We start from the raw sequence: 56,698 nt of genomic DNA on the forward strand, positions 1-56,698 counted from the left end.
ACGCCACGATCGACACGCTGGTGACGACCACGATGTCCGCCCACACCTCGTCGTAGCGGAAGCCGCCGATCGCGCGCAGGATCTCGGCCCCGATCCCCTGCCCGGTGGCCAGCCACTCGGCGATGAGCGCGCCGATGATCGACGACGGCACCGAGATGCGCGCCGAGGCGAACACCGAGGGCATCGCCGTGGGCACCGCCACCTTGCGCAGCACCGTCGTCCGCGTCCCGCCATAGGCCATGACCAGGTCGGTGGCCTGCGGCGACGCCGAGCGCAGCCCGAAGGCGATGTTCACCAGCGCCGGGAAGAACACCACGATCCCGCCGATGACGGCCACGCCGAGCAGGTCGCGCCCGAACACGAGCGTGATCAGCGGCGTCATGACCACCAGCGGCACCGACCGCAGCAGCATCGCGACCGGCATGAACGTCTGCTCGACCGTACGGAACAGCACGAACGTCATGGCGACGACCACGGCCGCGACCATGCCGGTGGTGAACCCGATGGCCGCGTCCCTGATCGTGATGCCGAGCGCGCCGAACACGGCGTCGCGGTGCGCGGCGGCCTCCGGCGCGGTGAACAGGTACTCCCACACCTGGTGAGGCCGCTTGCCGACGAGCGGGCTGATGCCGAACGCCTCCAGGAACAGCCACCAGGCGGCCACCACGATGAGCACGGAGGGCAGCAGCGGGCCGACGACCCGCAGCACGGTACGGCCGATCACAGCGCGGACCCCGTTTCGGCTCTGCCCGTCGACCAGGGCGTCACCAGCCGGGCGACGAGCGCGACTACCCCGTACCCGAGACCGGCGATCAGCCCCGCGACGAGGGCCAGCCCCCACGTGCGCGGCACCTGGAACTGCTGCTGGGAGATCATCAGCGAGACGCCGAGCCCCTGGTCGTTGCTGCCGAGGTATTCGCCGATGATGGCGCCGAGCAGCGCGGACGGGGCGGAGATCTTCAGCCCGGCGAACGTGCTGGGCAGCGCCGAGATGATCTGCACGTGGCGCAGCTTGGCCAGCTTGCCGCCCCCGTAGACGGTGATGAGGTCGAGGCTGGCGCGGTCGGCCGAGCGGAGCCCGAGCAGGGCGCCGATGAGCGTGGTGAAGAACACCGAGATCGCCGCCAGGAACACCACCGTCGCCTCGCCGCCGAACACGACGAGGATGATCGGCCCGATGGCCAGCAGCGGGATGCAGTAGCTGATCACCGCGAGCTGGGTGGCGACGGCTTCGAGCCTGGGGACGAGCAGGACGAGCACCGCGACGCCGATCGCCAGCCCGTTGCCCCACAGGAACCCCTGGAGCGCCGCCGTCAGCGTGGCCGACACGTTCGGCCCGTAGAAGCCCCAGCCGTCGGCGGCCATCCCGGCGAGCACCGCCCACGGCGTGGGCACGGCGCCGTCGCCGGCGAACACCGTGGCGGCGAGCAGCCACCAGAGCCCGACCAGGGCGACGACGCCGAGCAGGCCGTGCAGCCGCCTCATGAGCCGTGCCCGAACAGCAGGTCGCTGAGGTGGTCGTGGTAGGCGTGGAACTCCGGGGTGCGCATCATGTCGGGCGTGCGCGGGCGCGGCAGGTCGATCGGGACCAGCTCCACGACGCGGCCGGGGCGCGGGCTCATCACGGCGACCACGTCCGACAGGAACACCGCCTCGCCGATGCCGTGGGTGACCATGAGCGTGGTGGCGGGCTTCTCGGTCCAGATGCGCAGCAGCTCCAGGTTGAGCCGCTGCCTGGTCATGTCGTCCAGCGCGCCGAACGGCTCGTCGAGCAGCAGCACGCTGGGCTTGACGACGAGCGCGCGGGCGATGGACACGCGCTGGCGCATGCCGCCCGACAGCTCGGCGGGCCGGGCCTTCTCGAAGCCCTCCAGGCCGACGAGCTTGATCAGGTCCTCGATCACGCCGGGCTCCGGCTTCAGCCCGGCGACCTCCAGCGGCAGCCGGATGTTGGCGTGCACGCTGCGCCAGGGCAGCAGCGCCGAGTCCTGGAAGGCGATGCCGAGGTGGTGGCTCCTGCGCAGCTCCTCGGGCGACTCGCCGTTGACGCGGATCTCGCCGGACGTCGGCTCCTCCAGCCCGGCCAGGATGCGCAGCACGGTCGACTTGCCGCAGCCCGACGGGCCGAGCAGCGACAGGAACGAGCCCTTGGGGGTCTCCAAGTCGACGCCCTCGACGGCAGTGACGCCCTTGCCGAAGGTCTTGCTCAGCCCGGTGATCGAGATGCCGCTCATGCGAGCTTCAGGCTCGGGTCGGCCTGGTAGACCTCGTCCAGGACCGACAGGTCGAACAGCTGCTCGGCCTTGACGGCGAGACCGGCCTTGCCCAGCGACTCGACGTTCTGCGCGATCAGCTCGGGCGTCATCGTGAACAGCCCGTTGGCCTTGGCGTCCGGGGTGACGACGAGCTCGTTCTGCATCTTGGCCTCCTCGGTCTGCTCCTTGACGTCGAGGTTGAGGTCCTTGCCGTAGGTGTTGGCGGCCATCTCGGCGGACTTGGCCGGATCGGCGACGGCGTCCTTCCAGCCCTTGATCTCGGCGGTCAGGAACGCCTTGAGCTTGTCGCGCTCGTTGTCGATCGTCTCCTGGCGGACCGTGAACGTCTCGGCGGCCAGCGGCAGGCCGTGGTCGGCGAACAGCAGGTAGGTGGCGTCCACGCCCTGCATCTTCAGCCGGACCGGGCCGCTGGTGACGAAGCCGACGTAGCCGTCGAGCTGGCCGGAGGTGAGCATGGACGGGTCCGACTGGAACGGCACCCGCGTCACGCTCGCCGGGTCGATCTCGTTGGCCTTGAGCAGCGCGTTCCACACCAGCTCGTTGGAGTCCTGGACGCCGATGCGCTTGCCGACCAGGGCCTTGGGGTCCTCGATCGGGTTCTTGCCGAGGGAGATGATGGCGAACGGGTTCTTCTGGAACGTCGCGCCGACGATCTTGAGCTGGGCGCCCTGGAGGACGGCGGGCGCGGTGATCGTGGGCGCCGACAGGCCGATCCAGCAGCGGCCGGTGGCCAGGCCCGACTCGACCGAGGTGCCGGAGCCGCCGCCGGACAGCAGCTCGACCTGGGAGAACCCGGCGGCCTTGTAGTAGCCCTTGCTGTCGGCGAAGTACTCGCCGGCGAACTCGACGTTCTTCTTCCACGACAGCTGCAGCTTCACGGCGCCGAACCCGCCGCCTTCGCCACCGCCGCCGGTGGACGTGCCGCCGCCACCGCAGGCGGCCAGCCCGAGCGCCAGCCCGGCCAGACCAGACGTCCGCAGGAACGCACGACGGTCGAGGGAAGCCATGATTCTCCTTGGGCTGAGCGATGAACGTGCAGGTCAGGAAGCTATACATCGATTATTACCATCGTGTGACAGAGTTTCGGCCACCTCGTCCGCCCGCACCCCGGTTTCCGCGCACGCAGGCAAAACACGGGGCCGATTCTGTAGCTCCCTACGAGCGCGCCACGCGAGGTCCGTAGATCCCTCCAGGTCGGGAGCGGGTCAGGTACCGTCGGGTGGAATGAGACTGGACGGAATCCCGCTTTGGGACGGCACTGAACCACGCGGCCCGGTGGACCTCACCTGGGAGCCGGACCGGATCACCGGCGTGACCCCGGCGGCGCCGCGCGACGACGACCTGTGCGTCATCCCCGGCCTGGTGGACACGCACGTCCACCTGATCGGCTACGCGGGCGACGGCTCGGCCGACTTCACCACCTGGCCGCTGGTCACCACCCGCGACGAGCAGGTGCTGCACGGCGTCGCGCACGCCCAGCGGGCCATGCGCCACGGCGTCACGACCCTGCGCGACCTGGCCGGGGACGAGGCGCAGGTGGCCATCCGCCGGGCCTTCGACGCCGGCATCCTGCCCGGCCCGCGCATCCAGGTCCACGGCGTGGTGGGGATGACCGCCGGGCACAACGACCTGTTCGTGCCGCCCGCGTTCCCGCTGCGCAAGCCCACCGCCGACGGCCCGGACGAGTGCCGCAAGCTGGTGCGCGCCTGGGCCCGCGCCGGCATGGACGGCATCAAGCTCACGACCAGCGGCGGCGTGCTGTCCATCGGCGACAAGAGCGTCTGGCGCAACTACACCCGCGAGGAGATCCGGGCCGTCGTCGACGAGGCGCACGCGCTCGGCATGCTCGTCGCCTCGCACGCCCACACCGAGGACGGCATCCGGGTGGCCGTCGAGGAGGGCGTCGACTCCATCGAGCACGGCACGCTGATGAGCCGCGACCTGGCCGAGAAGCTGGCCGCCCAGCGCACCCCGGTCGCGCCCACGCTGCTGATCAACGAGGCCATCACCGAGGGCCGCGTCCCGGTCCCCGAGGACGCCCGGATCAAGGCCGGCGAGCTGGTGGTCCAGCGTGACGCGCTGTTCGCGGAGGCGGCCAGGCTCGGCGTCCGGTTCGTGCTGGGCACCGACGCCAACGGCCACCACGTGCAGTTCGGCGACCAGCTCGCCGAGATCGTGCACATGACCCGGGTGTTCGGCATGGACGCGGGCGCGGCGCTGCGCGCGGCCACCTCCGACGCCGCCGACGCGATCCGCATGCCCGTCGGCCGGATCGCCCCCGGTCTCGGCGCCGACCTGCTCGTGATGCGCGGGCGGCCGTGGGAGCGCATCGAGGACCTGACCGTGGACAACATCGTCGCCGTGGTGTCACGGGGTCACGTCGTCGCCGGCCGCCTCCCCTGACCTGTGCTGTCCTGACCCGAGCTGCCCTGCCCTGAGGGCCAGGTAGAGGTCCGTCCGGTCGCGCATCGACGACATGCGGCGGCCGGTCAGCTCCTCGACCCGCTGCATCCGGTAGCGCAACGTGTTGACGTGCACGTACAGCTCGTCGGCGGCGCGCTGCCAGGAGCCGCACGTCTCCAGGAACACGTCCAGCGTGCGCAGCAGCTCCGAGCCGTGGCGCGCGTCGTACTCCTCGACCGGCCCCAGCAGGTGGTCGCGGAAGGAGCGGCGCACGCCCATCGGCAGCGCGGCCAGCAGCAGGTCGTAGCTGTCGATGTCGGCCACCGACATGATCGACACCGGGCCCTCGCCGTCGCGGGCCGACTCCATGCCCCGGCGCGCGGTCTCCAGCGCCTCGCCGAGCTGCGACACGCTGGCCGTCGCGTCGCTGATGCCGGCCGCGAGCCGCAGCCCTGGCCGGTCGGCCGCCAGGGCGCGCAGCTCCTCGCTCAGCGCCTTGCGCGTCGCCCTGCCGTTGACCAGCACGATCGCCTCGTCGGCCCGGCCGCCGACGATCAGGTGGCGGCCCTTCCTGGCCAGCGCCTCGTGCAGCATCGCGGGCAGGTCGTGCCCGCCCGGCCCGCTGACCACCATCGCGGTCGTCGGCAGGCCCGGATCGGCGCCGAGCAGCCGCAGGTGCGCCGACACCTCGCCGGGCGCGATCTGCTGGGAGGCGAGCACGTCCAGCAGCGTCTGCGCGCGGCCCCGCTCGGCCCGGCGACGCTCGGCGGCGAACGCCTCCGCGACCACCGCCTCGGTGATCGCACCGAACGACTGGTCGGGCGCGGCCAGGATCAGCGGCACCCTGCGCCGCTCGCACGCCGTCACCAGCGCCTGCGGCAGCTCGCCCAGCACGATCAGGCCCACGACCAGCCCGGCGACGTCGCTCGCCCACAGCGCGTCGGCGAACCTCTCGCAGTCGGCCGGCTCGCCGTACCAGACCCCGCTGGTCAGCACCAGGTCACCGGGCCGCAGGTAGCGGCGGGGATCGGGCAGGTCCGTCGGGTACGCGCGGCGTACCTCCCGGTCGAGCGTCCCGGTGCCGGTGACGAGCGTCAGCCGGAGGTCGTCACGCGCCAACAGCTCCGCCAACCTCATGAAATCTCATGTTATGCCAGGTCAAACGGCGAAGGTTCGGAGGTTCGCACGATACCTCGGCCGGTCATGGTCGGGTTTACTCGATCCATGCGCGCCAAAGCCGAACTCCACCTGCACATCGAAGGCACCCTCGAACCGGAGCTCGTCGTCGAGCTGGCCCGGCGCAACGGGGTCGCGCTGCCGACCTTCGACGTGGACGCCATCCGGGCGCGCTACGACTTCACGAACCTGCAGTCGTTCCTGGACGTCTACTACGAGAACATGGCGGTCCTGCGCACCGACCGCGACTTCTACGACCTGGCCGCCGCCTACCTGCGGCGGGCCGAGGCGCAGGGCGTGCGGCACGCGGAGATCTTCTTCGACCCGCAGGCCCACCTGGCGCGCGGGGTGCCGCTGGAGGCGGTGTTCGCCGGGCTGACGGGCGCCATCAAGGACGGGCCGTTCTCCGCGTCGCTGATCCTGTGCTTCCTGCGTGACCAGGGCCCGGAGGAGGCCGAGCGGGTGCTGCGGGCGGCGCTGCCGTTCCGGGACCAGTTCATCGGGGTCGGGCTGGACTCGGCCGAGGTCGGCCATCCGCCGTCGCTGTTCCGCCGGGTCTTCGAGCTGGCCGCCGCCGAGGGGCTGCGCCGGGTGGCGCACGCCGGCGAGGAGGGCGGGCCCGACTACGTGTGGGAGGCGCTGGACATCCTGCGCGTGGAGCGGATCGACCACGGCATCCGCGCCATGGAGGACCCGGAGCTGGTGGCGCGCCTGCGCGACGAGCGCATCCCGCTGACCGTGTGCCCGCTGTCGAACGTGCGGCTGCGCGCGGTGCCGTCGCTGCGTGACCACATCCTGCCCGCGATGCTCGACGAGGGCCTGGTCGTGACCGTGAACTCCGACGACCCGGCCTACTTCGGCGGCTACGTCGAGGACAACTACCGCGCCCTGCGCGACGAGCTCGGCCTGACGGAGGCGCAGCTCGACCGCATCGCCCGCGACTCGTTCGCCGCCTCGTTCAGCTACGAGGGCTGACACAGCGACGGGGCCCGCCTCCGGAGAGGCGGGCCCCGTAACGGTGCTTGGGACGACTAGTCCTTCGCGGTCAGGATGTCCGAGAGGACCTGGTTGAGAATGTCCAGGTCAAGGACGTCGTCGTCCGACCCGTTGTTGTTCCACTGCCCCTCGACTTCGTCGTCGTTGTCCTCGCCGAAGTTGTTCCGCTCGCCGTACGCGCGGATGTCGTTGTCGTTGTTGTCGTCGTCCCCATGCGTGGGCCACGCGACCACCGAGGCGGTGTTCATCGCGTAACCTTCGGCGAGCGCGGGACCGCCGCCCAGCATGACCATCCCGCCGACCAGACCGGCCAGGATGAGCCCCGTCTTGTACATACGAATCCCCTTTGTTACCTATCGACTACTCTCCGTCGGTAGCGGGAGGAGATCTTCCCGGTGATCGTCAGCGGCAAACGCCGCTAATCTGCTTTTGACGTGCGGAAACGGTCCTTTTGCGAAGACGGGGGTTAACGCGGTCACGCATTGCGGATCATTGACGAGACACGAAGCGGCCCCAGGCCCAAAGCAACGGGCGGGGGCGCATCAGCGCCCCCGCCCGTCCGCCGCGAACGCGCGAACTCAGCCCTTCAGCCAGCTCATCATCGGGCGCAGCTTGGCGCCGGTCTTCTCGATCGGGTCCTCCGCCAGCTCCTCACGGTGACGGGCGAACTCCTTCTGGCCGCCGTCGAACTCCTCGACGAGCTGCCGGGCGAAGGTGCCGTCCTTGATCTCACCCAGGATGCGGCGCATCTCCTCACGGGTCTCGTCGGTGATGACGCGCGGGCCGCGGGTGTAGCCGCCGTACTCGGCGGTGTCGGACACCGACCAGTACATCTTCGAGATGCCGCCCTCGTACATGAGGTCGACGATGAGCTTCATCTCGTGCAGGCACTCGAAGTAGGCCACCTCCGGCTGGTAGCCGGCCTCGATGAGCGTCTCGAAGCCCGCCTTGATCAGCTCGGAGACGCCGCCGCACAGCACGGCCTGCTCGCCGAACAGGTCGGTCTCGGTCTCCTCGGTGAACGTGGTCTTCAGCGCCCCGGCGCGGGTGCCGCCGATGCCCTTGGCGTAGGAGAGCGCCAGGTCGAGGGCCTTGCCGGAGGCGTCCTTCTCCACCGCGACGAGACACGGGACGCCGCGCCCCGCCTCGAACTGGCGGCGGACGAGGTGGCCGGGGCCCTTGGGGGCGACCATGCACACGTCGACGCCCTCGGGCGCCTCGATGAGGCCGTAGCGGATGTTGAGGCCGTGGCCGAAGAAGAGCGCGTCGCCCTCCTTGAGGTTGGGCGCGACGTGCTCGGCGTAGAGGTGGCGCTGGATGTGGTCCGGCGCCAGGATCATCGTGACGTCGGCCTCCTTCACCGCCTCGCCCGGCGTGAGCACGCGCAGGCCGTCGTTCTCGGCCTTCTCGCGGCTCTTGGAGCCCTCCGGCAGGCCGACGCGCACGTCGACACCGGAGTCACGCAGGGAGAGCGCGTGGGCGTGGCCCTGGCTGCCGTACCCCAGCACGGCCACACGGCGCCCCTGGATGATCGACAGGTCGGCCTGGTCGTCGTAGAAAATCTCGGTCACTTGCTGAAAACCTTTCAGGCGGTACGGTCCAGTGCCCTGAGGGACCGGTCAGTGATGGAACGGGCGCCGCGGCCGATGGCCACCATGCCCGACTGGACGAGCTCTTTGATCCCGAACGGCTCCAGGACCTTGACGAAGGCCTCGAGCTTGTCGGGAGTGCCGGTGACCTCGATGGTCACCGCGTCGGCCGCCACGTCCACGCAGCGCGCACGGAAGAGCTGGACGAGCTCCAGCACGTGCGAGCGGCTGTCGGCGTCGGCCTTGACCTTGATCAGCATGAGCTCGCGCTGAACGGACTGCGAGGTGTCGAGCTCCACTATCTTCAGCACGTTCACCAGCTTGTTGAGCTGTTTGGTGACCTGCTCAAGCGGCAGCTCCTCGACGCTGACCACGATCGTCATACGGGAGATGTCGTCGTGCTCGGTGGGCCCGACGGCCAGCGAGTCGATGTTGAAGCCCCGCCTGCTGAACAGCGCGGACACCCGGGCGAGCACACCCGGCTTGTTCTCCACGAGCACAGAAAGCGTGTGTCTACTCATCGTCGCTCTCCCACTTCGGCGCCATGTCACGGGCGATCTTGATGTCGTCGTTGCTCGTGCCGGCCGCGACCATGGGCCAGACCATGGCGTCCTGGTGGACGACGAAGTCGACCACCACGGGCACGTCGTTGATCTCCATGGCCTTCTTGATGGTCGCGTCGACGTCTTCGGGACGCTCGCACCGCAGGCCAACACAACCATAGGCCTCCGCCAGCTTGACGAAGTCGGGGATGCGGCGGGTCGCCTGCAGGTCGGTGTTGGAGTAGCGCTGGTCGTAGAAGAGGGTCTGCCACTGGCGGACCATGCCCAGGTTGCCGTTGTTGATGACGGCGATCTTGACGGGCACGCCTTCCAGCGCGCAGGTGGCGAGCTCCTGGTTGGTCATCTGGAAGCAGCCGTCGCCGTCGATGGCCCACACGACGTCGTCGGGGCGGCCCATCTTGGCGCCCATCGCCGCCGGCACCGCGAAGCCCATCGTGCCGGCGCCGCCGGAGTTGATGAACCGGCCCGGCCTCTCGTAGCGGACGAACTGCGAGGCCCACATCTGGTGCTGGCCGACGCCCGCCACGTAGTAGGCGTCGGGGCCGACGATGGCGCTCAGCCGCTCCATGACGTACTGCGGGGCCAGCGAGCCGTCCTCGAACTCCTCGTAGCCCAGCGGGTAGGTCTGCTTGTAGCCGTTGAGGATCGTCCACCACTCGTCGTAGTCGCCCTGGACCCCGGCGGCCTCGACTGCGGCGATCAGGTCGCCGATGACCTCCTTGCAGTCGCCCACGATCGGCACGTCGGCGTGGCGGTTCTTGGAGATCTCCGCCGGGTCGATGTCCGCGTGGACGACCTTGGCGTAGGGCGCGAACGTGGACAGCTGCCCGGTGACGCGGTCGTCGAAGCGGACGCCCAGCCCGATGAGCAGGTCGGCCTGCTGGAGCGCGCCCACGGCCGAGACGCTGCCGTGCATGCCCGGCATGCCCATGTGCTGCGGGTGACTGTCGGGGAACGTGCCGCGCGCCATCAGCGTCGTCACGACCGGGATGCGCGTCAGCTCGGCCAGCCGGATCAGCTCCTCGGAGGCGCGGGCCTTGTGCACGCCGCCGCCCACGTAGAGCACCGGGCGGCGGGCCTCGGCGATCAGCTTGGCCGCCTCGCGGATCTGCTTGGAGTGCGGCCGGGTCACCGGCCGGTAGCCGGGCAGCTGCATCGTCGGCGGCCAGCTGAACGTGGTCTCCGCCTGCAGGGCGTCCTTGGCGATGTCGACCAGCACCGGGCCGGGACGGCCGGTGGAGGCGATGTGGAACGCCTCCATGATCGTGCGGGCGATGTCAGCCGGGTCGGTGACCAGGAAGTTGTGCTTGGTGATCGGCATGGTGATGCCGGAGATGTCGGCTTCCTGGAAGGCGTCCGTGCCGATCGACTTGCTCGCCACCTGCCCGGTGATCGCCACGATCGGCACCGAGTCCATGTACGCGTCGGCGATGGGCGTCACCAGGTTCGTCGCCCCCGGTCCGCTGGTCGCCATGCACACGCCGACCTTGCCGGTGGCCTGCGCGTAACCCTCGGCCGCGTGGCCGGCGCCCTGCTCGTGCCGTACGAGCACGTGCCGGACCTTGGTCGAGTCGTAGAGGGGATCGTAAGCCGGGAGGATGGCGCCGCCCGGGATCCCGAACACGGTGTCGACTCCCACGTGCTCCAGCGCCCTGACCAGGGCCTGTGCACCTGTCATCCGTTCGGTCATCGGCTCGTTCCTTGCGTGGTCACACGTTCAGGACATAAAAAATGCCCCTCCCCGCCGGACGAACGGCGGGGCTGGGGCGGCGCGCAGGTCGGAGTGCTTCGCTAACGGCCTGCGCGCCGGCGAAGTACTACGAGAATCCCACTGCGAAGCATGTCTAACACCATAGCTGGTCGGAAGCACCAGGTGTCAACTTGGTGAGAAACACGTCTCACACGGTGAGACTCGTCCTCATCAGCGAGTCGACGCCCCTGGCCGCCATGGGCCGCGCGACCAGGAAGCCCTGGCCCTTCATGCAGCCCATCTCACGCAGCAGCTCAAGCTGCTCCGGGCGTTCGATGCCCTCGGCGACCACGGTCAGGCCCAGGTCGTGGCCGAGCCGCACGATCGTGCGGGTGAGCAGCGTCAGCGTGTCGTCGCGGCCCAGCCCGGACACGAACGACGGGTCGATCTTGATCATGTCGACCGGGAGCTGCCTGAGGAACGCCAGCGAGGCGTAGCCGGTGCCGAAGTCGTCGATCGCCAGCCGCACGCCGAGAGCGCGCAGCTCCGACAGCCGCTTGACCGTCTCCTCGGCGTCCTCGACGAGCATCTCCTCGATCACTTCGAGGGTCAGCGCGGAGGCGGGCAGCCCGCTCTCCTCCAGCGCCTCCCGCACGGTCTCGACGAAGCGGGGCGCGGTGATCTGCCGGGCCGACAGGTTGAGCGACAGCCCGATGTCCCAGGACGAGGCCCGCCAGGCGGCCACCTCACGGCACGCCTCGCGCAGGATCCACTCGCCGAGCGGCACGATCAGCCCGGTGTCCTCGGCCGGGCCGAGGAACTGGTCGGGCGGCACGAACACCGAGCCGCGCCACCAGCGCACCAGCGCCTCGACCGCGGTCACCCGCGAGGTCGCCAGATCGACCACCGGCTGGTACTCGATCGCGAACTGCTGCTCGATCAGCGCCCGCTGCAGGTCGGCGGCCAGCTCCAGGCGGCGCAGCACGTCGGCGTGCATCTGCGCGGCGAACACCTCGACCCGGCGCCCGCCCAGCTCCTTGGCCCGCGCCATGGCCACGTCGGCGTTGCGGATCAGGTCGCCGGCGGGCAGGTCGTCCTCGGCGAAGGCCACGCCGACGCTGGCGGTCAGCGCCACGTCACGGTCGGCCACCCGGAACGGCTCCTGCGAGACCGCCCGCACCAGCCGCTCGGCGAGGTCGACGGCGAGCTGCGCCTCCCCGCCGGTCTCCAGCAGCACGGCGAACTCGTCGCCGCCCCACCGGGCCAGCGTGTCGTCGTGGCGCACCGCGCCGCGCAGCCGGCGCGCGGCCTGGCCGAGCAGGTAGTCGCCGCTGGCGTGGCCCACCGAGTCGTTGACCGAGGTGAACCCGTCGAGGTCGAGGAAGATGACGGCGACCTGGCCGACGCTGCGTCCGGTCAGCACCTCGCGGGTGCGCTCCTCGAAGTAGGAGCGGTTGGGCAGCCCGGTGATGCCGTCGTGGAAGGTCAGGTGGGCGACCTGGTTGCGCAGGGCTTCCTCGTCGCTGATGTCGCGGGTGGTGACCAGGACCTGGTCCTCGCCGCCCGCGTGGCGGGTGGCGACCGACTCGGTGGGTCGCCAGGTGCCGTCGGCGGCCCGTACCCGGCAGGCGATGAGGCAGGCGCCGGGGCTGGCCTCCTCGTCGTCGCCGTCGGGGCCCATGCCGTGCAGCGCCGACTGGATGTGCGGCACGTCCTCGGGGTGGATGTAGTCGAAGATCGACCCGCCGATCACGTCCTCGGGGCGGTAGCCGTAGGTGACCTCGATGCCGTCGCCGATCTCGTGCACCATGCCGTCGTAGTCGCAGATGAGCACCACGTCGCCGGTGCTCTCGGCCAGCTCGCGCAGCTGCGTGTCGCCGAGCGAGACGAGCGTGCGCAGCCGCGCGTTGGCCCCCGACAGCACGAACACGCGCAGCAGCAGGAGCAGCACGACGGAGGCGGCGACCGCCACGACGCCGGTGGCGGGGGGCTGGCGCATGCCGCCGGCCAGGTGCGCGAGCATCGTGACGGTGGCGACGGCGACCAGCGCCAGCGGCAGCGCGTCCACCAGGTTGTCAGGCGCCTGCGCGGCGGTGACCTGGCGCGGGCGCAGCCAGGGCACGGCGGCCAGCAGCAGGAAGGCCACCGGCGTGATGACCATGCTCCACACGGGCGGCGCGCCGCCGTCGAGCCGGGCCACGGCGGTCGCCATGCCGGCCACGGTCGTGGTGGCGAGCACGCCCACGCTCGCCAGGCCGAGCGGCCACGCGGCGGAGCGCACCGCGGCCACGGACGGCGCCACGGCGCAGGTCGCCACCAGTGCGAGCATCGGCGGCAGCATGGCGAAGGCGAACAGCGCGGGGTCGGCGGTCGCCTCGTAGACGTGGCGCAGCGCCACCACCCAGCCGATCAGGAACAGCGAGGCGGCGCACAGGTAGGCGTCGATGAGCTGTCTCAGCACCAGGGCGGCAGGCGGCCTGCGCCCGGCCGCGACGAGCGCGCCGCCTCCGGTCAGCACGGTGCCGAGCAGCACGAGCAGCTCGGCGAAGCTCACCATGAACGTGGAGCTGTCGGTGAACGGCCGCAGCGCCACGCCGGCGGCCCAGATGGCGGCGCCACCGGCCATCCAGCGGATGCCGAGTGCCGCCGAGGGGTGCTCGGCCGGCCGCACCGAGGCGGCCAGCAGTGACACGGTGGCCAGCAGCGCGGCGAGGCAGCCGGCGACCGCGCCGATGACGAGGGCCGGGCCGCCCGCAAGGAGCGCAGCCGCGAACCCCGCGGCACCGATCGCCGCCGCGGCGGTCAGCGGTGCCCGTGGATCACGCCAGCGGATCACAGTCGTCGCCCATCCCGTCTCGAACCCTGCTCCCGTGAACCGCCGGTCGGCGGTGCACATCGCCAGTGTGTGCGGTCGGTGGTGCGCGGGTGGTGACAACGCCGATGTCGTCACCGATCTGATAACCACACGGACCTGATTGCCGCCAGGATTTCCTTGACAGGAAGTCAGGAAACCTTGGTTAGACGCCACCGTACGCACCGCAGGTCACGGACCAGCCACGGTCCGGATTCCTCTCAATACGCGTCGGTGATGACGTTGTCGAGCGGCTCGCCCGCGAGATAGCGCGTCAATTGCGCGCGCATGAGCCGGAGCATGCGGCGGTCGGAGGCGGGCGTGCTGCCCGCCACGTGCGGCGTGATGAAGACGCCCGGCGCGCTCCACAGGGGGTGACCGGCCGGCAGCGGCTCGGGCGCGGTCACGTCGAGCGCGGCCCGCAGCCTGCCGCTCTTGAGCTCGGCGAGCAGGGCGTCGGTGTCGACGACGCCGCCCCTGGCCGCGTTGACCAGCACCGCGCCGTCCTTCATCCGCGACAGGAACGCGGCGTCGGCCATGCCGGCGGTGTCGGGCGTGGCGGGCACGAGCAGCACCACGACGTCGGCCCCGGGCAGCAGGGCGGGCAGCTCGGCCATGCCGTGGACGCCCTCGCGGGCGCTCCTGGCGACCCGGACGACCTCGACCTCGAAGCCGTCGAGGCGGCGTTCGAGCGCCTGCCCGATGGAGCCGTAGCCGACGATCAGCACGGTGGAGTCGGCCAGCACGCCGGTGTGGCGGTAGGTCCACTCGCCCCGGCGCTGGGCGTCGGTGAAGCCGGGGAACTCGCGCAGCACTGCGATCATCGCGCCGACGGCCCACTCGGCGGTGCCCGCGTCGTGCACGCCGCGCGCGTTGCACAGCACCGCGCCCTCCGGCAGGTGCGGCCGGTAGGCGTCCACGCCCGCGGTGACGGTCTGGACCAGACGCAGCGACCGCATCCGCGCCAGCGTGCCCGGCACGTCCGGCACGGTGACCAGGGGCGGGATCCACACTTCGACGTCCTCGATCCCGTCGGGCTCCGGCCCGGTGCCGTCGTACACGGAGCACGCCACACCCGGCAGATCGGACAGGACTTCGGCGACCGGCTCGTACGGGACCCAGATCTTCATGCGGGAAACTTTATGGCTCGGGGGCAAGTATGGGAGACATGAGGGCACTCTGGCTGACCATGCTCGCGGTGGCGCTCGCCGCCTGTTCCGGCGCGGGCGGGGTGCCGCCGGCCGCCTCTGACCAGGGCGGGGGGCCGCCGGCCGCCTCGGCACGCGGCGGGCCGTCGCCCGGCGAGCCGCGCGTGGTGGCGCGCGACCTGGCCGTGCCGTGGGCGATCGCGTTCCTGCCGGGCGGCGACGCGCTGGTGACCGAGCGCGACTCGGCCAGGCTGCTGCGGGTCACCCCGGCGGGCCGGGCGCGGGAGCTGGCCGTGATCGAGGGCGTGACGCCCGGCGGCGAGGGCGGGCTGATGGGCGTGGCGGTCAAGGGTGAGCAGGTGTTCGTGTACTGCACGGCCGCCTCCGACAACCGGATCGTCCGCTACCGGCTGACCGGCGACACGCTGTCGGAGCCGCGGGTGATCGTCCAGGGCATCCCGAAGGGGACCGTCCACAACGGCGGGCGGCTGGCGTTCGGCCCCGACGGCCACCTGTACGCCACCACCGGCGAGACCGGCGACCGGTCCCTGTCGCAGGACCGCGACTCGCTCGCGGGCAAGATCCTGCGCATGACGGCCGACGGGCGGCCGGCTCCCGGCAACCCGTTCGGCACGCTCGTCTACAGCCTGGGCCACCGCAACGTGCAGGGCCTGGCCTGGGACGGCTCGGGCCGGCTGTACGCCTCCGAGTTCGGCGCCGACGCCCACGACGAGCTCAACCTGATCGAGGCGGGCGGCAACTACGGCTGGCCGGAGGTGGAGGGCCGGGGCGGCGCCCCGGAGTTCACCGATCCGGTCGTCACCTGGGACACCTCCGAGGCGTCACCGTCCGGTCTGGCGTTCGCCGGCGGCTCGCTGTGGATGGGCGCGCTGCGCGGCGAACGGCTGTGGCAGATCCCGCTGGCCGCCGACGGCTCGCCGGGCACGCCGGTCGCGCACTACGGCGGCACGTACGGCAGGCTCCGCGCCGTGACCGCCGCCCCGGGCGGCGGGCTGTGGGTGGGCACCAGCAACAGGGACGGCCGGGGCGAGTCGCGCGCGGGCGACGACCGGATCCTCGCGGTCACGCCCTAGCCGGTGCACACCACCTGGGCCTGGGGGCGGTACTTCGTGGTGACCTTCTTGTCCCGCTTGATCTCTTCGCCGTCGCGGATGAAGACCCGGGTGACGTCGACGGTGAAGCCCTGCTGGCCGGTGGTGGGCCTGCAGCCGGCGGCGTCGCTGGTTTCACGGCGGAACGGGGTGAACTCCCGCCGGTCGGACTCGACAGCCTTGATCTCGTCGTAGCGCCTGGTGCTCCACAGCACGACGGACACCGACGTGGCCGTGGACGAGGTCTTGATCAGTACCCCGTGGTCGGAGTCGTTGCGCCACTTCAGGTCCAGGTCGGGGTAGAGCAGCGCGGCGTCGCGGCCCGCCGGGTAGCGGGCGGAGAAGTAGTCCATCGGCGTGTGCTCGACGTCCTCGAAGCCGCCGTAGTAGGCGGCGTTGTAGAGGGCGGTGGCGAACTGGGAGGCCCCGCCGCCCATGATCGTGAGCGTCCGGCCGCCGACGATCTGGTCGGCCGGCACGTAGCCGCCCTCGGCGGTGCGCTCCCCGACCAGCTCGTTGAGCGAGAACGTCTCGCCGGGCTTGACCAGGACCCCGTCGACCTGCTCGGCCATCCGGCGGATGTTGGTCACGCGCGGCAGGCAGCAGTCGAAGGTCGTGGTGAACGACGACACCGTCTCCTTGATGCCGAGGTCGGCCACCTGCTCGGTGGTGACCTCGGGCGGGGCGTCGGCCAGCGCCACGGGGACGACCCGGTTCCCGCCGCTCCGCACCAGCTTGACCACGTCGCGGGCGAGCGCCTTGGCGTTGACGCCCCGGCCCTCGCGCGAGGGCACGAGCACGGGCTTGCCGTTCACGATCTCGTACGTGGCGTCGCGCGGCACCTGGGTCGCGTCCACCAGGCTGCTCTCGACGGTGGCCAGCGCCCCCTTGGCGTCGAAGTCGGGCCGCAGCCCCCCGTCGCCGTCGGGCACGAAGGTGAGGTTGGCGGCGATCGTGGCCGGGGTGAGCTGCGCCTGCTTGCCGCCGAGGGTCAGCGTGATGGGCGCGGACACCGCCCGCCTGGCCTGCGCGGTGGCCTTCTGGACGGCGCGGGCGCTGGTGGCGGGCTCGGCGGGCACCAGGCTGACGATCGCGGTGCCGGTGCCGTTCAGGAAGGCCTCGCTGATCACGCGGACCGCCTCGCCGCGGTCGAGCAGCGCGCCCGAGCGCGGCTGCGTCGCCACCGGGCGCAGCCCCTTGTACGTGACGCGGCCCTCGTGCGGCCGCCGGTCGACGGTCTCGGCCAGCGCCTCGACGGTCCTGGTGAGCTGGGAGGGGTCGACGGTGACCTTCGGCTCGATGTCGGTCGTGGTGGTGAGCGCCCGCCACACCTCGATCGGGCTGGGGAAGCCGCTGGGCGCCTGGCCGATCGTGGCCACCACGTCGAGCTCCAGCCCGGCCTCGTCGGGCTGGATGGTGTCCTTGCGCCCGCCGAGGTCGACGACGACGGGCTTGTTGAGCTTGACGGCGAGCTCGCTGCGCAGCTTGTCGGCCGCCTGGGTGACGGTCATGCCGCCGATGTCGACGCCGCCCACCCGGGTCCCGCGCAGCACGGCGTCGGACATGAGCACGGCCGGGACCAGGTAGGCCAGGGCGAGGGCGAGCAGCACGAGCACGGCGATGCCGGGCAGCAGGCGGCGCTTGCGCGGCGGGTCGGCGTCGGGCGCCGGGGGCCGCTCCAGCGGCGTGCGCATGCCGAACGGCGGCGGCTCGGACCCGTTGCCGTTGACCGGCCAGGGCTGCGACGCGGTCGGCACCGGGGGCAGGGTGCCGCTCTTGGGCGGCTCCTGCGGGCGGGGCTCCTGCGCCGGCTGCTCCTGCGGGCCGAAGATGTCGCGGGAGACGCCCGGGGGCAGGCCCTCGATCTTCGGCTTCCTGCTGGTGCCGCGCGAGGGCAGGGGCACCGAGGCGAACGGGTCGGTCGGTGATTCGATCGGTCCGGCGTTACGCACGCCTCAATCTCCTCCCGTTCCGCAGCCAAGTCTCAGGCAACAGTAAGGCACGAGGGTCGGCATATGTCACGAGAAAAGACTACGGAACTGTGTCAGCCGAGCCAGCGGTACCGGTGCTCCGGACGCCCGGCCGTGCCGTAGCGGGGCCGCAGCTCCGCCCGCCCTCCCGCGCACAGGTGTTCGAGGTAGCGGCGGGCGCTGACCCGCGACAGGCCCGCGAGCTGCGCCGTCTCGGCCGCCGACAGGTCGCGGCCGGCGTCGCGCAGGGTGTCGGCGACCAGCGCGCAGGTGGCGGGGGACAGCCCCTTGGGCAGCGGCGCGGCGGCGGCCGGCGTGCCGAACAGGCGGTCCACGTCGTCCTGGCGGGCCTCGGGGCCGATGGCGTGGAGCCGCCGCCGGGTGTCGGCGTAGTGGCGCAGCCGCTCGGTCAGCGCGTCGGCGGTGAACGGCTTGATCAGGTAGTTGATCGCGCCGCCGCGCATCGCCGCGCGGACCGTGGGCACGTCGCGGGCGGCGCTGATCACGAGCACGTCGACGCCGCTCAGCGCCTGCAACACCGCCAGGCCCGACATGTCGGGCAGGTAGATGTCGAGCAGCACCAGGTCCGGCCGGTGCTCGGTCACCGCCGCGAGCGCCCCGGCGCCGTTGCCGACCGTCGCGACGACCTCGAAGCCGGGCACCCGCGCCACGTAGGCGCCGTGCACGCGCGCCACCATGAAGTCGTCGTCCACCACCAGCACGCGGATGCTCACACCGTCACCTCCTCGGCGGGCAGGTGGGCGGTGAACACCGCGCCGCCCGAGTTGCGCACCTTGACCCAGCCGCCCCGGCGCAGGCACGCCTGCCGGGTCAGCGCCAGGCCGAGACCGCGCGGCCCGGAGTGGGCCGCCTTCGTGGTGAACCCCTCCCGGAACACCTCCTCGACCAGGTCGGGCATGATGCCGGGCCCGGAGTCGCCGACCCGTACGCGCAGCCCGGCCGCGTCGGCCACGACCGAGACCTCGATCGTGCCGGCGGCGCCGTCTAGCGCGTCGATCGCGTTGGCCACCAGGTTGCCGACCACCAGCACCGCGTCCTGCGGGTCGCCGAGCACGTCCGCCGGCACCCGGGAGTCGCCGGAGAGCACCAGGCGGGCGCCGCGCTCGGCGGCCTCGGCCGACTTGGCCAGCAGCAGCGCGGCCAGCGTCGGGTCCTCGACCTTCTCGCGCAGGTCGCCGAGGTAGGCGGCCGGGGTGCCGCTGGTGATGAACGCGATCGCCGCCTCGTGCTCGCCCAGCTCCAGCAGCCCGACGACGGTGTGCATGCGGTTGGCGAACTCGTGCGCCTGGGCCCGCAGCGCTCCCGTGGCGCTGCTGGTGTCGTCCAGCTCGCGCGCCAGCCGTACGAGCTCGGTGCGGTCGCGCAGCGTGACCACCCAGCCGCGGTGCTGGCCGCGTACGGACACCGGGGTGCGGTTGAGCACCAGCACCCGGTCGCCGTGCAGGACGATCCGGTCCTCGCCCGGGTCGGCGCCGCCCAGCACGTCGCGCATCCGGTCGGAGACCGGCATCCGGGTCAGGTCGTCGCCGACGTCGCCGAGCAGCTCGCGGGCGGCGTCGTTGACCAGCGTCACCCGGCCTTCGAGGTCGAGCGCGAGCACGCCCTCCTTGACGCCGTGCAGCACGCCCTCGCGCTGCTCCAGCAGAGCGGCGATCTCACCCGGCTCCAGGCCGAACGTCTGCCGGCGCACCCGCGCGGTGATCAGCGCGGCCGCCGCGAGCCCGGCCAGCAGCACCGCCGTCGCCGTCCACAGCAACGGCGGCAGCGCCTCGGCGACCTCACCCGTGACGGTCGTCTCCAGCACCCCGACCGAGACCAGGCCGATGACGTCGCCGTACTCGTCCAGGACCGGCGTCTTGCCGCGCACGGTGACGCCGATCGTGCCCTTCTCGGTGCCGACCCAGTCGCGGCCGGTGGTGAGCACGTAGGTGCCGTCGGTCGACAGCTGCTTGCGGATGAGAGAGGCGTTGGGGTGGGCGTAGCGGATCTGGTCGTCGTTGGCGATCACCACGTAGTCGGCGCCGGTGGTCTGCTGGACGCTGAGCGCCAGCGGCTGGAGCACGGACTCCGGCCGGCGCAGCTCGAACGCCTCGCGCACCTGCGGCAGCCCGGCCACGGACTGCGCGATGGCCAGCGCCCGCTGCTGGTAGCGGCCGTCGAGCTGGCTGCGCGTGTGCTGCGCCCACACGCCGGCGGTGCTCCCCACGGCGAGCAGCACGATCGCCATCTGGAGCACGAACAGCTGGGTGCCGAGGGAGGCGTCACGGACCCACTTCACGGTCCACATGCAAACACTCCGAGGTCACGGCGGTGTTGCGACCAATACGACCATTACGACGCCTACCGGCAAAGGCTCGACTCCGGCGGAGTACGGGCTCACCATGCGGTTCCCAAGAAGGTGAAATCCCCCCTTGGAGTGATCAATGCGTCTGCGCATACTCGCCGCCCTCGCGGCGCTCTCGGTCGCCGCGCTCACCGGCTGCGGCGACACCGGCACGGGCGGCGGCACCAGCGCGCTGCGGATCATGGCGCCGGCCTCGCCCGGCGGCGGCTGGGACCAGACCTCCCGCACGGCCGAGCAGGCGATCAAGGCCGCCGCGCCCGACCGCAAGGTCGAGGTGTTCAACGTGCCCGGCGCGGGCGGCACCATCGGCCTGGCCCAGCTCGCCGGGGAGAAGGGCAACGGCAACCTGCTGATGACGATGGGCCTGGTCATGGTCGGCGCCATCGAGCAGAACAAGTCCCAGGTCACGCTGGACGAGACCACGCCGATCGCCAAGCTGACCGAGGAGTACGAGATCGTCGTGGTCCCGGCCGAGTCGCCGCTGAAGACGCTGGCCGACCTGGTCGCGGCCTGGAAGGCGGACCCGGCCAAGGTCTCGGTCGCGGGCGGCTCGGCCGGCGGCACCGACCACATCGTGGCCGGCCTCATGGCCAAGGCCGCGGGCGTGGACCCCAAGCAGGTCAACTACATCGCGCACTCCGGCGGCGGCGAGGCGCTCAACGCGCTGCTCGGCAACAAGGTGACGATCGGCATCTCGGGCGTCGGCGAGTTCGCCGAGCACGTGAAGTCCGGCAAGCTGCGCGCGCTCGGCGTGACCTCCGGCGAGCGGCTGCCCGACCTCGACGCCCCCACCCTGAAGGAGGGCGGCCTGGACGTGGAGCTGGCCAACTGGCGCGGCATGGTGGCGCCCGGCGGGCTCAGCGACGCCGACAAGAAGGCGCTGACCGACCTGGTCACCAAGATGCACGACTCCCAGGCGTGGAAGGACGCGGTGGCCAAGAACGGCTGGATCGACTCCTTCCAGACCGGCCAGGAGTTCGCCGACTACCTGGCGGCCGAGCAGACCCGGGTCAAGGCGATCATCGCCGAGCTGGGCGTCGTCTCCTGATGCCCTCCGCTGATTCCGGCAAGCGCCCGCGCTGGTGGCGGCCCGAGCTCGGGCTGGCGCTGGTGGTGCTGGGGCTGGGCGTGTTCGTCGTCGTGGGCACGCTGGACGTGTCCGCGGCGGCCTCCCAGCTCGGCCTCGGCCCCCGCTTCTTCCCCATGCTCGTGGGCGGCGCCATGGTCCTCATCGGCCTGTTCTACGTGGCCGACGTGCTGCGCGGCGGGCGCGGCGACCCGGAGGAGAGCGAGGACGTCGACCCCGACGCGCCCGCCGACTGGCGCAGCGTCGGCCTGGTCAGCGGCGTCTTCCTGGGCTTCGCCGCGGTGCTCGACCTGCTCGGCTGGATCATCTCGGCGAGCCTGCTGTTCTTCGGCCTGTCGGTGGTGCTCGGCGCCGCCCATCGGCTGCGCGCCGCGGGCATCGCCGTGATCCTGGCCGTCACCACGTACCTGCTGTTCGTCAAGGGGCTGGGCGTCACGCTGCCCGCCGGGGTGCTACGGGGGGTGATCTGAGTGGAGTCGGTGCAGCTCCTGCTCGACGGGTTCGCCGCCGCGCTCACCCCGGTCAACCTCATGTACGCGCTCATCGGCGTCACCCTGGGCACGCTGGTCGGCGTGCTGCCGGGCATCGGGCCGGCGATGACCGTGGCGCTGCTGCTGCCGATCACCTTCACGGTGCCGCCGGCCAGCGCGTTCATCATGTTCGCCGGCATCTACTACGGCGGCATGTACGGCGGGTCGACCACCTCCATCCTGCTCAACACGCCGGGCGAGTCGTCGTCGATGATCACGGCGCTGGAGGGCAACAAGATGGCCCGGCGCGGGCGGGCGGCGCAGGCGCTGGCCACGGCCGCCATCGGCTCGTTCGTGGCCGGGACCATCGCCACCGCGCTGCTCGTGGTGGCCGCGCCGGCCGTGGTGAGCTTCGCGATCTCGTTCGGCCCCGCCGACTACTTCGCGCTGGCGATCCTGGCGTTCACCGCCGTGTCGTCGGTGCTGTCGCGCTCGGTGGTGCGCGGCCTGGCCTCGCTCGGGTTCGGCCTGGTGATCGGGCTGATCGGCATCGACCAGCAGACCGGGCAGGCGCGGCTCACGCTGGGCCTGCGGCAGCTTCTCGACGGCGTGGACGTGGTGATCGTCGCCGTCGGGCTGTTCGCGCTCGGCGAGGCCCTGTACGTGGCGTCGCGGCTGCGGCACGCCGCGCCCGAGGTGGTGCCCGTCGGGCGGGCCTGGATGGGCCGCTCCGACTGGGGCCGCTCGTGGCGGCCGTGGCTGCGCGGGACCGCGCTCGGCTTCCCGTTCGGCGCGCTGCCCGGCGGCGGCGCCGAGATCCCCACCTTCCTGTCGTACGCGGCCGAGAAGCGCCTGGCGCGCGGCGTCGCCCGCGAGGAGTACGGCAAGGGCGCCATCGAGGGCGTCGCCGGGCCGGAGGCGGCCAACAACGCCTCCGCCGCCGGCACCCTCGTCCCGCTGCTGACGCTGGGCCTGCCCACGTCCGCGACCGCCGCCATCATGCTCGCCGCCTTCCAGCAGTACGGGCTGCAGCCCGGACCGCAGCTGTTCGACCACAACCCGGCCCTGGTGTGGGGCATGATCGCGTCGCTGTTCATCGGCAACGCCATGCTGCTCGTGCTCAACCTGCCGCTGGCGCCGCTGTGGGCGCGACTGCTGCTGATCCCGCGCCCGTACCTGTATGCCGGGATCGTGGTGTTCGCGGCGCTCGGCGTCTACGCGCTGAAGGCCAGCGTCGTGGACCTGGTCGTGCTGTTCGTGCTCGGGCTGCTCGGGTTCGCGATGCGGCGCTTCGGGCTCCCGGTCGCCCCCGCGGTGATCGGGATGATCCTCGGGCCGATGGCGGAGATCCAGCTCCGCCGCGCCCTGGCCATCGGCGCGGGCGACGTGAGCGTGCTGGTGGAGAGCTGGGTGTCGGTGGTGCTGCTGCTCCTGTCGGGCGTGGCGCTGCTGACGCCGCTGTTCAGGAGGCTCTGGGCGCGGCGCGCCGCGTGACGCCCGCGGGCCCGGGACCGTACCCGGGCCCGCGGGTCACGCCGACGCGGTGGCGGCGGGCACGGCCGAGCGGACCGCGCGGGGCGCGATCGCCAAGCCCGCCAGCGCCATCACCAGCGTGGCCGCGAACACCGCCCAGTAGGCGGAGCCGACGGCGGTGAACAGCGCGCTGGTGATCGCGACCGCCACCACCGAGAACACCGACTCCCCCACCTGAAGCGCCGAGCTGTTGACGCCCTCCTCGCCCGGAGCCGACAGCTCCAGCGTGAGCACCGACAGCGTCGGATAGATCAGCCCCATGCCGAACCCGGCCAGGATCCACGACGGGTAGGCCACCGCGACCGGCACCCCGTCGAACGTCACCGCGCCCATGAGCAGGATGCCGCCCGCCAGCGCGGCCGAGCCGAGCACCAGGTTCGTCATCCGGCCGAACACCTCGCGCCCCTGCAGCCACGACGCGAACGACCAGGTCACCGCGCCGCCGGTGATCGCGATCCCGGCCAGGAACGGCGACAGCCCGCGCTCCTGCACCAGCATGAGCGGCACGATCACCTCGGCGGCGAACAGCGCCCCGGTCGCCAGCCCGCGCAGCCCGACCACCGCCGGAAGCCCGCGGGCGGCCCGCAGCGTCCCGGCGGGCAGCAGCCTGGGCAGCGCCACGGCCAGGATGACCAGCCCGGCGACCAGCAGGACCGGCGACCCGCCGCTCCCGTACTGCATGAGCCCGGCCGCCACCGCCGTCACCGCCGCCCAGGCGACCTTGGCCGCCAGCCCCGGCGCGGGCGTGCCCTGGCCGCCTCGCACCGGCTGCCCGGCGACCCCGCGCGCCAGCACCAGCCCGCTCACCACGGTCAGGATCGGCACCAGCAGGAACACCCACCGCCAGCCCAGCGTGTCGACCACCAGGCCGACGATCGCCGGCCCCACCATCGACGGCACCACCCAGGCCGTGGCGAACAAGGAGAAGATCTTCGGATGCAGCTCCTCCGGGTACGCCCGCGCCACCACCACGTAGAGGGCCACGCTCACCAGCGCGCCGCCGAAGCCCTGTACCAGCCGCCCGGCGATCAGCGCCTCCATCGAGGGCGCCAGCCCCGCCAGCAACAGGCCGCCGATGAAACCGGCCACCCCGGTCCACAACGGCGCCAGCGGCCCGCGCAGGTCGGCCCACCGCCCGCCGAGCACCGTGCCCACCACGGCGGCGGCCATCGCCCCGCTGAACGCCAGGCCGTAAAGTCCCACACCGTCCAGATCCGCCGCCACGACGGGCATGGCCACCGCGACGGCGACGTACTCGAAGGCCACCAGTGACACCATCGCCACCAGGCCGGCTGTCAACGCAGTTCGTCTCATGGAACCCGACGTTAGGCCGTCGCTCGCGCGGGCACCTCCCGCCGCGGTCCTAGGTCCACCCGGTCAGATGGACCTAGGCCGCGTACGGACGTGCGGAACCGCTAGGCGGAGACGCCCAGCTTCTCCAGGATCAGCTCGCGCGCCCGAGCCGCGTCGGCCTTGCCCCGGCTGGCCTTCATCACGCCGCCCACCAGCGCGCCGACCGCCGCGATCTTGCCGGACCGCACCTTGTCGGCCGCGTCGGCGTTGGCCGCCAGCACCTCGTCGATGATCGCCGACAGCTCGCCCTCGTCGTTGACGATCTTGAGCCCGCGCTTCTCCACGACGTCGTCCGGCGTGCCCTCACCGGCGAGCACGCCCTCCAGCACCTCGCGGGCCAGCTTGTCGTTGAGCGCACCGGACGCCACCAGCTCGGTCACCCGGGCGATCTGCTCCGGCGTGATCGGCAGGTCGGCCAGCGGCGTCGCCGTCTCGTTCGCGCGGCGGGCCAGCTCGCCCATCCACCACTTGCGCGCGTCGGCGGCCGGCGCGCCCGCCTTGACCGTCGCCTCGACCAGCTCGATCGCGTCGGCGTTGTGCATCGCCTGCATGTCGAGGTCGGACAGGCCCCACTCGGCCTGCAGCCGCTTGCGCCTGACCGACGGCAGCTCCGGCAGCGCCGCCTTCAGCTCCGCCACCCACGCCGGGTCCGGCGCGATCGGCACCAGGTCCGGCTCGGGGAAGTAGCGGTAGTCCTGCGCCTCCTCCTTGGACCTGCCGGGCGTGGTGGTGCCGGTGTCCTCGTGGAAGTGGCGCGTCTCCTGCACGATCCGGCCGCCGCCGGCCAGCACGCCCGCCTGCCGCTCGATCTCGCTGCGCACCGCCCGCTCGACGCTGCGCAGCGAGTTGACGTTCTTGGTCTCCGTACGGGTGCCCCACTCGGAGGCGCCGCGCTCCATGAGCGAGACGTTCACGTCGCAGCGCAGCGAGCCCTCCTCCATGCGCACGTCGGAGACGCCCAGCGAGCGCATGATCTCGCGCAGCTCCGTCACGTACGCCCTGGCCACCTCCGGCGCGAGCCGGTCGGTGCCCGGGATCGGCTTGGTGACGATCTCGACCAGGGGGATGCCCGCCCGGTTGTAGTCGACGATCGAGTAATCGGCCCCGTGGATGCGGCCCGTCGCGCCGCCCACGTGGGTCGACTTGCCGGTGTCCTCCTCCAGGTGCACGCGCTCGATCTCGATCCGCACCGTCTCGCCGTAGACCTCGACGTCGATGTAGCCGTCGAAGCAGAGCGGCTCGTCGTACTGGGAGATCTGGTAGTTCTTCGGCATGTCCGGGTAGAAGTAGTTCTTCCTGGCCATGCGGCACCACTCGGCGATCGAGCAGTTGAGCGCCAGCCCGATCCGGATCGTCGACTCGATCGCGGCGGCGTTGGCCACCGGCAGCGCGCCGGGCAGCGCCAGGCACGTCGGGCACACCTGCGTGTTGGCCGGCGCGCCGAACGCGGTGCGGCAGCCGCAGAACATCTTGGAGTTGGTGCCCAGCTCGACGTGCGTCTCCAGCCCGAGCACCGGCTCGAACCGTTCGAGCGCTTCGTCATAGACCATGGTCATAGCGACGGGGCCTCCTTCAGCAGCGGGCCGCCCCAGCGGCTCTCCAGGGCCTTCTCGACGGCGGCGCCGACCCGGTAGCAGCGGTCGTCGCCCAGGACCGGGGCCATGATCTGCAGGCCGACCGGCAGACCGTCCTCGTCCGCCAGGCCGCACGGCACCGAGATGGCCGCGTTGCCCGTCAGGTTGGACGGGATGGTGTAGAGGTCGGCCAGGTACATGGCCATGGGGTCGTCGGCGCGCTCGCCGATCGGGAACGCCGTCGTCGGCGTCGTCGGCGAGATCAGCACGTCCACCTGCTGGTAGGCGGCCTCGAACTCGCGGGCGATGACGGTGCGGACCTTCTGCGCCTGGCCGTAGTAGGCGTCGTAGTAGCCGCTCGACAGCGCGTAGGTGCCGAGCATGATGCGCCGCTTGACCTCGGGGCCGAACCCGGCCGCCCGGGTCAGCGCCATGACCTCCTCGGCGCTGCGCGTGCCGTCGTCGCCGACGCGCAGGCCGTAGCGCATGGCGTCGAAGCGGGCCAGGTTGGAGCTGCACTCCGACGGCGCGATCAGGTAGTAGGCCGGCAGCGCGCTCGCGAACGACGGGCAGGAGACCTCGACGACCTTGGCGCCGAGCGACTCCAGGAGCTGGACGGCCTCGTTGAAGCGGGCCAGCACGCCCGGCTGGACGCCGTCGCCGCCGGCGAACTCGCGCACCACGCCGATGCGCATCCCGGCCACGTCACCGTTGCGGGCGGCCTCGACGACGGACGGGACCGGGGCGTCGATGGAGGTCGAGTCCATCGGGTCGTGCCCGGAGAACGCCTCCTGCAGCAGCGCGGCGTCGAGCACGTTGCGGGCGAACGGGCCCGGCGTGTCGAGCGAGCTGGCGAAGGCGATCAGGCCGTAGCGGGACGAGCCGCCGTAGGTCGGCTTCATGCCCACGATGCCGGTCACCGCGGCCGGCTGGCGGATCGAGCCGCCCGTGTCGGTGCCCGTCGACAGCGGCGCCTCGTAGGCGGCCACGGCCGCGCTGGAGCCGCCCGACGAGCCGCCGGGCACCCTGGTCAGGTCCCACGGGTTGTGCGTGAGCTGGTAGGCAGAGTTCTCCGTGGAGGAGCCCATGGCGAACTCGTCCAGGTTGGTCTTGCCCAGGATGACCAGCCCGGCCTCGCGCAGCCGGCGCGTCACGGTCGCATCGTAAGGCGGGCGCCAGCCCTGCAGGATCTTGGACGCGGCCGTGGTCGGCATGTCGCGGGTGGTGAAGATGTCCTTGTGCGCGATCGGCACCCCGGCCAGCGGCCCGAGCTTCTCCCCCGCCTTCAGCCGGGCGTCGACGGCCCTGGCCTGCTCCAGCGTGGTCTCGCGGTCGACGTGCAGGAACGCCTTGACCTTGGGCTCGACCTCGGCCATCCGGTCGAGGTGCGCCTCGGCCACCTCGGCGGCCGACACCTCACCGGCGGCGATCATCGCGCCCAGCTCGGCGGCCGTCTTGCGGATCAGGCTCATGCCTCCTCCCCGAGGATGCGCGGCACCCGGAAGCGGTCGTCCTCGACGGCGGGAGCGCCCGAAAGGGCCTGCTCGGGCGTCAGGGACTGTCGCACCTCGTCGGGACGGAAAACGTTGGTCAGCGGGAGAGCGTGCGACGAAGGCGGCACGTCCTCGGCGGCGACCTCTGCCACCTTCGCGACCGACTCGATGATGGCATCGAGTTGCGTGGCGTAGTGGTCGAGCTCGTCGTCGGTGAGCGCCAGCCTGGACAACCGGGCCAGATGCGCGACCTCGTCGCGGGTTATGGCGGACATGAGTCGTTGAACCCGTTTCGTGGATGGAGTTTGGACACTCACATCCTAGGGGCGTCGGCCGATCGCCTCCGAACCATTACCCGTGCGCCGGTCCGCTGGTCAGGCGGTCTGGGTGACCTCGGAGCGAAGGTCGTAGGAGGCGTCGGCGCGGCGCAGCAGCCAGGCGGTGGCGTCGGCGGCGGGCATGGGCTGGCCGAACAGCCATCCCTGGCCGACGTCGCAGCCCATCTCGGCCAGCCGCAGGGCGACCTCGTCGGACTCGACGCCCTCGGCGACCGAGCGCAGGCCGAGGGAGCGGACCAGGTCGACGATGGAGCGGACGATGCGGTCGTCGTCCTCGGACTCGGCGATGCGGCGCACGAACGAGGCGTCGATCTTCACCTCGGAGACCGCCAGCCGCTGGAGCCGGATGAGCGAGGAGTAGCCGGTGCCGAAGTCGTCGAGCGCCAGGGGGACGCCGAGCGTGGCCAGGGCCTTGATGGTCTCGTGGGTGTAGGCCTGCTCGCCGGTCAGGATGCGCTCGGTGACCTCCAGCTGGATGGCGGCGGGCGGCAGCCGGAGCTTGGCCAGGCCGGCTTCGAGCTGTTCGGGCAGCGCGGAGCCGAGCAGGTCGCGGGCGGAGATGTTGACCGAGATCGGGATCTGCAGCCCGGTGTGCCACCAGCGGGCGGCCTGCTCCAGCGCCTCGTGGACGACGTACTCGGTGAGCTGGCGCATGAGGTAGGACTGCTCGGCGAGCGGGATGTAGTCGGACGGGGCGATCGGCCCGTGCACGGGGTGGTGCCAGCGCAGCAGCGCCTCGACGCCGTAGATGGCGCCGCCGGTGAGGCCGACCTTGGGCTGGTAGTGCAGCTTGAGGTCGGCGTTGTCGATGGCGCGGCGCAGGTCGCCGAGCAGGTTCAGGCGTTCGGGCGAGTTGCGGTCCTTGTCCGGCTGGTAGAGCTCCACCCCGGTGCGGCCTTCCTTGGCCAGGTACATGGCGACGTCGGCGCGCTGGAGCAGCAGCTCGAAGTCGGGGGCGTGGTCGGGGTAGAGGGCGATGCCGACGGAGCCGTCGAGGTCGAAGGACATGCCTTCGAGCCGTACGGGCTCGGTCAGCGCGGCCCGCAGCCGGGCGGCCACCTCGCGGGCCGCGTGGGCGTCGCGGATGGACGGCAGCAGCACCGCGAACTCGTCACCGCCCAGCCGGGCCACGACGTCGCCGGGCCGGACGGAGTGGGTGAGGCGGTGGGCGACCAGTTGCAGCAGCCGGTCGCCGACCGGGTGCCCCATCGTGTCGTTGACCTCCTTGAACCGGTCGAGGTCGAGGAGGAAGAGGCCGACCCGCTCGTCCTGGCGGGCCTCGGCGAGCGCCTCCTCGGTGGAGACGATGAGCATCTTGCGGTTGGGCAGCCCGGTCAGCTCGTCGTGCAGCGCCTGGTGGTCACGGCGCATGGAGAGCGTGGCGGTGAAGTAAACGGCCGCGAGCGGCGCCACGAACAGCGGCACCAGCCCCGGCGAATGGCTCATGACGACGACGACCAGCGGGGCCAGGCCGAGGAGCGCGGCGTACACGAGGCTCTGCGGACCGGCGGTGACCCGCAGGACGCGCACGATCGAGCGGCGCTCGTGCAGGGCGACCGCGCCGCTGACGAGCATGGCGCGGGCGGCGAAGTAGGCGACGCCGGACAGCGCGATGGCGAGCAGGTCGGGACCCGAGGGCACCCACGGCAGGGCGGCGCTGGGCACGATGCGGAACACGCCGAGCACCACGGCGGCGGTGGTCAGCGCGAGCGTCGACTGGGCGATGTTGAACATCACCCGGTGCCAGGCCTTGCGCGTGGCCACGCCGTTGACGACGACGGCGACGGCCTGCATGAGCGCGGCGACCGGCAGCCCGAAGTGGAGCAGCACGGCGAAGGTGAACATCGTCGACGGGTAGGTGCCGCCCACGGCGGTGGCGGACGACACCATGACGGGCCGCAGCTCACCGAGGACGACCAGGACCGCGAGCACCCAGAACAGCGGCGTGCGGACGAGCTCGGCGAACTCGGCGGTGTCGAGCCTGAGCAGGGCGACGACGAGCGCGGTGAAGCCGATCACGGTGACGCCCGCGAGGAACGCCCAGAGGGGCGTGCCGACGCGCGGTCCTGTGTCGCGGGTGTCGGTTGGGTCAGTCATCGGTAACAGAACCCCCATTAGGTCACTATGGGAGGGTACGACCTTAACCCCACTTCGCGAAACCAAGCGCGTACGTTCCGTCACGTCGCCTTCCCGGCATATACCCACCCAGCGTGTTATTAGCCCAACGCTACGTAGGCGGGGTTTCTTCCTTGAAGGCCAGCTCGGCGGCGGCTTCGGGGCCCTGTTCGAGCAGGGCGTGGAAGCCCTCGGCGTCCAGGATCGGCACCTTCAGCGAGAGCGCCTTGTCATACTTCGACCCGGCGTTCTCCCCCGCGACCAGGAACGACGTCTTCTTCGACACCGAGCCGGCCACCTTGCCGCCCCGCGCGGCGATGGCCGCGCCCGCCTGCTCACGGGTGTGGTCGGGCAGCGTGCCGGTCACCACGAACGTGAGCCCGTCGAGCGTCTGCGGCAGCTCCTCGACGTCCGCGGGCGGCTCGTCGCGCATGCGCACCCCCGCCGCCTTCCAGCGGGTGACGATCTCGCGGTGCCAGTCGACCTGGAACCACTCCCGGATCGTCGCCGCCACGCGCGGGCCGATGTCGGGAACCTCGGCCAGCTCCTCCTCCGAGGCGTTCATGACGGCCTCGATCGACCCCATCGCACTGGCCAGCGCCTGCGCGGTGGGCGGGCCGACGTGCCGGATCGACAGCGCGACCAGGACCCGCCACAGCGGCGCCTCCTTGGCGCGGGCGAGCTCGTCCATCAGCAGGTGGGCGTTCTGGCTGGGCCGGCCGTCGACGTTGGAGAAGAACGAGACGACCTTCTCCTCGCCGGTCTTCTCGTCGAGCTTGGGCAGGCCGGAGTCCTTGTCGCGCACCACGGACCTGATGGGGACGAGCTGCTCCAGCGTGAGGTCGAACAGGTCGGCCTCGGTGCGCACCACCGGCTCCTGCGAGGGGATCGGCTGGGTGAGCGCGGTGGCCGCGACGTAGCCGAGGCCGCGGATGTCGAGGGCCGAGCGCCGCGAGGCGAAGAACAGCCGCTCGCGGATCTGCGCCGGGCAGCCGCGCGCGTTGGGGCAGCGCAGGTCGGCGTCGCCCTCGCGCTCGTAGGCCAGCTCGGTGCCGCACTCGGGACAGTGGGTCGGCATCTCGAAGGGCCGCTCGGTGCCGTCGCGCAGCGCGGCGACGGGGCCGATGATCTCCGGGATCACGTCGCCCGCCTTGCGCAGCACGACCGTGTCGCCGATGAGCACGCCCTTCTTGACCACCACGGCCGCGTTGTGCAGCGTGGCCCGCTCGACCGTCGAGCCGGACACCACGACCGGCTCCATCACCGCGAACGGGGTGATCCGCCCGGTGCGCCCCACTCCGACCTGGATGTCCAGCAGCTTGGTGTTGACCTCCTGCGGCGGGTACTTGTACGCGATCGCCCAGCGCGGCGCCCGCGAGGTGGAGCCCAGCTCGCGCTGGATGCGGAACCTGTCGACCTTGACCACCACGCCGTCGATCTCGTACGCCGGGTCGTGGCGGTGCTCGCGGTAGTGCTCGATGTAGGCGTTGACGCCGTCGAGGTCGTCGACCACCTTGTACAGGTCGCTGACCGGCAGCCCGAACTCGCGCAGCCGGTCGTAGACCTGCGACTGGGCCTGCGGCTCTGCCGCGCCCTCCCAGACGCCGACGCCGTGCACCAGCATGCGCAGCGGCCGCTGCGCGGTGACGCGCGGGTCCTTCTGGCGCAGGGTCCCGGCGGCCGAGTTGCGCGGGTTGGCGAACGGCGCGACGCCCTGCTCGACGAGCTGCTCATTCAGGATCTTGAAGTCCTCGACCGGGATGTAGACCTCGCCGCGCACCTCGACCAGGCTCGGCACGTCGTCGCCGATGAGCCGGTGCGGGATGCCCTTGATCGTGCGCACGTTGGCCGTGACGTCGTCGCCGGTGCGCCCGTCGCCGCGGGTGGCGGCCCGCTCCAGCCTGCCGTCACGGTAGACCAGCGCCACGGCCAGCCCGTCGATCTTCAGCTCGCACAGGTAGGGGCCCGGGTCGTGCTCGGCCAGCCGCTCGGCCCTGGCAGTCCACTCCGCCATGCCCTCGGCGTTGAAGACGTTGTCCAGGCTCTCCATCCGGGCCAGGTGGTCGACCTTGGCGAAGTCGCCGGCCGCCGGGGCGCCGACCTTCTGCGTGGGCGAGTCGGGCGTCTGCAGCGACGGATGCTCCCGCTCCAGCTCCAGCAGCTCGTTGAACCACGCGTCGAACTGGGCGTCGCTGACCGTCGGCTGGTCCTCGACGTAGTAGCGGTAGCGCGCGTCCTCGACCAGCTCGCTCAGCTCGGCGTGCCGCTCCAGCGCGGTCACGGGCACGCCCCCTGCCTGCTCGCTCACCCCGTGCACTCCCTCCGTAGCCGCTCCAGCCTATTCGCTGCCAGGATCGTCCCGCAGCACGTCGGCGGCCCTCCGGCACGCCGCCAGCGCCGCCTTGGCGTAGGCGGGCGAGGCCCCGGCGAGCCCGCACGACGGGGTCAGCACGACCTGCCCGGCCAGCCGCTCCGGCGCGAACCCGAGCCGCCGCCACAGCTCCAGCGCCGGCTTGGCCACCACGCCCACGTCGGGCAGCCGCGCGTCCCTGCCGGGCACCACCCCGAGCAGCAGCCCGATCCCGGCCTCGACCAGCTCGCCGACGGCGTCCTCTTCGCGCCGCCTGATCAGCGACGCGTCCACCGAGACCGCCCGCACGCCGGCCCGGCGCAGCAGCGCGAACGGCGCCGACGGCGCGCAGCAGTGCACCACCGGGTCGGTGAAGGAGCGCAGCGACTCCTCCACCCGCCACTCCTCGACCGCCGCCAGCCGCCCGAACCCGGACGCCGTCGGCACCGTGCCCGCCAGCACGCCGGGCAGCCCCGGCTCGTCGAGCTGCAGCACGATCCCGGTCACGCCGGGCAGCCGCCGCCGCACGTCCGCGCAGTGGTCGGCGACGCCCTGGGCCAGCGAGGCGATCATGTCGCGCACGGCCCCCCGGTCGGACAGCACCTTGTCGCCGTGGCGCAGCTCGATCGCCCCGGCCAGCGTCCACGGCCCGCACACCTGCAGCTTGAGCGGCCCGGCGTAGTCGTGGCCGACCTCCTCCAGGCCGTCGAGGTCACGCCGGAGGTGGTCGAGCGCCCGCTGGTGGTCGCGGCCCGGCCGGCCGGCGATCCGCCACCCGGAGGGCTGGACCTCGACGGGCAGGTCCACGAGCAGCGCCGCCGTACGGCCCACCAGGTCGGCCCCCACCCCCCGCGCCGGCAGCTCCGGCAGGTAGGGCAGGCCCGGCACCTCCCCGAACACGACGCGCAACGCCTCAAGATGATCCTCGCCCGGATGCGACCCGACTCCGGTGGCTCCCCACGTCAACATGGGACAAGCGTAGGCTCTCGAAGATGAAGCTCACGAAGTACGGTCACGCCTGCGTACGCCTGGAGAAGGACGGCAAGGTCCTGGTGGTCGACCCGGGCACGTTCACCGCCGATCCGGTGCTCGACGGCGCCGACGCGGTGCTGGTCACGCACGAGCACGCCGACCACCTCGACATCGACCGGCTGGCCGCCGCCTCGCCCGGCCTGGAGGTCTGGACCTGCGCCGCCGTCGCCGCCGAGCTGTCCGGCGTGCCGGTCCGGGTCCACGTGGTGGAGCACGGCGACGACTTCCAGGCCGCCGGTTTCTCGGTCCGGGTGTTCGGCGAGTGGCACGCCAAGAACCATCCGGACGTGCCGATCGTCAGCAATGTCGGGTTTCTCGTGGACGACGAGGTGTTCTACCCCGGCGACGCGCTGACGGTGCCGGGCGTCGAGGTGCCCACGCTGCTGGTGCCCACCAACGCGCCGTGGATGAAGCTGTCGGAGATGGTCGGCTATCTGCGGGAGGTGCGGCCCGCCCGGGCGTTCTCCACCCATGACGGGCTGCTCAACGACTTCGGGCTGGGCCTGGTCGACAACTACCTGCGGCTGGAGTCGGACGTGCAGAAGGCCGACATGCGGCGGCTGAAGACCGGCGAGTCGGTCACGCTCTAGGCGGCCGAGGCGATGGTGGCGGAGCCGATCACCGTGGCGCCCGAGTAGAGCACCGCGGCCTGGCCCGCCGCCACCCCGGTCGCGGGCCGGTCGAGGTCGATGACCAGACCGCCGTCACGCTCCTCGAAGCGGCACCCGTAGACCTCGCCGTGCGCCCTGAGCTGGACGGTCAGCTCGCCGTCGGCCTCGGGGCCGTTCCACACCGGGCGCTCGCAGGAGATCGAGGTGACCTCCAGCGCCGAGCGGGGGCCGACGGTCACCGTGTTGGACACCGGCTCGATCGACAGCACGTAGCGCGGCCGGCCGTCGGGCGCGGGCCGGTCGATGCGCAGGCCCTTGCGCTGGCCGACGGTGAACCCGTGGGCGCCGTGGTGGCTGCCGACGACCTCGCCGCCCTCGTCGACGATCGGGCCCTCGGCCGAGCCGAGCCGCTTGGCCAGGAAGCCGCGCGTGTCGCCGTCGGCGATGAAGCAGATGTCGTGGCTGTCGGGCTTGTCGGCGACGGTCAGGCCGCGCCGGGCGGCCTCGGCGCGCACCTCGGCCTTGGTGGAGCCGCCCAGCGGGAAGATCGCGTGGCTGAGCTGCTCGCGGGTGAGCACGCCGAGCACGTACGACTGGTCCTTGCCGGCGTCGACGCTGCGCGAGAGCACGCCGTCGACGAGCTGGGCGTGGTGGCCGGTGGCGACGGCGTCGAAGCCGAGCGCCAGCGCCCGGTCGAGCACCGCCGCGAACTTGATCTTCTCGTTGCAGCGCAGGCACGGGTTGGGGGTGCGACCGGCCGCGTACTCGGCGACGAAGTCCTCCACCACGTCACGCTGGAAGCGCTCGGCCATGTCCCAGATGTAGAAAGGGATGCCGATCACGTCGGCGGCGCGGCGGGCGTCGCGCGAGTCCTCGACCGTGCAGCAGCCGCGCGCGCCCGTGCGGTGCGATTGCGGGTTGGCCGACAGGGCCAGATGCACACCGGTGACATCGTGACCGGCCTCGGCGATCCGCGCGGCGGCCACGGCTGAGTCGACGCCGCCCGACATGGCGGCAAGCACACGCATTCCCATGACCATCCCAGCGTACTTGCTGTGCGACCCGCGGCTGCCGTCTGGGAGTATCTACGGCATGCGACTGTTCGGGCGCAAGAACGGCGAGGACGACTCCGCCGAGCGCATCGCGGAATTCTGGCGGTGGTGGGAGGACGCCCGTCCCGGGCTCGACGCGAAGGTGGCCGCCGGCGACCGCGCCTCACTCGCCGAGACGCTGGCCCCGGCCGTCAGCGCGCTGCACTCCGGCCTGGTCTGCGAGCTGGCGCCGGGCCGCAACGCCGTCCACGCGCTGGTCGTGACCGCCGCCGGTGACGCCGAGCTGCGGCCGCTGGCCCACCGCTGGGCGCTGGCGGCGCCGCCTGCCGACCTGGTGTGGGAGTTCCACCCGTCGCGGCAGGCCAACCCGCAGGCGGGTGAGCTCACGCTGGAGGCGGGCGGTTACGAGCTCGGGGTGGGCAAGCTGGTGCTCGGGCTGCGGGTGCCGCGCGGCGCGCCCCGGGTCGACGTGTCGGCCTACCACCCGATCTTCTCCGAGCTGGACGACGACGCCCGGCTCGACGCGGCGCTGCTGGCGCTCGACGCGGTTCTCGGCGAGGACGACGTGGCCCGCTGGGTGGGCGAGATCACCGCGGTGACGTCCCAGCCGATCGACGCGGTGCCCGCCGTCCACCTGCCCGCCGTGGTGGCCGACCTGGCCGCGGAGTTCGACGGGGAGCAGTGGGTGGCGCTGGAGGGCAGGACGGCCCGGGGCAAGCCGCTGACGGCGGCGGCCCGCTTCCCGCTGCGGCCGGTCGACTACCCGCTCTACGACGAGCACCTGGCCGTCACCCTGCCCTACGCCGGCCGCGACGCGGGCAAGCTGCCCGCCGGTGACTCCGTCGAGGCGCTGCGCGACTTCGAGGAGCGGCTGTCGCGCGTCCCGGGCGCGTGGGTGCTGGCCGCCCACCTGAGCGCCGAGGGGCACCGGATCTTCCACCTCTACGCCGACCCGGCGGGCGAGGTGCGCGGTCAGGTCGAGGAGCTGGCCGCGACGTGGGGCGAGGGCAAGGCCCGCGTCAACGTCGCCACCGACCCGGCGTGGAGCGCGGTGGCGGCGTTCATCAGCTGAGGCCGGCCCGGCGGGCGCGTTCGACGGCCGCCGGGAGCACCTCGATCAGCCGGTCGACGTCTGCCTTGGTCGAGGTGTGGCCGAGCGTGAAGCGCAGCGAGCCGCGGGCCGCCGCCGCGTCGGCGCCCATCGCCAGCAGCACGTGTGACGGCTGGGCCACCCCGGCCGAGCAGGCCGACCCGGTCGAGCACTCCACGCCCCTGGCGTCGAGCAGCATGAGCAGCGCGTCGCCCTCGCAGCCGGGGAAGGAGAAGTGCGCGTTGCCGGGCAGGCGGTCGTCGGGGTCGCCGTTGAGCACGACGTCGGGGACGGCTCGCCGTACGCGCTCGATGAGGTCGTCGCGCAGGGCGGTGAGGCGGCGCTGCTGCTCGGCCTGCTCCTTGACGGCGGTGCGCACGGCGGCGGCGAGGCCGGCGATGGCGGGGGCGTCGAGGGTGCCGGAGCGCACGTCGCGCTCCTGGCCGCCGCCGTGCTGGACGGAGACGGGGGTGAGGCCCCTGGCCAGCAGCAGGGCGCCGACGCCCATCGGGCCGCCGATCTTGTGGCCGGTGAGGGTGAGCGCGTCGGCGCCGGACTCGGCGAACGACACCGGGAGCTGGCCGACGGCCTGGACGGCGTCGGTGTGGAACGGGATGCCGTGGTCGCGGGCGATGGCGGCCAGGACGTGGACCGGCTGGACGGTGCCGACCTCGTTGTTGGCCCACATGACGCTGATCATGGCGACGTCGTCGGGGTCGCGCTCGACGGCGGCGCGGAGCGTGTCGGGGTGGACGCGGCCGTGCTCGTCGACCGGCAGCAGCTCGACCTGGGCGGCCTGGCTGTCGGCCAGCCACTGGGCCGGGTCGAGGGCGGCGTGGTGCTCGACCGAGCTGATCAGCAGGCGCTGCCGGGGGCGGCGGGCCCAGTAGAGGCCCTTGATGGCGAGGTTGTCGGCCTCGGTGCCGCCGGAGGTGAACACGACCTCGCTGGGGCGGGCGCCGAGCGCGTCGGCGATGGTCTCGCGTGACTCCTCGACGACCCGGCGGACCTCGCGGCCGGCGGCGTGCAGGGAGGAGGCGTTGCCGACCCTGCCCAATTGCTCCGTCATGGCCTCGATCGCCTCGGGAAGCATGGGCGTGGTCGCCGCGTGATCAAGATAGGCCGACGGTCTGCTCACCCGGCTAGGGTATCTCGTTTGCTACTGTACCGTCCGGACGGTACAGTAGACGGCATGAGAAGGGACGAGCTGCTGGACGCCGCAGAGGATCTGCTCTGCGACCAGGGCTCGGCCGCGCTGACCCTGTCCGCCGTCGCCGACCGCGCCGGTGTGAGCAAGGGCGGCCTCCTCTACCATTTCGCGACCAAGGAAGCCCTGATCAAGGGCATGGTCGAGCGGCTGATCCAGGAGTTCGACGATCTCCTGGCCGCCCAGGACGACGCCACCTACACCGAGCGCTACCTCGGCGCCACGCTGGCCGCCGTCCGTCAGGGCAGGCTGCGACGATGGGCCGTCGTCACCGGCGCGTCGGGCAACATCTTCCTGCTCGCCCCGCTGCGTGAGGCGATGGCCCGATGGCACCGCGAAGAGCTCGCCGACGAGCCCGACCCGCTTGCCTCGCAGATCGTGCGCCTGGCCTGTGAAGGGCTCTGGGACGTGGCCAGCCACGAGCCGGAGCTCAACAGCGAGAGCGACCTGAGGGCCCTGGAGGCCCGCCTGCGGTCCATGCTCTGACCTTTCCCCCCTCTCCCTCCCCCCTTTTTCTCCTTTTCCGTTCGTTCCCGCCCGGCTCGCGCGAGCCGGGCTTTTGTGAGGTGCCTTATGACGCGCGACCTGAGGATGGCCCGGTACGGGGCGGTCCTCACCTTCGTCCTGGCCGGTCTGATGGTGGGCACGATGACCGTGCGCATCCCCGCGCTGACCGACAAGCTCCATCTGTCGGAATCCATGGTCGGCACCATCCTGCTCGTGTGGGGGCTGGGCGCGCTGGTGACCATGCAGTCGATGCGCCGCGTCATGGCCCGCGCCGGCAGCCGGACGGTGTTGCGCGTGGGCGGGCCGCTGACCGCGCTCAGCCTGGTGGGGGTGGCGTTCGCGCCCGACCTGCCGGTGCTGCTCGGCGCGGTGACGGTGTTCGGCATGGCGTTCGGCATGGTCGACATCGCCATGAACGCCCAGGGCTCCACGGTCGAGCGTGCCTACGGCCGGCCGCTGATGAACGGCATGCACGCGGGCTGGTGCGTCGGCGCGATCGCGGCGGGCGGCGTCGGCAGCCTGTCGATCGCGCTGGGCCTGTCGTTCACCGCCAACGTGGCGCTGGTCGGCCTGCTCGCGCTGCCCGTGATGATCGCCGTCGGCCGGACCTACCTGCCCGAGGCCCCCGTCGCCGAGGGCGCCACGGCGGCCCGCCGCCGCATGCCGCCGGTCGTCTACCTGCTCGGCGCGCTGATGTTCTTCGCGTTCATGGTCGAGGGCACGGTCGCCGACTGGAACGGCCTGTACATGCGCGACACGATGGGCGCCCCGGAGGCCGTGGCCGCGCTCGGCTACCCGATCTTCGAGCTGGGCATGCTGATCGCCCGGCTCACCGGTGACCGGCTGCGCTCCCGCTTCGGCGTGCGCGGCATGCTGACCGTCTCCGGGCTGGCCACGGCCGGGTTCTTCGCCGTCGTGCTGGCCGCGCCCGCCGCCGTGGTGGCGCTCGGCGCGGTGTTCTTCGTCGGCCTCGGCGTGGCGACGATCTCGCCGCTGACGCTCTCGCTGGCCGGCACCGCCACCCCCAACCCGGGCCCGGCGATCGCCCAGGCCGGGGCGATGGGCTACGCGGGCCTGCTGCTGGGCCCGGTGGTGATCGGCTTCCTGTCGGACGCCACCTCGCTGCGCACGGCGCTCGGCCTGGCCGTCGTGCTGGGCCTGCTGATCGCGGGCGCCGCCCGGTTCCTGCCCCGCCGGGAGAGCGCCGAGATCACCCCGCTGCCCACCAGGACCGAGCACGCGGCGGCCGCATGACAAATGTCACCGTCTGACCCCGCGATCCTCCCGGGAGATCGCTGAGAACGCACACTGCCGGGCGGGCCCCTCCGCCCGGCAAAGTGAGGTCCGTGAACACGACAGCGATCGAGGTGCGGGACCTGCACCAGAAGTACGGCGACTTCGAAGCGGTCAGGGGAATCGGCTTCGAGGTCGGCCGCGGCGAGCTGTACGCGCTGCTCGGCACCAACGGCGCGGGCAAGACGACCACGCTCGACGTGCTGGCCGGCTACGCGCCGCCGACGAGCGGCCAGGTGCGCGTGCTCGGCCACGACCCGATCGGCGAGCGCGCCGAGGTGCGCCACCGGATGGGCATCGTGCTCCAGGAGGCGGGCTTCTACAAGGACCTCACGGTCGCCGAGACCGTCGACGCCTGGCGCCGCTGGACCCCGAACGCCCTGCCCAGGGGCGAGGTGCTGGAGCGGGTCGGGCTCCCCCACCGGGCGGGCGTGCGCGTCTCCCAGCTCTCCGGCGGCGAGAAGCGGCGCCTGGACCTGGCGCTGGCCGTGCTCGGCCGGCCCGAGCTGCTCTTCCTCGACGAGCCCACGACCGGGCTGGACCCCGAGGCGCGGCGCAACGTGTGGGAGCTGATCCGCGACATGGTCGCCGAGGGCACCACCGTCCTGCTCACGACCCACTACCTGGACGAGGCCGAGCAGCTCGCGCAGCGCCTGGCCATCATGCACGGAGGCCGGATCGTCACCGAGGGGTCGCTGGCCGACGTGGTCGGCGGGCGCGGCACCCGTGTCACGTTCCGGCTGCCCGGCGTCCTGCCCGGCGACCTGCCGTACGTGCCGGGCACGGCCGGGCGCTCGGTGACGCTGAGCGGCGATGCGTACACGGTGGAGACCCACCAGCCGCAGGAGGACCTGCGGGTGCTGCTGAGCTGGGCGCACCAGCACGGCAGGGAGCTGGACGGCCTGGAGGTCCGCAGGCCGACGCTCGAAGAGATCTTCCTTGAGGTGGCAGCGGCGGAGAGGGTGGCGGCGTGAACTGGTTGTCGATGGTGTGGGCGCAGGCGCGGCTCAACCAGACGGTCCTGCTGAGGCAGCGCGGCATGGCGTTCACGGTCCTGCTGCTGCCGCTGTTCCTGGCGTTCGTCTACACGGGCGGCCCGCAGGGGGCCGAGATGGTGAACGGCGTGCCGGCCGGGGTGTTCGCGGCGGTGAGCGCGATCGCGGTGGTGCTGCCGTTCTCGTACATGACGATCGCCACCGCCGTGGTGGTGCGGCGCGAGGAGCGCGTCTACAAGCGGCTGCGCGGCAGCGCGCTGCCCACCAGCGCGATCTTCGCCGGTGACATCGTGCACGCGACCATCCTCGGGGCGGTCCAGGCGGTGATCATCCTGGTGTTCGCCATGGGCGTGGCCGGCGCGCCGATGCCGAGCAACATCCCGCTGCTGCTGCTCGCGTTCCTGCTGGGCGCCGCCGTGTTCGCCGCGCTGGCGATCGGCACGGCCGGGCTGATCCCCAACTACGAGGTGGCCCAGCTCGTGGCGCTGCCCGTGCTGTTCGTGAGCATGTTCGGCGCCGGGCTCATGTTCCCGGTGAGCGTGCTGCCCGAGTGGGGTCAGCGGGTCGCCGAGATGCTGCCGCTGTCGCCCATCGTGGCGATGATGCGCACCGCGATCCTGGGCCGCGACTTCGCCGCCGACGCCGCCCCCGCCGTGGGCTTCCTGGAGTCGTTCCAGGTGTCGGCCGTCGCGATCGGGATCGGCCTGCTGTGGATCGGCGTCGGCCTCTGGTCCACCCGCCGCTACTTCCGGTGGGATCCGCGCCGCGCATGACCGTCATAATGCGACGTGTGAGCGCGCCCGTCGTCAGCACCAGGGTCATCGCCGGCGTGGCGGTGGCCCTGTTCGCCGCTCCCATGGTGTTCTCCCTGGCGTCGGCGGTCGTCGCCTTCTCCACCGGCACCGCGGGCCGGTGGAGGCCGCTCACGCTGGCGATCCTGCTGGTGACGCTCCTCACGGTCAGCTACGCGCGGGTGCTGTGGGCGGCCTTCCTGGGCCGGCTGACGTGGCGGCACCGCCTCGACGTGGCCGCGATCGCGGTGATCGCCTACGGGGTGCCGCTGTTCGCCGGGGCCGGCTGGATCGGGCTGCCGATGGCGTTCATCTCGGTGGCGTCCGTGGTGTTCGTCCGGCCCGCCGTGACCTGGACCGTCACGCTCGCCGCGATCGCCGTCACGCCGGTGCTCATCCTCCTCATCGGGATGCCGCTGCCGGTCGCCCTGCTGTACGGGCTGCTGGCCATGCCGACGATCGCGCCGATGACGTACGGGGTGGCCTGGCTCTGCCGCCTGATCGACGACCTGCGCGAGGCGCGGGCCGAGCTGGCGCGGCGGGCCGTGGACGAGGAGCGGCTGCGCTTCTCCCGCGACCTGCACGACACCCTCGGCCACACCCTGCACGCGATCGCGCTCCGCGCCGAGCTCGGCGAGCGGCTGGTCACGACCAGCCCGGAGCGGGCCGGCGCGGAGCTGGCCGAGATCCAGCGGATCGCCCGCACCTCCGTGCACGACGTGCGCGAGCTGGTGCGCGGCTACCGGGCCACGTCGCTGGCGACCGAGCTCGACGGCGTCGCCGCCGTGCTCGGCGCGGCCGGCATCCGCTGCGACAAGCCCGAGCTGCCCGCCGAACTGCCCGGCCACGTGCACGCGCCCCTCGGCTGGGTGGCGCGCGAGGCCGTCACCAACGTCCTGCGCCACAGCACCGCCACCTGGTGCGAGGTGACCGTCCACACCGAGGAGGGCAGCGTGCACCTGGAGATCGTCAACGACGGCGGCCCGAGCACCGGCCGCTTCAGCCGGGGCAACGGGCTGACCGGCCTGGCCGAGCGCATGAAGGCCGCCGGCGGCGCGCTGGAGGCCGAGTGCGGCGGCGGCCGCTTCCGCATCACCGCGTCGGTGCCGCTGTGATCAAGCTGCTCCTCGCCGAGGACCACCACCTGGTACGGGGCGCGTTCGTGGCGCTGCTGGGCACCGAGCCCGGCATCGAGGTGGTCGCCGAGACCGGCCGCGGCGACGAGGCCGTGCGCCTGGCCGTCGAGCTGCGTCCCGACGTGGCCATGCTCGACATCGACATGCCCGGCCTCGACGGCCTGGCCGCGGCCGAGCTGATCGGCGCGCAGGTGCCCGGCTGCCGCATCGTCATCGTCACCGGCCACGGCCGCCCTGGTTACCTGCGCCGGGCGATGGCGGCGGGCGTGCGCGGCTTCGTCGGCAAGGACAACCCGGCCACCACGCTGGCCAAGGTGATCAGGCAGGTGCACGACGGCGGCCGCTACATCGACCCCGAGCTGGCCGCCGACGCGCTGTCGAGCCAGGAGTGCCCGCTGACGCCCCGCGAGCTCGACACGCTCCGCGCCGCCTCCGGGGGCGCGCCGGTGTCGCGGATCGCCCGCCAGCTGAGCCTGTCGGAGGGCACGGTGCGCAACTACCTGTCCTCGGCGGTGACCAAGCTGGCCGTGGAGAACCGGCACGCCGCCGTCCGCCGGGCCCGGGACCTCGGCTGGCTCTGACACGACCGCCGGCTTCGTACGGTCGTTGGCTTTAATGTGATCATGGAGAGAAACGTCCGCTTCGACGTCGACGCCTACGTGGCGCGCGTCCGGTCCTCGCCGTGCTTCATCTGCGCCATCGTCGCCGGCGACCCGGCCTACGACGCGGAGGAGATCGTCTACGAGGACGAGCACCACCTGGCGTTCCTGAGCCGCTACCCGACGGTGCCCGGCTACGTGCTGGTGAGCCCCAAGGCCCATCTCGAACACGCGGTGCGCGACCTGGACGAGGACGCCTACCTGGCCCTGATGCGCGTGGTCAGGAAGGTGGCGCTGGCCGTGGAGGCCGTCGTGCCGTCGGAGCGCACCTACCTGCTGACGCTCGGCAGCCAGCAGGGCAACTCCCACCTGCACTGGCACATCGCGCCGCTGCCTCCGGGCACCCCGTACGAGCAGCAGCAGTTTTACGCGCTCATGTCGGAGAACGGCCTCATCCCGTGGGCCCGGGAGCAGGCGGCCGACCTGGCGCGGCGGTTGAGAGAGCACCTGTGAGCGAACCGGCGGGCCCCCAGGTGGGGAGCCCGCCGGGTCCGGTCACTTGCGCTTGTTCACCTCTTCGGTGAGCTGCGGGACGATCTGGTGCAGGTCGCCCACGATGCCGTAGTCGGCCAGCTCGAAGATCGGCGCTTCCGGGTCCTTGTTGATCGCGACGATGGTCTTCGCGGTCTGCATGCCGGCCCGGTGCTGGATGGCGCCCGAGATGCCCGCGGCGATGTAGAGCTGCGGGGACACGGTCTTGCCGGTCTGGCCCACCTGGAACTGGTGGGGGTACCAGCCGGCGTCGGTCGCGGCGCGGGAGGCGCCGACGGCCGCGCCGAGCGAGTCGGCCAGGCCCTCGATGACGGAGAAGTTCTCCGCCGAGCCGACGCCGCGGCCGCCGGAGACCACGATCGCGGCCTCGGTGAGCTCGGGGCGGGCGCCCTTCTCCTGCTTGACGCGCTCGACGATGCGGGCGGCCTTGGCGGAGTCGGTCAGCGCGACCGACACCTCCTCCTCGGCACCGGCCCCGGCGGCGGCCACGGGGGCCGTCGAGTTGGGGCGCACGGCGACGATCGGGGTGCCCTTGGCCACCTTCGCCTGGACGTTCACGCCGCCGCCGAAGATCGACTGCTCGGCCACGAAGCCCTCGCCGAGGCCGACGGCGTCGGTGATGACGCCCGAGTCGGTCTTGACGGCCAGCCGGCCCGCGATCTCCTTGCCCTCGGCCGTGGCGGCGACCAGGACGGCGGCCGGCGACTGGGCGGAGACGAGCTGGGCGAGCAGCTCGGCCTTGGGCGCGACCACGTAGCCGACGATCTCCTCGGAGCCGGCCACGTAGATCTTGTCCGCGCCGTATTCGGCGAGCTTGGCCTTGGCCTCGGCGGTGGCGCCGGGGCCGGCCCAGACGGCGGACGGCGAGCCGAGCGAGCGGGCGAGGGTCAGCAGCTCCAGCGTGACCTTCTTGACCTCGCCGTCGACCTGCTCGACGAGAACGAGAATCTCCGACATATCAGTAAAACCCCCGTTCTCAGATGAACTTCTTGGACGCCAGGAAGTCGGCGACCTTCGCGCCGCCGTCGCCCTCGTCCTTGACGATGGTGCCGGCCGCGCGCGGCGGGGCGGCGGCGAAGTCGACGACCTGCGACCAGGCGGCGCCGAGGCCCACCTGGGCGGCGTCGATCTCGGCGTCGGCCACGGTCAGCGTCTCGACCGGCTTCTTCTTGGCCGCCATGATGCCCTTGAAGGACGGGTAGCGCGGCTCGTTGATCTTCTCGACCACGGACACGACGGCGGGCAGCGTGGCCTCGACCTTGTCGTAGCCGTAGTCGGTCAGCCGCTGGACGCTGATCGAGGAGCCGTCGACGTCGACCTTGTTGGCCAGCGTGAGCTGCGGCGTGCCGAGGCGCTCGGCCAGCATCGCGGGCAGCACGCCGGTGCGCGCGTCGGTGGACTCGGAGCCGAGGATGACCAGGTCGAACCCGATCTTCTTCAGCGCCTGCGCCATCGCGTAGGAGGTCGACAGCGCGTCGGAGCCGTGCAGCGCGTCGTCGGTCAGGTGGACCGCCTTGTCGGCACCCATCGCGAGGGCCTTGCGGATGGTCTCGGTGGCCTTGCCCGGCCCCATGGTCAGGACCGTCACCTCGCCGCCGTGTGCTTCCTTGAGCTTCAGAGCCTCCTCGACGGCATACTCGTCAAGCTCGTTCACCACGCCGTCGACCGCGTCACGGTCGAGCGTCTTGTCATCGGACCGCAGCTTGCGCTCGGTCGCCGTGTCGGGGACCTGCTTCACGCAGACGACGATGTTCATGGCCGGTGGCCGACCTCCCGTGTTCGCGTGCGCCACCGCGTCGTTGCGGCGGCGCCGGATGCATGCTGTCCAGACTGCCAGGTGCCCCGTGGCGTTGTGACATCGGGGCTCCAGCGGTCATGTTACCCATCAGTAGCTTGCGTGCAAACGCCAGCGACTCTCACCATACCGAACTTTATTCGGTCACGCGGAGAGCAGGAACACGACCCCCACCACCAGGGCCGTGCCCGCGAACAGCGCCAGCACCGGCGTGGTGAAGATCGCGCTCAACGCCACCGACAGCCCCAGCGCCCCCGCGATCCCCGCGAAGTCCGCCACGATCCGGCCCTTCCTGAACGGCCCGCGCGAATAGAGCCCGAACCCCGCGTCGATGACCACCACCAGCGTGAACGCCGACAGCAGGAACAGCGCCACCTCCGGCAGCGGCTCGCGCGCGGCGGCGGCCAGCAGCGACACGAACACCCCCGAGCCGATCAGCCAGCGCCTGCGCACCCGCTCGCGGTGCCGGGCCCTGGCGACCTCCGCCGGCTCCTTGCGGGGCAGCCGCATCTCACGGGTGGACAGGTGATGCACATCACCCGCCGCGCGCCGCCGCGAGAAGCGCGGCTTCGCCGGCGCCTCCACCCCCAGCCGCTCGCAGATGCGCGCCGCCGTCGGCCGCGCCGCCGGATCGACGGCGAGGCAGTCACGCAGCAGCGGCTCCAGCCACCCCGGCGCGCCCTCCAGATCGGGCTCGTGATGGACCACCCGGTAGGCGACCGCCGAGGCGGGCCCCTGACCGTACGGCTGCCGCCCCGTGGCGGCGTAGGCCAGCGTCGCGCCGAAGGAGAACACGTCCGCCTCCGGCCCCGCCTGGCCGCCCTCCAGGACCTCGGGGGCTAAGTAGCCGGGCGTGCCGACCACCGCGCCCGACGCCGTGACCGACAGGGAGTCGAGCGCGCTCGCGATGCCGAAGTCGATCACCACGGGCACCCCGTCGGCCATCATCACGTTGGCCGGCTTGAGATCGCGGTGCACCACGCCGGCCTCGTGCATGGCCAGCAGCGCGTCGGCCAGCCCGGTGGCCAGCGACCGCAGCTCCGCCACCGGCACCGGCACCGCGCTCAGCGGCCTGCCCTGCACGTAGCGGGTGACCAGGTAGGGGCGCGAGACGTCCAGCGAGGCGTCGAGCACCTCCGCCACGTGCGGCCCGCCCACCCGGCGCATGGTCTCGACCTCACGGGCCAGCCGCGCCAGCGCGCCCCCGTCGGTCACCACGTGCGGGTGCAGCACCTTGACCGCGACGGTCCGGCCGTCGGGATCGAGCGCCAGATGCACTTCGCCGAACCCGCCCGAGCCCAGCCGCGAAAGCAACTGGTAGGGGCCGAGGTGCTCGCTCATACCCCCTACTTTCCCCCCGGGCGGCTCCGGAGACACTCACGACCAGGGTGACAGGAAGCCGAGCCCCAGATCCTTCAGCAGGTCGCCGATCAACCCGGTGATGAGGCCCACCGCGCTGTCCTGGGCGCGTTCGGTCAGCTCGTTGATCACCGTCTCGGGTGCGCGCCACGGCTCCCACGACGGATCCTGGCCCAGCGCGAACATCACCGCGAACAGCGCCAGCGTGCCCACGGCCACGGTCGCGACCAGCGCCGCGCCCGGCGAGCGCAGGGTCGCCGTCAGCGTGCGGGTGACCGCCTTGCGCGGCGCCCCGCCGCCCGGCAGCAGGAACAGCCCGGCGGTGAACGCCCCGGCGGCGTAGGCGGCGGCCTCGTTGACGCCCATCCCGCCGCCCCAGCGCAGCACCCCCCACACGCACACGCCGAACAGGATCGACAGCGGCACCTGCGCCACGCTCACCAGCGCGGCCTTGACCAGCGCCCACGGCGTGCCGACGAGCACCAGCAGCGGATCGGCCGCGCTGCTGCCGCGCACCTGGCGGCGCTTGACCATGTCGCCGAACAGGTATTCGCCCATCCGGAACACCAGCGCCAGCACGATCGCGACCATGCTCACCACGACCGGCATCATCACGGCCAGCGCGACGAGCGACACCATCAGCAGCAGCCCGACGAACTGGCTGCCCACCAGATAGCGCTTGCGCTCGGCCGGCCTCGGCTGCGGCGGCGGCGTGTAGGGCCTGGCCTGCGGCTGCGCCGAGGGCCTGGTCGGCGGCGGCGCCGGATAGCCCGCGACCCGCTGGTCCGGCCTCGGCGCCGCCGGGGGCCGCGCCGAGATCGGCGCGGGGACGTAGGGCGGCGGCCTCTCCTCGCGCGCCGGCGGACGGCGGTCGTAGTCGACCGGCGGCAGCACGTCGGCGAACGACTCCATCACCCGCGTGCGGTTGAGCAGCCGCCTGGTGCGGCTCGGCGCCTCCGGCGGCGTCTCGTGGAACGTCGTCACCGACGGGTCCAGCGCCTTGGCCATCTTGAGCAGCTCACGGGCGTCGGGCCGGTCCTCCGGCTCCACCTGGAGCGCCCGGCTCAGCCAGCCGCGCAGCCACACGGGCGCCTTGTCGAGCTGGGCCCGGCCCTCCATGATGTTGAAGCAGACCGCCTCGAACGTGCCCGTGCCGAACGGCGGGCCGCCCACCGCGGCGAAGAACACCGTCGAGGCCAGCGAGTGCACGTCCGCCTTCTGCGTGATGTCGGAGTCGCGGATGATCTCCGGCGCCAGATAGCCCGGCGTGCCGACGAACATGCCCGTCTGGGTCAGCCGCGTGGCGTTGACCAGGTGGGCGATGCCGAAGTCGATGACCAGCGGCTCCTCGCCCACCAGCATGACGTTGGACGGCTTGAAGTCACGGTGGATCACGTCGGCCGCGTGGATGGCCACCAGCGCCTGGCACAGGCCCTGCGCGAGCTTGATGATCTGACGCGCCTCCAGCGCGCCGTCGGCCAGCACGGTCTCCTCCAGCGTGCGGCCGGGGGCGAACCGGGTCACCACGTACGGCTGGCCGCCCACGAGCTCGGCGTCGAGCACCTCCGCCACGTACGGGCTGCGCACCCGGCGCATCGTCTCGACCTCGCGGGTCAGCCGGTCACGCGCCTTGAGGTCGGCGGCCACGTGCGGATGCAGGACCTTGACCGCGACCTCGCGGCCGTCGCCGTCGACACCGAGGTGGACAACCCCCATGCCGCCCTCGCCGATTCGCCTGACCAGACGGTAGGGGCCGAGCCGCTCCGGCGTCTGGGTGTCGCCGCCCGTGCTCATCGCAACCGTCCCCGCGTCATCCGTCGTCGCCCCCGTTCAGCTTCTCCAGCAGATCCGTCGCCGAGCCGACGTCGACCGGACTCCATACGGCCTCCCTCGCGTCGTCCCCGTACGTGCCGTAGGCGAGGATGAGGGAGAGGGCGGCCCCTGCCGCCAGGACTCCCGCCATCACCATCGCCGCTGTCCTCGAGGGTACGAGCGATGAGAGCGTCCTGCGCATCTGCCTTCCGGGGCCCTCCACCCCCGGGCCGGCGCAGACGGTCCACAGCGCCACCGCCGCCCCCCAGGCCAGCGCGTTCGACGGGTCCATCTTGACTACCACGGTGAGCAGGAGCGTAACGGGCAACCCCAGAATGAGAGCGTAAAGAACGAGCGCCAGCGTGATGCCCGCCGACTTGGCCAGCGCCTGCGGCAGCCCGAACACCCTGACCACGTCGAGGGCCGCCGCGCTGCTCGGGCGGCGCACGGTCAGCGACGGCTGGGCCAGGTCGGCGGCCCGCAGCAGCACCGCGACCGGCACCGCCACCACCGCCACCAGCACCGGGGCCAGCGCGGCCAGCACGATCATGATGATGAGCAGCATCGCGCCGGCCACCGCGTAGGCGGCCGACTGCTTGAGCGGCTGGCCCGGGAGCGCGCCCGGGATGAACGGCTCGCGCCGCGTCTGCGGCTCGGGCGGGAACTGCGCCTGCGCCGGGATGTAGGGCGGCGGTGGCACCGGGGCGCCGCGGCCGTAGTCGGGCGCCTCCGGGCGCACCCGCCGGGTCGGCACCTCGCCCTCCGGCGGGTGGACGGCGGGCGCCTGGTTCCACGGCAGGCTCTGCCGGCCCGCCTCGCGCTGCATCTGGCGCAGCTCCTCCGGGCTCACCCGGCGGGTCGGCCACGGGTCGCCCTGGCCGGGGAGAAGCGACACGTACTGCTGGTCGGCGGTCTGCGGCGGGGCGTGCGGCGGGCGTCCGTCGACGACCTGGCGCGGCGTCACGGGCGGCGTGGCAGCCTCCCACGGCTGCCGGTCCTGCCCGTGCGCTGCCACGTCGCTCCCGTACGGCCGCGCCACCGGCGCGCCCTGGGGGCCGCTGCCGTGGGGGTGTCCTGCCGGTGCGTCCTGGGGGCCCGTCCCGTACGGGGGACGCGCGGGCGGTTCCTTCGCGCCCGTGACCGGAACGCCCTGCGGGCCGGTGCCGTAGGGCGGGCCGGGGCGGTCGGCGTAGGGCGGCGGCAGGTGCTCGCCCGTGCGCGGCGGCCCGTCGGGGCGCGGCACGGTGGAGATCTGGTCGGGCGCGCCGCCCGGCGGCCTGGGCAGCATGCGCGCGGTCTGCTCGGCCAGCTCGGCCGCCTTGGGGCGCTTGGCCGGATTGCGCTGGAAGGCCGCCTTGAGCAGCGGCTGGATCGCCTTCGGGGCGGCGCTGACGTCGGCCTTGCCGGCGGTGATGTTGTAGAAGACCATCTCCAGCGTGCCCTTGCCGAAGGGCGGCTGGCCGGTGCCGGCGTAGAGCAGGGTGCCGGCCCAGGCGTGGATGTCGACCTCGGGCCCGGCCTCCTGGCCCTCGATGATCTCCGGCGCCAGGTAGCCCGGCGTGCCGATGAACATGCCCGTCTGGGTCAGCCGGGTCGCGTCGACCGCCTGCGCGATGCCGAAGTCGATCAGCACCGGCTCACCGTCGAGGATGAGCACGTTGCCCGGCTTGAGGTCGCGGTGGATGACGCCCACCGAGTGCACGGCGGCCAGCGCCGCGGCCACCCCGTAGCCGACCTTGAGCAGCGCGGGCAGGTCGAGCGGCCCGTCGTTCTTGACGATCTCGTCGAGCGCGCGGCCGGGCACGTAACGCGTCACGATGTACGGCCGGTGACCGGTCACGTCGGCGTCGAGCACCTCGGCGATGTAGGAGCTGCGCACCCGGCGCATCGTCTCGACCTCGCGCGCGAGCCGTCGCCTGGCGACCTCGTCACCGGCGACCTCGGAGCGCAGGACCTTGACCGCCACCTGCCGCCCCTGAGGGTCGGTGGCGAGGTGGACCACGCCCATTCCGCCCTCGCCGAGCCGCCTGAGCAGCCGGTAAGGGCCGAGTCGGTCATCGTTCATGGCATGAAGCACCATACCGGCTTAATCCCCGCCCACGAGATGAACCACGAGGCCACATTCCCACTCGTACAACGTCCAGAAGGGCCTCATCGGTTTCCCAATCAACGGTCTCGAATTGGCTACGGTGACCGATCAGCCGGCCAGAGGAAGCACTTCCGCCTGCTTGAGCCCCGCCAGGGTGGCCCCGGCGACGGCGAGCTTGGCCCGCCGCACCCCGGCGCCGATGACCACCTGAGGGTGCTCGGCCACGTTGACGTCCACCAGCACCGGCCAGCCGTCGGGCAGGCCGAGCGGGGTGATGCCGCCGTACTCCATGCCGGTGAGCTCGACCGCCTCCGCCATCGGGGCGAAGCTCGCCTTGCGCGCGTCGAGGTGCTTGCGCACCACGCCGTTCACGTCCACCCGCATCGTCGCGAGCACCATGCACGCCGCGTAGCGGATCTCACCGCCGCGCTTGGCGGCGACCACCACGCAGTTGGCCGACTCCTCCAGCGTCACGCCGTAGCGTTCGCAGAACGCCGCCGTGTCGGCCAGCTCCGGGTCGATCTCGGCCACCCGTACGCCGTCGAGCTCTCCCACGGCCCGCGCCACCGGCTCGGCCAGCAGGTCGGGCCGGTCGGCGGCGGGCACCCAGTGCAACGTCATCCCCAACTCCTCGGTCGCTCTCCCAGGACCTTACGCCGGTCCCGGGAGCGGCATGCGACGTCACGGCGACCGCAGCACCCGTTGGTGCAGTTGCGTGACGGCGCCGCGGGCGGACTCCATGGCCCCCGCCTGCCAGGCGGTCAGCCGGGTGAGCCAGTCACCCGCGAAGTACACCCTTCCGCTGGGGCGTTGCAGAAGAGTGAAGGACGAATCAAAGTCGGGCCAGCGCACCCAGCCGCCCTGGATGTGCTCCTGGCGTTCCCAGGCGATGGAGACGCTGGACAGCACGCCGGTGCGGTACTTCTCGCCGTGGATCTTCTTGCCCTGGGTGAGCGCGCGGCGCCTGCGGTCCTCCGGCGTGAGCGCGCCGTAGAGCTCGGCGTGGGCGTCGGTGTTGTAGTAGCCGACCACGATGCCGCGCTCGGCGTGGTAGTCGTGCGACGGGTACCAGATGTGGGTGATGTCCAGGTCGGTCTCGGTGACGCCGCCGTAGATCCGGTCCTCCAGCTCCCACCAGCGGCTCGCGTACTCCAGGCCGATCTTGCCGGCGGCCACGGGGACGGGCCGCCGGAGCGCGGCGGTGACGGGTTCGCCCAGGTTGTGGGGGATCTTGGCCAGCAGGTGCGGCGGGAGGGTGGCGACGCAGTAGTCGGCCTTGACGCTGCCGCCGGCCCAGGCGACCTCGACGCCGTCGGGCAGGTCGGTGATGCGGGTGACGCGGGCGCCGGCGGTGATCCGGTCGGCGCCTACGGCCGCGACGAGCCGGTCCACGATCGCGTCCATGCCGCCGACGGGCTGGAACATGGGGGTGGCCTGGTCGTACCCGAAGTCGTTGGTGATCGCGCGGCCGGTGCCGGCGGCGAGGACCTGGTGCAGGGTGCCGGGCGGGGCGAGCGGGGTGCCGCCGTCCAGCGCCGGATATTTCACGAAACCGCGCCTGCCGGACCCCTCGTACTCCAGCCGCGGCCCCAGGTCCCCGAACCGGCGCAGGAAGTCCAGCAGCACCTCCTGGTCGCCCTTCGACACCTTCCTGTCGAGCGCGCCGACATGGGTGGCCTTGGCGAGCAGCTCGGCGATGTATCCGTACATGTCGGCACGGGCCGTCCCGGACCGCACCGTCTGGCCGTTCGTGTGCACGTACGTCTGCGCGCTGCGGTTGACGAACGTCTCGATCGGGACGCCCAGCTCGCGGCAGTAGTCCATCGTGACCATCCACGGCGCGATCCGCGCCGGACCGGCGTTGAAGTAGCTCCCCTCGCCGAACCGCACCGCCTGCGCCGGCCCGTTCAGCTCGGTCAGCCGGTCGCCGCCCCTCAGCGTCAGGCTCCGCCCGCCCGCCTTGGGCCTGGCCTCCAGCAGCGTGCAGTCGTAGCCGGCCTTCCCCAGCTCGTACGCCGCCACCAGCCCCGCCACGCCCGCGCCCAGGATCACCACCTTCGCCGCCGCCCGGCCCTGAAGGGAGAAATCACTCTTCCTGGGCGGCGTGAACGCCTTGTCCTGCTCCGCCGGCGCCAGCCCCAGCGCGCCCATCGCCGCGTACATGGCCCCGGCGCCGCCCGCCGCACCGATCCCGACCAGCAGCCCGCGCCTGGTCAGCGCCGCGCCGTCCATCACACCTCGCCGCCGTCCCCGGTCCCTCGATCAGCCGTACGGGCCACTGCCGCACGCCACCTGACCGCCGATGGTGGCGAAGATGCCGAACAGCGCCATGATCTGGGTGTAGTCGTCCGTCGTGAACTCCGTGTGGCGAGGCCCCACCGTCTTCACCCCGGGAACCAGCGCCACAGCCGCCGCGATGGCCGTGGAGTTCCACTCCACCCCCAGCGTGTACGGAGCCTCCAAGGTGTAAGGCGTGAAGTCGCTCAACCGGTTGAGCGCCCTGACCGTCGCCTCACGAATCCGCTGCTGCGCGACGCTCGGCGGCAGCAACTCGGCCGAGAACTTCCCGATCCCCTTCTTGACCGCCACCGTCTCCACATCGCCCAGCAGCTCCCGCGCCTCCTCACCCACGGCCTCGTCACCGGTCACCACCACCACCGGCACCCCGTGGTAACCGGCGCACGCCGCCACCACCCGCGTCTCGCCGCACACCTCGCCGTTGAGGTACACGTTCTGGATCTCCTTGCCCATCCACGTATGGTTGAGCACCCCGTCCGCCACGCCCGCCCGCGCGTGGTAGCCCACGAAACAGGCCGCCGCGAACGAGCCGTCCAAGCCCTGCGCCATCCGCTGCGACTTCCCCGGGCCCCGGATCAGGCTCGCCCTCGGGTCCAGCAGATCGATCCGCAGGTTCTTCGTCGACCCGTGCGCGTCGTTGACCAGCACGCTCTCCGCCCCGGCCGCGAACGCCCCGTCGATCGCCGCATTGGCGTCGGCGGTCATCAGCTCACACCCGCGCTCGTAGCCGCGCTGCCCGGCGTGCATCTCCTCCGGGTCCGTCAACCCGGTCACGCCCTCCATGTCAACGGACAGATATACCTTCACGCCTTGCTTTCCTCTCCACTCCCGAACCCGCCCACAGCCCCAGCCGGCCTAGCATCGCACCCCGGCCCCCAACACACCCACCCCACACCAGACCGCACCACCGCAAACCGGCCCCCACGAGCGCGGGCGCATCCGAGGCGACAATGGCACTGGAAGGCGCGCGACACCCGGGCCAGCCTGCCCCGGACGCGGGCCGTCCCCGCCGCGAGCGCGCCGGCAGCCCGTGGCCACGTCCCGCGAGGGAGCGGGTGCGGCGGCAGCCGGTTGCCACGGCACACGCGTAAGCCGGCGGCGGGTCGTCGCCAAGTCCCCCGTGGGGTTGGGCACCGGCCGGCCCGTTCGCCGGGGCGTTCGGGGTGGTGGGGCGGCCGGTGGTGTGGGGTGGCTGGGGTCAGGAGCCCCATGATTCCACTCGGTGGCGTTCCGGGTCGGTCATGAGGCCGACGTGGGTGGTCAGGAAGGCGGCCGCCTGGTCGCGCCAGGGGGGTGGGATCTCGTCCAGGGACGGGGGGTAGCAGTGGTCGAGCCAGCGGGTGGACTCCTCGGTGGCCTCGAAGTGGTCCAGGGCCTTGGCGAACATGGTGTGCTCGATGCCGGGGATGCGGGCGAGGCCGTACTCGATCATCTCCTGGCCGCCGTAGGGCGGCGGCTGGAGCCACTTCTTGGCTTTGCCGCTGGTCGGCGGGATGGGGGTGTCGAGGGGGCGGCGTTCGACGGCGGCCTGGATGATCTCCTTGTACAGGCACTTGGCGCAGTTGCGGCAGGGCCCGTCGGTGCCGATGAGGCACCAGCGGACGTAGTCCTTGAGGTCGGAGTTCAGGGCCAGGCGCATGGTGACGGCCTCGCTCACGCCGCCCACGGGGAGGACGATGTGCACCCCGGCGGCGGCGAAGAGGCGGCCCCACGCGCCGTGCGGGGCCCACATGGGGTTGTCGGGCGTGTAGCGCAGCAGGTAGCGGTCGCCGCCGAGCCAGCGTGAGCCGAGTTCGTAGCCGAAGGCGAGCCCGCCGAGGTCGAGGCGGTCGGCGAGGAGCAGGGCGCCGGCGGCGACGGCGTGGTGCTCGGGGTAGCCGGGCCGGGGTTCGGCGAGCGTGAACTCCAGGTCGGAGGAGACGGTGGTGAGGTCGCGCCCGGTCCGCGCGGCGAGTTTGGCGAGCACGTCGGAGCGGTAGTGCGGCCAGCGGTTCGGCACGCGGGGGTGCGGGACGCGGCGGAAGTGGACGAACGGCGCGTCGGGGTAGATGGCGGCGGCGGCCACGGAGTCGGCGCCGCCGCTGTAGGAGATGGCGAGGGCGCGTCCGGTACGGCGTGGCTCGGCGGCGACGGGGCCGGCGTCGACGCCCCAGCCGTCGTGCAGCGCGGCGGCGACGTCGGCGGAGACGGCGCGGTCGAAGGTGATCCGGCGGCGGGTCCAGGGGGCGACGACGGTCCAGGCGGCGACGGCGAACAGGTCGGGGTGGGCGTCGTCCGGCACGCCGGCGATCGTGCAGGTGTTGGTGGCGAGCTTGACCGGGTGCTCGTCGGCGGCCCGGCCGGTGATCTCGTCCTCGGGGTCGAGGCGGAAGGTGAGCCGTCCGCCGGTCCAGTTCACGCGCACGGGCGTGCCTCCGTTCCGCGGTCAGGCACGGCGCCGGGGCCCGCCGAGCGGAGTTCGTCGACTGCCTGCCAGAGGAGGACCTCGTTCTGCAGGAGTCCGTCGAGCGCCTGGGCGGTCTCGTGGGCCAGGCGGCAGGTGTCGGGGGCGGGCGGCGGGGGCGTCTCCTTGAGGCGTTTCACCTCGGCCCGGAGGGCGGTTAGTTCGTCGCGCAGGGCGCGGGTCTCGCGGTGGGCGTCCTGGAGGTCCCGGCGGTGGTCGGCGATCGGGACGTAGTGGGAGTCGAGCCAGGCACGCACCTTGGCACGCAGCCGGGAGGGGACCAGGACGCGCATCATGACACGCCACCATAGTGGCAAAAAGCCCCCCAGACCCGCCCGCCCTGGCAACACCGGCATCACGGCGGCCGGGCGTGGCGGCGGCGGGCGGAGGGGTGTTGACGTCGCGCCGCAGGGCGCTTACGTTTCCCGCTGACGGCGAAAACTATCGCCCTTGTTCCGAAATTTTCGGAGGCCCGGCGTCATGTTACGAAGCGTTGTCGCGATCGGCCTGCTCGGGTCCGCCACAGTGACTCCAGCGGTGAACCCGGAGGGCCGGCCCGTCATCACGATCCAGGAGCACGTCCGCCATCAGGAGATCGACGGGTTCGGGCTGTCGCAGGCGTTCCGGCGCAACGAGCTGGTCCGCGCCCTGCCCGAGGAGCGGCAGCGGGAGCTGCTGGATCTCTGGTTCGACCGGGAGAAGGGCGCGGGCCTGAGCATCCTGCGCCTGGGCGTCGGCTCCTCCCCCGCCGGCAGCCCGTACGACCACATGGTCTCCATCCAGCCCGAGGACCCGGGCGGTCCGGACGCGCCGCCGCGCTACACGTGGGACGGCGAGGACAACGGCCAGGTGTGGGTGGCCAAGGAGGCCCAGCGTTACGGGGTGCGGCGCTTCTACGCCGACGCCTGGAGCGCCCCCGGCTACATGAAGGACAACGGCGACGACAGGAACGGCGGCACGCTGAAGCCGGAGTGGCGCGAGGCGTACGCCCGCTACCTGGTGCAGTACACGAAGTTCTACGCCCGCGAGGGCATCCGGATCACCGACCTCGGCTTCACGAACGAGCCCGACTACACGGCCCCGTACGCGTCGATGCGGTTCACCCCGGAGCAGGCGGCGGAGTTCGTCAAGGTGCTGGGCCCGATCGCCCGGGGCGTGCGGGTCGCGTGCTGCGACTCCTTCGGCTGGAGCGAGGCGAAGGCGTACACGGCGGCGATCGAGGCCGACCCGGAGGCGCGCCGGTGGGTGCGGACGCACACCGGGCACACGTACGCCAGCCCGGTGGACGGGCCGCTGCCGACCGGCAGGAAGACGTGGATGTCGGAGTGGAACCCCGGCGGCGGCGCCTGGAACGAGAGCTGGGACGACGGCAGCGGCTACGACGGCCTCACGGTGGCCCGCGCGGTGCACGACGCGCTGACGCTGGGCGGGGTCAGCGGTTACGTGTACTGGTTCGGCGCATCGCGGGGCGCGACCAGGGCGCTGACGCAGATCGACGAGGCGGCGGGCACCTACCGGGTGTCCAAGCGGCTGTGGGCGCTGGCGGCCTACAGCAGGTTCGTCCGGCCGGGCGCGGTCCGCGTCG

General features: G+C 72.3%; 49 protein-coding genes (2 of these 49 cut by a window edge). 16 read left to right on the forward strand and 33 right to left on the reverse strand.

Annotated elements, in window-relative coordinates; genetic code table 11:
* The 4 genes in view from ACBI99_RS02950 to ACBI99_RS02965 are tightly spaced (each overlapping or abutting the next) and all read right to left on the reverse strand, a layout consistent with a single transcriptional unit that may run on beyond the window.
* Positions 1-724, reverse strand: the 5' portion of a protein-coding gene (locus ACBI99_RS02950; protein WP_357586885.1) for an ABC transporter permease subunit. It extends 59 nt beyond the left edge of the window; only the first 724 of its 783 coding nucleotides appear in the window; it begins with the start codon at positions 722-724; the stop codon falls past the left edge of the window.
* Positions 721-1,485, reverse strand: coding sequence for an ABC transporter permease (locus ACBI99_RS02955; protein WP_219501116.1), 765 nt, complete (start codon positions 1,483-1,485; stop codon positions 721-723). The genes ACBI99_RS02950 and ACBI99_RS02955 overlap by 4 nt, the downstream gene beginning before the upstream one ends.
* Complete coding sequence (locus tag ACBI99_RS02960; RefSeq protein WP_219501113.1) at positions 1,482-2,234, reverse strand: ABC transporter ATP-binding protein; 753 nt, start codon at positions 2,232-2,234, stop codon at positions 1,482-1,484. The genes ACBI99_RS02955 and ACBI99_RS02960 overlap by 4 nt, the downstream gene beginning before the upstream one ends.
* Entirely contained in the window at positions 2,231-3,283 is a 1,053-nt protein-coding gene (locus ACBI99_RS02965) for an ABC transporter substrate-binding protein (RefSeq protein WP_219501110.1), read from the reverse strand. Before ACBI99_RS02965 ends, ACBI99_RS02960 begins: the two co-directional genes overlap by 4 nt.
* A gap of 217 nt (positions 3,284-3,500) precedes the next feature.
* On the opposite strand from ACBI99_RS02965, the gene ACBI99_RS02970 reads away from it, so the two are divergent.
* Positions 3,501-4,679, forward strand: coding sequence for an amidohydrolase family protein (locus ACBI99_RS02970; RefSeq protein ID WP_219501107.1), 1,179 nt, complete (start codon positions 3,501-3,503; stop codon positions 4,677-4,679).
* Here ACBI99_RS02970 and ACBI99_RS02975 read toward each other — a convergent pair.
* Entirely contained in the window at positions 4,644-5,816 is a 1,173-nt protein-coding gene (locus ACBI99_RS02975) for a helix-turn-helix domain-containing protein (RefSeq protein WP_357586883.1), read from the reverse strand. The genes ACBI99_RS02970 and ACBI99_RS02975 overlap by 36 nt on opposite strands.
* An 87-nt stretch (positions 5,817-5,903) precedes the next feature.
* On the opposite strand from ACBI99_RS02975, the gene ACBI99_RS02980 reads away from it, so the two are divergent.
* Positions 5,904-6,830 (forward strand): adenosine deaminase, encoded by a 927-nt coding sequence (locus tag ACBI99_RS02980; protein ID WP_219501102.1) that lies wholly within the window; start codon positions 5,904-5,906, stop codon positions 6,828-6,830.
* A gap of 56 nt (positions 6,831-6,886) precedes the next feature.
* Here ACBI99_RS02980 and ACBI99_RS02985 read toward each other — a convergent pair whose 3' ends face one another.
* The 6 genes from ACBI99_RS02985 to ACBI99_RS03010 all read right to left on the reverse strand — a co-directional run bounded on the left by ACBI99_RS02985 (position 6,887) and on the right by ACBI99_RS03010 (position 14,674).
* Positions 6,887-7,186 carry a hypothetical protein gene (locus ACBI99_RS02985; RefSeq protein WP_049556833.1) on the reverse strand — a complete coding sequence of 100 codons (300 nt, stop codon included), beginning with the start codon at positions 7,184-7,186 and terminating at the stop codon, positions 6,887-6,889.
* 243 nt (positions 7,187-7,429) lie between these two features.
* Positions 7,430-8,413, reverse strand: coding sequence for a ketol-acid reductoisomerase (gene ilvC / locus ACBI99_RS02990; protein ID WP_219501234.1), 984 nt, complete (start codon positions 8,411-8,413; stop codon positions 7,430-7,432).
* Between the two features lie 23 nt (positions 8,414-8,436).
* Complete coding sequence (gene ilvN / locus ACBI99_RS02995; RefSeq protein WP_219501098.1) at positions 8,437-8,961, reverse strand: acetolactate synthase small subunit; 525 nt, start codon at positions 8,959-8,961, stop codon at positions 8,437-8,439.
* Complete coding sequence (locus tag ACBI99_RS03000; protein ID WP_219501082.1) at positions 8,954-10,693, reverse strand: acetolactate synthase large subunit; 1,740 nt, start codon at positions 10,691-10,693, stop codon at positions 8,954-8,956. The genes ilvN and ACBI99_RS03000 overlap by 8 nt, the downstream gene beginning before the upstream one ends.
* A 208-nt stretch (positions 10,694-10,901) precedes the next feature.
* Positions 10,902-13,529, reverse strand: coding sequence for an EAL domain-containing protein (locus ACBI99_RS03005; RefSeq protein ID WP_308125625.1), 2,628 nt, complete (start codon positions 13,527-13,529; stop codon positions 10,902-10,904).
* 236 nt (positions 13,530-13,765) lie between these two features.
* Positions 13,766-14,674 carry a 2-hydroxyacid dehydrogenase gene (locus ACBI99_RS03010; RefSeq protein ID WP_357586881.1) on the reverse strand — a complete coding sequence of 303 codons (909 nt, stop codon included), beginning with the start codon at positions 14,672-14,674 and terminating at the stop codon, positions 13,766-13,768.
* A gap of 38 nt (positions 14,675-14,712) precedes the next feature.
* Here ACBI99_RS03010 and ACBI99_RS03015 point away from each other — a divergent pair, with 38 nt between their 5' ends.
* Entirely contained in the window at positions 14,713-15,786 is a 1,074-nt protein-coding gene (locus ACBI99_RS03015) for a PQQ-dependent sugar dehydrogenase (protein ID WP_375071619.1), read from the forward strand.
* Here ACBI99_RS03015 and ACBI99_RS03020 read toward each other — a convergent pair.
* The 3 genes from ACBI99_RS03020 to ACBI99_RS03030 form a co-directional block, all read right to left on the reverse strand.
* Positions 15,783-17,756 carry a VanW family protein gene (locus ACBI99_RS03020; RefSeq protein WP_219501069.1) on the reverse strand — a complete coding sequence of 658 codons (1,974 nt, stop codon included), beginning with the start codon at positions 17,754-17,756 and terminating at the stop codon, positions 15,783-15,785. The genes ACBI99_RS03015 and ACBI99_RS03020 overlap by 4 nt on opposite strands.
* 92 nt (positions 17,757-17,848) lie before the next feature.
* Entirely contained in the window at positions 17,849-18,472 is a 624-nt protein-coding gene (locus ACBI99_RS03025; RefSeq protein WP_246644193.1) for a response regulator, read from the reverse strand.
* A gap of 32 nt (positions 18,473-18,504) precedes the next feature.
* Positions 18,505-20,073: an ATP-binding protein gene (locus tag ACBI99_RS03030; protein ID WP_375071620.1), complete on the reverse strand. Its 1,569-nt coding sequence runs from the start codon at positions 20,071-20,073 to the stop codon at positions 18,505-18,507.
* 145 nt (positions 20,074-20,218) lie between these two features.
* On the opposite strand from ACBI99_RS03030, the gene ACBI99_RS03035 reads away from it, so the two are divergent.
* From ACBI99_RS03035 to ACBI99_RS03045, 3 genes are read left to right on the forward strand one after another with little or no spacing between them, the layout of a single operon-like run.
* Positions 20,219-21,187 (forward strand): tripartite tricarboxylate transporter substrate binding protein, encoded by a 969-nt coding sequence (locus ACBI99_RS03035; RefSeq protein WP_219501060.1) that lies wholly within the window; start codon positions 20,219-20,221, stop codon positions 21,185-21,187.
* On the forward strand, positions 21,187-21,696 hold the full coding sequence (locus ACBI99_RS03040) for a tripartite tricarboxylate transporter TctB family protein (RefSeq protein WP_219501057.1): 510 nt from the start codon (positions 21,187-21,189) through the stop codon (positions 21,694-21,696). Before ACBI99_RS03035 ends, ACBI99_RS03040 begins: the two co-directional genes overlap by 1 nt.
* Positions 21,697-23,190, forward strand: a complete 1,494-nt coding sequence (locus tag ACBI99_RS03045; RefSeq protein WP_219501055.1) for a tripartite tricarboxylate transporter permease — start codon at positions 21,697-21,699, stop codon at positions 23,188-23,190. It begins immediately after the preceding gene.
* Positions 23,191-23,226: 36 nt separating this feature from the next.
* On the opposite strand, the gene ACBI99_RS03050 is transcribed toward ACBI99_RS03045, so the two are convergent.
* From ACBI99_RS03050 to ACBI99_RS03080, 7 genes are all read right to left on the reverse strand, one after another.
* Positions 23,227-24,543 carry an MFS transporter gene (locus ACBI99_RS03050; protein WP_375071621.1) on the reverse strand — a complete coding sequence of 439 codons (1,317 nt, stop codon included), beginning with the start codon at positions 24,541-24,543 and terminating at the stop codon, positions 23,227-23,229.
* A 101-nt stretch (positions 24,544-24,644) separates the two neighbouring features.
* Positions 24,645-26,132: an Asp-tRNA(Asn)/Glu-tRNA(Gln) amidotransferase subunit GatB gene (gene gatB / locus ACBI99_RS03055; RefSeq protein ID WP_219501228.1), complete on the reverse strand. Its 1,488-nt coding sequence runs from the start codon at positions 26,130-26,132 to the stop codon at positions 24,645-24,647.
* A gap of 2 nt (positions 26,133-26,134) precedes the next feature.
* Positions 26,135-27,628, reverse strand: coding sequence for an Asp-tRNA(Asn)/Glu-tRNA(Gln) amidotransferase subunit GatA (gene gatA, locus ACBI99_RS03060; RefSeq protein WP_219501052.1), 1,494 nt, complete (start codon positions 27,626-27,628; stop codon positions 26,135-26,137).
* Positions 27,625-27,924, reverse strand: a complete 300-nt coding sequence (gatC, locus tag ACBI99_RS03065; RefSeq protein ID WP_049556801.1) for an Asp-tRNA(Asn)/Glu-tRNA(Gln) amidotransferase subunit GatC — start codon at positions 27,922-27,924, stop codon at positions 27,625-27,627. Before gatC ends, gatA begins: the two co-directional genes overlap by 4 nt.
* Positions 27,925-28,023: 99 nt before the next feature.
* Complete coding sequence (locus ACBI99_RS03070) at positions 28,024-30,084, reverse strand: bifunctional diguanylate cyclase/phosphodiesterase (RefSeq protein ID WP_219501050.1); 2,061 nt, start codon at positions 30,082-30,084, stop codon at positions 28,024-28,026.
* Between the two features lie 130 nt (positions 30,085-30,214).
* Positions 30,215-32,410: an NAD-dependent DNA ligase LigA gene (gene ligA, locus ACBI99_RS03075; protein WP_372455343.1), complete on the reverse strand. Its 2,196-nt coding sequence runs from the start codon at positions 32,408-32,410 to the stop codon at positions 30,215-30,217.
* 30 nt (positions 32,411-32,440) lie between these two features.
* The gene (locus ACBI99_RS03080; protein ID WP_219501047.1) at positions 32,441-33,421 is read right to left on the reverse strand and encodes a methionine synthase; all 981 of its coding nucleotides are present in this window, start codon (positions 33,419-33,421) and stop codon (positions 32,441-32,443) included.
* A 23-nt stretch (positions 33,422-33,444) separates the two neighbouring features.
* Here ACBI99_RS03080 and ACBI99_RS03085 point away from each other — a divergent pair, with 23 nt between their 5' ends.
* Entirely contained in the window at positions 33,445-34,074 is a 630-nt protein-coding gene (locus ACBI99_RS03085) for an MBL fold metallo-hydrolase (protein WP_219501046.1), read from the forward strand.
* Here ACBI99_RS03085 and mnmA read toward each other — a convergent pair.
* The gene (gene mnmA / locus ACBI99_RS03090) at positions 34,071-35,129 is read right to left on the reverse strand and encodes a tRNA 2-thiouridine(34) synthase MnmA (protein WP_219501045.1); all 1,059 of its coding nucleotides are present in this window, start codon (positions 35,127-35,129) and stop codon (positions 34,071-34,073) included. The two genes, ACBI99_RS03085 and mnmA, sit on opposite strands and share 4 nt — an antisense overlap.
* Before the next feature lie 58 nt (positions 35,130-35,187).
* Between mnmA and ACBI99_RS03095 the strand changes: the two genes are divergently transcribed.
* Positions 35,188-36,219, forward strand: coding sequence for a DUF695 domain-containing protein (locus tag ACBI99_RS03095; RefSeq protein ID WP_375071622.1), 1,032 nt, complete (start codon positions 35,188-35,190; stop codon positions 36,217-36,219).
* Here the strand turns inward: ACBI99_RS03095 and ACBI99_RS03100 are convergent.
* Positions 36,212-37,375 (reverse strand): cysteine desulfurase family protein, encoded by a 1,164-nt coding sequence (locus ACBI99_RS03100; RefSeq protein WP_357590329.1) that lies wholly within the window; start codon positions 37,373-37,375, stop codon positions 36,212-36,214. The genes ACBI99_RS03095 and ACBI99_RS03100 overlap by 8 nt on opposite strands.
* A 54-nt stretch (positions 37,376-37,429) precedes the next feature.
* On the opposite strand from ACBI99_RS03100, the gene ACBI99_RS03105 reads away from it, so the two are divergent.
* The 7 genes from ACBI99_RS03105 (at position 37,430) to ACBI99_RS03135 (ending at position 43,278) form a co-directional block, all read left to right on the forward strand.
* Positions 37,430-37,930: a TetR/AcrR family transcriptional regulator gene (locus ACBI99_RS03105; RefSeq protein WP_219501043.1), complete on the forward strand. Its 501-nt coding sequence runs from the start codon at positions 37,430-37,432 to the stop codon at positions 37,928-37,930.
* An 87-nt stretch (positions 37,931-38,017) separates the two neighbouring features.
* On the forward strand, positions 38,018-39,205 hold the full coding sequence (locus tag ACBI99_RS03110; protein ID WP_219501042.1) for an MFS transporter: 1,188 nt from the start codon (positions 38,018-38,020) through the stop codon (positions 39,203-39,205).
* Positions 39,206-39,297: 92 nt separating this feature from the next.
* Positions 39,298-40,218, forward strand: a complete 921-nt coding sequence (locus ACBI99_RS03115; RefSeq protein ID WP_308125623.1) for an ABC transporter ATP-binding protein — start codon at positions 39,298-39,300, stop codon at positions 40,216-40,218.
* Positions 40,215-41,012, forward strand: coding sequence for an ABC transporter permease (locus ACBI99_RS03120; RefSeq protein WP_219501040.1), 798 nt, complete (start codon positions 40,215-40,217; stop codon positions 41,010-41,012). The genes ACBI99_RS03115 and ACBI99_RS03120 overlap by 4 nt, the downstream gene beginning before the upstream one ends.
* 17 nt (positions 41,013-41,029) lie before the next feature.
* Positions 41,030-42,145: a sensor histidine kinase gene (locus tag ACBI99_RS03125; protein ID WP_375071623.1), complete on the forward strand. Its 1,116-nt coding sequence runs from the start codon at positions 41,030-41,032 to the stop codon at positions 42,143-42,145.
* A complete protein-coding gene (locus tag ACBI99_RS03130) occupies positions 42,142-42,747 on the forward strand; it encodes a response regulator transcription factor (RefSeq protein ID WP_219501035.1) in 606 nt (201 codons plus the stop codon). Before ACBI99_RS03125 ends, ACBI99_RS03130 begins: the two co-directional genes overlap by 4 nt.
* A 42-nt stretch (positions 42,748-42,789) precedes the next feature.
* Positions 42,790-43,278 carry an HIT family protein gene (locus tag ACBI99_RS03135; protein ID WP_219501033.1) on the forward strand — a complete coding sequence of 163 codons (489 nt, stop codon included), beginning with the start codon at positions 42,790-42,792 and terminating at the stop codon, positions 43,276-43,278.
* A gap of 42 nt (positions 43,279-43,320) precedes the next feature.
* Here the strand turns inward: ACBI99_RS03135 and ACBI99_RS03140 are convergent, their stop codons facing one another.
* The 10 genes from ACBI99_RS03140 to ACBI99_RS03185 form a co-directional block, all read right to left on the reverse strand.
* Positions 43,321-44,274 (reverse strand): electron transfer flavoprotein subunit alpha/FixB family protein, encoded by a 954-nt coding sequence (locus ACBI99_RS03140; protein WP_219501030.1) that lies wholly within the window; start codon positions 44,272-44,274, stop codon positions 43,321-43,323.
* A 19-nt stretch (positions 44,275-44,293) separates the two neighbouring features.
* Positions 44,294-45,073: an electron transfer flavoprotein subunit beta/FixA family protein gene (locus ACBI99_RS03145; RefSeq protein ID WP_219501026.1), complete on the reverse strand. Its 780-nt coding sequence runs from the start codon at positions 45,071-45,073 to the stop codon at positions 44,294-44,296.
* Between the two features lie 183 nt (positions 45,074-45,256).
* Positions 45,257-46,453 (reverse strand): serine/threonine-protein kinase, encoded by a 1,197-nt coding sequence (locus ACBI99_RS03150; RefSeq protein ID WP_357590322.1) that lies wholly within the window; start codon positions 46,451-46,453, stop codon positions 45,257-45,259.
* A gap of 36 nt (positions 46,454-46,489) precedes the next feature.
* A complete protein-coding gene (locus ACBI99_RS03155; RefSeq protein ID WP_364175941.1) occupies positions 46,490-48,265 on the reverse strand; it encodes a serine/threonine-protein kinase in 1,776 nt (591 codons plus the stop codon).
* Positions 48,266-48,281: 16 nt separating this feature from the next.
* A complete protein-coding gene (locus ACBI99_RS03160; RefSeq protein WP_375071624.1) occupies positions 48,282-50,348 on the reverse strand; it encodes a protein kinase in 2,067 nt (688 codons plus the stop codon).
* A 132-nt stretch (positions 50,349-50,480) separates the two neighbouring features.
* Positions 50,481-50,993, reverse strand: a complete 513-nt coding sequence (locus tag ACBI99_RS03165) for a YbaK/EbsC family protein (protein ID WP_372455342.1) — start codon at positions 50,991-50,993, stop codon at positions 50,481-50,483.
* Between the two features lie 60 nt (positions 50,994-51,053).
* Positions 51,054-52,604 (reverse strand): flavin monoamine oxidase family protein, encoded by a 1,551-nt coding sequence (locus ACBI99_RS03170; protein WP_375071625.1) that lies wholly within the window; start codon positions 52,602-52,604, stop codon positions 51,054-51,056.
* A 30-nt stretch (positions 52,605-52,634) separates the two neighbouring features.
* On the reverse strand, positions 52,635-53,477 hold the full coding sequence (locus ACBI99_RS03175; protein ID WP_219501020.1) for a M55 family metallopeptidase: 843 nt from the start codon (positions 53,475-53,477) through the stop codon (positions 52,635-52,637).
* 391 nt (positions 53,478-53,868) lie between these two features.
* Entirely contained in the window at positions 53,869-55,074 is a 1,206-nt protein-coding gene (locus tag ACBI99_RS03180; RefSeq protein WP_364175932.1) for a DUF6395 domain-containing protein, read from the reverse strand.
* Positions 55,065-55,409 (reverse strand): hypothetical protein, encoded by a 345-nt coding sequence (locus tag ACBI99_RS03185; RefSeq protein ID WP_375071627.1) that lies wholly within the window; start codon positions 55,407-55,409, stop codon positions 55,065-55,067. Before ACBI99_RS03185 ends, ACBI99_RS03180 begins: the two co-directional genes overlap by 10 nt.
* 184 nt (positions 55,410-55,593) lie before the next feature.
* Between ACBI99_RS03185 and ACBI99_RS03190 the strand changes: the two genes are divergently transcribed.
* A protein-coding gene (locus tag ACBI99_RS03190; RefSeq protein ID WP_219501016.1) for a glycoside hydrolase crosses the window boundary here: on the forward strand, positions 55,594-56,698 show its 5' portion. It continues 239 nt past the right edge of the window; the window shows 1,105 of its 1,344 coding nt (coding positions 1-1,105); the start codon lies at positions 55,594-55,596; its stop codon lies off the right edge, out of view.

The organism is Nonomuraea sp. ATR24 (assembly GCF_041950485.1).
GTDB lineage: Bacteria > Actinomycetota > Actinomycetes > Streptosporangiales > Streptosporangiaceae > Nonomuraea > Nonomuraea ceibae.

Excerpts from the sequence above, each read along its gene's own strand:
- ACBI99_RS03095 (WP_375071622.1), top strand. The coding sequence starts at position 35,188 with ATGCGACTGTTCGGGCGCAAGAACGGCGAGGACGACTCCGCCGAGCGC.
- ACBI99_RS03150 (WP_357590322.1), bottom strand. The coding sequence starts at position 46,453 with ATGAGCGAGCACCTCGGCCCCTACCAGTTGCTTTCGCGGCTGGGCTCG.
- ACBI99_RS02975 (WP_357586883.1), bottom strand. The coding sequence starts at position 5,816 with ATGAGGTTGGCGGAGCTGTTGGCGCGTGACGACCTCCGGCTGACGCTC.
- ACBI99_RS02965 (WP_219501110.1), bottom strand. The coding sequence starts at position 3,283 with ATGGCTTCCCTCGACCGTCGTGCGTTCCTGCGGACGTCTGGTCTGGCC.
- gatC (WP_049556801.1), bottom strand. The coding sequence starts at position 27,924 with ATGTCCGCCATAACCCGCGACGAGGTCGCGCATCTGGCCCGGTTGTCC.
- mnmA (WP_219501045.1), bottom strand. The coding sequence starts at position 35,129 with ATGGGAATGCGTGTGCTTGCCGCCATGTCGGGCGGCGTCGACTCAGCC.
- ACBI99_RS03040 (WP_219501057.1), top strand. The coding sequence starts at position 21,187 with ATGCCCTCCGCTGATTCCGGCAAGCGCCCGCGCTGGTGGCGGCCCGAG.
- ACBI99_RS03160 (WP_375071624.1), bottom strand. The coding sequence starts at position 50,348 with ATGAACGATGACCGACTCGGCCCTTACCGGCTGCTCAGGCGGCTCGGC.
- ACBI99_RS03080 (WP_219501047.1), bottom strand. The coding sequence starts at position 33,421 with ATGTTGACGTGGGGAGCCACCGGAGTCGGGTCGCATCCGGGCGAGGAT.
- ACBI99_RS03105 (WP_219501043.1), top strand. The coding sequence starts at position 37,430 with ATGAGAAGGGACGAGCTGCTGGACGCCGCAGAGGATCTGCTCTGCGAC.
- ACBI99_RS02960 (WP_219501113.1), bottom strand. The coding sequence starts at position 2,234 with ATGAGCGGCATCTCGATCACCGGGCTGAGCAAGACCTTCGGCAAGGGC.
- ACBI99_RS03155 (WP_364175941.1), bottom strand. The coding sequence starts at position 48,265 with ATGAGCACGGGCGGCGACACCCAGACGCCGGAGCGGCTCGGCCCCTAC.
- ACBI99_RS03085 (WP_219501046.1), top strand. The coding sequence starts at position 33,445 with ATGAAGCTCACGAAGTACGGTCACGCCTGCGTACGCCTGGAGAAGGAC.
- gatB (WP_219501228.1), bottom strand. The coding sequence starts at position 26,132 with ATGGTCTATGACGAAGCGCTCGAACGGTTCGAGCCGGTGCTCGGGCTG.
- ACBI99_RS03000 (WP_219501082.1), bottom strand. The coding sequence starts at position 10,693 with ATGACCGAACGGATGACAGGTGCACAGGCCCTGGTCAGGGCGCTGGAG.
- ilvN (WP_219501098.1), bottom strand. The coding sequence starts at position 8,961 with ATGAGTAGACACACGCTTTCTGTGCTCGTGGAGAACAAGCCGGGTGTG.
- ACBI99_RS03010 (WP_357586881.1), bottom strand. The coding sequence starts at position 14,674 with ATGAAGATCTGGGTCCCGTACGAGCCGGTCGCCGAAGTCCTGTCCGAT.
- ACBI99_RS03185 (WP_375071627.1), bottom strand. The coding sequence starts at position 55,409 with ATGATGCGCGTCCTGGTCCCCTCCCGGCTGCGTGCCAAGGTGCGTGCC.
- ACBI99_RS02970 (WP_219501107.1), top strand. The coding sequence starts at position 3,501 with ATGAGACTGGACGGAATCCCGCTTTGGGACGGCACTGAACCACGCGGC.
- ACBI99_RS02955 (WP_219501116.1), bottom strand. The coding sequence starts at position 1,485 with ATGAGGCGGCTGCACGGCCTGCTCGGCGTCGTCGCCCTGGTCGGGCTC.
- ACBI99_RS03140 (WP_219501030.1), bottom strand. The coding sequence starts at position 44,274 with ATGTCGGAGATTCTCGTTCTCGTCGAGCAGGTCGACGGCGAGGTCAAG.
- ACBI99_RS03165 (WP_372455342.1), bottom strand. The coding sequence starts at position 50,993 with ATGACGTTGCACTGGGTGCCCGCCGCCGACCGGCCCGACCTGCTGGCC.
- ACBI99_RS03145 (WP_219501026.1), bottom strand. The coding sequence starts at position 45,073 with ATGAACATCGTCGTCTGCGTGAAGCAGGTCCCCGACACGGCGACCGAG.
- ACBI99_RS03170 (WP_375071625.1), bottom strand. The coding sequence starts at position 52,604 with ATGGACGGCGCGGCGCTGACCAGGCGCGGGCTGCTGGTCGGGATCGGT.
- ACBI99_RS03050 (WP_375071621.1), bottom strand. The coding sequence starts at position 24,543 with ATGAGACGAACTGCGTTGACAGCCGGCCTGGTGGCGATGGTGTCACTG.
- ACBI99_RS02985 (WP_049556833.1), bottom strand. The coding sequence starts at position 7,186 with ATGTACAAGACGGGGCTCATCCTGGCCGGTCTGGTCGGCGGGATGGTC.
- ACBI99_RS03025 (WP_246644193.1), bottom strand. The coding sequence starts at position 18,472 with ATGGTGGCGCGCGTGCACGGCGCCTACGTGGCGCGGGTGCCCGGCTTC.
- ACBI99_RS03135 (WP_219501033.1), top strand. The coding sequence starts at position 42,790 with ATGGAGAGAAACGTCCGCTTCGACGTCGACGCCTACGTGGCGCGCGTC.
- ACBI99_RS03015 (WP_375071619.1), top strand. The coding sequence starts at position 14,713 with ATGAGGGCACTCTGGCTGACCATGCTCGCGGTGGCGCTCGCCGCCTGT.
- ACBI99_RS03035 (WP_219501060.1), top strand. The coding sequence starts at position 20,219 with ATGCGTCTGCGCATACTCGCCGCCCTCGCGGCGCTCTCGGTCGCCGCG.
- gatA (WP_219501052.1), bottom strand. The coding sequence starts at position 27,628 with ATGAGCCTGATCCGCAAGACGGCCGCCGAGCTGGGCGCGATGATCGCC.
- ACBI99_RS02980 (WP_219501102.1), top strand. The coding sequence starts at position 5,904 with ATGCGCGCCAAAGCCGAACTCCACCTGCACATCGAAGGCACCCTCGAA.
- ACBI99_RS03070 (WP_219501050.1), bottom strand. The coding sequence starts at position 30,084 with ATGACTGACCCAACCGACACCCGCGACACAGGACCGCGCGTCGGCACG.
- ACBI99_RS03110 (WP_219501042.1), top strand. The coding sequence starts at position 38,018 with ATGACGCGCGACCTGAGGATGGCCCGGTACGGGGCGGTCCTCACCTTC.